This is a genomic window from Nocardia sp. NPDC057668 (assembly GCF_042799795.1).
In the GTDB taxonomy this organism is placed as follows: domain Bacteria; phylum Actinomycetota; class Actinomycetes; order Mycobacteriales; family Mycobacteriaceae; genus Nocardia.
The window spans coordinates 1088263-1144942 of the sequence record NZ_JBHVIC010000002.1; the positions used below are offsets into that span (position 1 = coordinate 1088263).

Annotated in this window: 53 protein-coding genes and 4 tRNA genes (2 of these 57 running past the window's edge); 16 read left to right on the top strand and 41 right to left on the bottom strand. The window is 68.4% G+C overall.

The features are described from left to right. The 5 genes from ACFVBH_RS17455 to ACFVBH_RS17475 form a co-directional block, all read right to left on the bottom strand. On the bottom strand, positions 1 to 508 hold the 5' portion of the coding sequence (locus tag ACFVBH_RS17455) for an ABC transporter ATP-binding protein (RefSeq protein ID WP_379002469.1). Its footprint begins 290 nt before the window's first position; only the first 508 of its 798 coding nucleotides appear in the window; its start codon is at positions 506 to 508; its stop codon lies off the left edge, out of view. Between the two features lie 102 nt (positions 509 to 610). Next, positions 611 to 1993, bottom strand: a complete 1383-nt coding sequence (locus ACFVBH_RS17460; protein WP_379002471.1) for an amidohydrolase family protein — start codon at positions 1991 to 1993, stop codon at positions 611 to 613. A gap of 462 nt (positions 1994 to 2455) precedes the next feature. After that, a complete protein-coding gene (locus ACFVBH_RS17465) occupies positions 2456 to 3568 on the bottom strand; it encodes a winged helix DNA-binding domain-containing protein (RefSeq protein WP_379002473.1) in 1113 nt (370 codons plus the stop codon). A gap of 51 nt (positions 3569 to 3619) precedes the next feature. Next, positions 3620 to 4594 (bottom strand): NADPH:quinone oxidoreductase family protein, encoded by a 975-nt coding sequence (locus tag ACFVBH_RS17470; protein WP_354987526.1) that lies wholly within the window; start codon positions 4592 to 4594, stop codon positions 3620 to 3622. Positions 4595 to 5185: 591 nt separating this feature from the next. Then, complete coding sequence (locus ACFVBH_RS17475; protein ID WP_379002476.1) at positions 5186 to 7405, bottom strand: protein kinase; 2220 nt, start codon at positions 7403 to 7405, stop codon at positions 5186 to 5188. A gap of 183 nt (positions 7406 to 7588) precedes the next feature. Here ACFVBH_RS17475 and ACFVBH_RS17480 point away from each other — a divergent pair, with 183 nt between their 5' ends. Both ACFVBH_RS17480 and ACFVBH_RS17485 read left to right on the top strand, forming a co-directional pair. Further along, positions 7589 to 8362 carry an acyl-ACP thioesterase domain-containing protein gene (locus ACFVBH_RS17480; protein ID WP_354987528.1) on the top strand — a complete coding sequence of 258 codons (774 nt, stop codon included), beginning with the start codon at positions 7589 to 7591 and terminating at the stop codon, positions 8360 to 8362. Between the two features lie 113 nt (positions 8363 to 8475). After that, a complete protein-coding gene (locus tag ACFVBH_RS17485) occupies positions 8476 to 9021 on the top strand; it encodes a hypothetical protein (protein WP_354987529.1) in 546 nt (181 codons plus the stop codon). A 514-nt stretch (positions 9022 to 9535) separates the two neighbouring features. Here ACFVBH_RS17485 and ACFVBH_RS17490 read toward each other — a convergent pair. After that, complete coding sequence (locus ACFVBH_RS17490) at positions 9536 to 11206, bottom strand: FAD-dependent oxidoreductase (protein ID WP_354987530.1); 1671 nt, start codon at positions 11204 to 11206, stop codon at positions 9536 to 9538. A 229-nt stretch (positions 11207 to 11435) separates the two neighbouring features. Between ACFVBH_RS17490 and ACFVBH_RS17495 the strand changes: the two genes are divergently transcribed. Then, complete coding sequence (locus ACFVBH_RS17495; protein WP_354987531.1) at positions 11436 to 11927, top strand: histidine phosphatase family protein; 492 nt, start codon at positions 11436 to 11438, stop codon at positions 11925 to 11927. 22 nt (positions 11928 to 11949) lie between these two features. Here ACFVBH_RS17495 and ACFVBH_RS17500 read toward each other — a convergent pair whose 3' ends face one another. After that, the gene (locus tag ACFVBH_RS17500; protein ID WP_354987532.1) at positions 11950 to 12150 is read right to left on the bottom strand and encodes a hypothetical protein; all 201 of its coding nucleotides are present in this window, start codon (positions 12148 to 12150) and stop codon (positions 11950 to 11952) included. Positions 12151 to 12319: 169 nt separating this feature from the next. Between ACFVBH_RS17500 and ACFVBH_RS17505 the strand changes: the two genes are divergently transcribed. Further along, the gene (locus ACFVBH_RS17505; protein ID WP_354987533.1) at positions 12320 to 12769 is read left to right on the top strand and encodes a MerR family transcriptional regulator; all 450 of its coding nucleotides are present in this window, start codon (positions 12320 to 12322) and stop codon (positions 12767 to 12769) included. Further along, on the top strand, positions 12766 to 13776 hold the full coding sequence (locus tag ACFVBH_RS17510) for an aldo/keto reductase (RefSeq protein ID WP_379002480.1): 1011 nt from the start codon (positions 12766 to 12768) through the stop codon (positions 13774 to 13776). The genes ACFVBH_RS17505 and ACFVBH_RS17510 overlap by 4 nt, the downstream gene beginning before the upstream one ends. A gap of 308 nt (positions 13777 to 14084) precedes the next feature. On the opposite strand, the gene ribA is transcribed toward ACFVBH_RS17510, so the two are convergent. After that, positions 14085 to 14705, bottom strand: a complete 621-nt coding sequence (gene ribA, locus ACFVBH_RS17515) for a GTP cyclohydrolase II (protein WP_379002482.1) — start codon at positions 14703 to 14705, stop codon at positions 14085 to 14087. Between the two features lie 131 nt (positions 14706 to 14836). Here ribA and ACFVBH_RS17520 point away from each other — a divergent pair, with 131 nt between their 5' ends. Genes ACFVBH_RS17520 through ACFVBH_RS17530 form a run of 3 tightly spaced genes read left to right on the top strand, consistent with a single transcriptional unit; the run spans position 14837 to position 16617 of the window. Continuing rightward, complete coding sequence (locus ACFVBH_RS17520) at positions 14837 to 15319, top strand: carboxymuconolactone decarboxylase family protein (RefSeq protein WP_354987536.1); 483 nt, start codon at positions 14837 to 14839, stop codon at positions 15317 to 15319. 3 nt (positions 15320 to 15322) lie between these two features. Beyond that, entirely contained in the window at positions 15323 to 15634 is a 312-nt protein-coding gene (locus ACFVBH_RS17525) for a GNAT family N-acetyltransferase (protein ID WP_354987537.1), read from the top strand. Then, positions 15631 to 16617 carry a pirin family protein gene (locus tag ACFVBH_RS17530; RefSeq protein ID WP_354987538.1) on the top strand — a complete coding sequence of 329 codons (987 nt, stop codon included), beginning with the start codon at positions 15631 to 15633 and terminating at the stop codon, positions 16615 to 16617. The genes ACFVBH_RS17525 and ACFVBH_RS17530 overlap by 4 nt, the downstream gene beginning before the upstream one ends. Positions 16618 to 16970: 353 nt before the next feature. Here ACFVBH_RS17530 and ACFVBH_RS17535 read toward each other — a convergent pair whose 3' ends face one another. Next, positions 16971 to 17813, bottom strand: coding sequence for a helix-turn-helix transcriptional regulator (locus tag ACFVBH_RS17535; protein ID WP_379002485.1), 843 nt, complete (start codon positions 17811 to 17813; stop codon positions 16971 to 16973). Between the two features lie 101 nt (positions 17814 to 17914). Between ACFVBH_RS17535 and ACFVBH_RS17540 the strand changes: the two genes are divergently transcribed. Continuing rightward, positions 17915 to 18922 (top strand): aldo/keto reductase, encoded by a 1008-nt coding sequence (locus ACFVBH_RS17540; protein ID WP_379002487.1) that lies wholly within the window; start codon positions 17915 to 17917, stop codon positions 18920 to 18922. A 100-nt stretch (positions 18923 to 19022) separates the two neighbouring features. On the opposite strand, the gene ACFVBH_RS17545 is transcribed toward ACFVBH_RS17540, so the two are convergent. The 3 genes from ACFVBH_RS17545 to ACFVBH_RS17555 all read right to left on the bottom strand — a co-directional run bounded on the left by ACFVBH_RS17545 (position 19023) and on the right by ACFVBH_RS17555 (position 21781). Further along, positions 19023 to 19493 (bottom strand): PaaI family thioesterase, encoded by a 471-nt coding sequence (locus ACFVBH_RS17545; RefSeq protein WP_379002489.1) that lies wholly within the window; start codon positions 19491 to 19493, stop codon positions 19023 to 19025. A 124-nt stretch (positions 19494 to 19617) separates the two neighbouring features. Then, on the bottom strand, positions 19618 to 21126 hold the full coding sequence (gene mqo / locus ACFVBH_RS17550) for a malate dehydrogenase (quinone) (protein WP_379002491.1): 1509 nt from the start codon (positions 21124 to 21126) through the stop codon (positions 19618 to 19620). Positions 21127 to 21262: 136 nt separating this feature from the next. Continuing rightward, the gene (locus ACFVBH_RS17555; protein WP_379002494.1) at positions 21263 to 21781 is read right to left on the bottom strand and encodes a hypothetical protein; all 519 of its coding nucleotides are present in this window, start codon (positions 21779 to 21781) and stop codon (positions 21263 to 21265) included. Between the two features lie 145 nt (positions 21782 to 21926). On the opposite strand from ACFVBH_RS17555, the gene ACFVBH_RS17560 reads away from it, so the two are divergent. Continuing rightward, positions 21927 to 22613 carry a TetR/AcrR family transcriptional regulator gene (locus ACFVBH_RS17560; protein ID WP_379002496.1) on the top strand — a complete coding sequence of 229 codons (687 nt, stop codon included), beginning with the start codon at positions 21927 to 21929 and terminating at the stop codon, positions 22611 to 22613. 15 nt (positions 22614 to 22628) lie between these two features. On the opposite strand, the gene ACFVBH_RS17565 is transcribed toward ACFVBH_RS17560, so the two are convergent. Beyond that, positions 22629 to 23159: a CGNR zinc finger domain-containing protein gene (locus tag ACFVBH_RS17565; RefSeq protein ID WP_354987545.1), complete on the bottom strand. Its 531-nt coding sequence runs from the start codon at positions 23157 to 23159 to the stop codon at positions 22629 to 22631. Between the two features lie 38 nt (positions 23160 to 23197). On the opposite strand from ACFVBH_RS17565, the gene ACFVBH_RS17570 reads away from it, so the two are divergent. Beyond that, entirely contained in the window at positions 23198 to 24178 is a 981-nt protein-coding gene (locus ACFVBH_RS17570; RefSeq protein ID WP_379002499.1) for a DMT family transporter, read from the top strand. 450 nt (positions 24179 to 24628) lie between these two features. On the opposite strand, the gene ACFVBH_RS17575 is transcribed toward ACFVBH_RS17570, so the two are convergent. Beyond that, the gene (locus ACFVBH_RS17575) at positions 24629 to 25789 is read right to left on the bottom strand and encodes an epoxide hydrolase family protein (RefSeq protein ID WP_379002501.1); all 1161 of its coding nucleotides are present in this window, start codon (positions 25787 to 25789) and stop codon (positions 24629 to 24631) included. A gap of 91 nt (positions 25790 to 25880) precedes the next feature. Here ACFVBH_RS17575 and ACFVBH_RS17580 point away from each other — a divergent pair, with 91 nt between their 5' ends. Both ACFVBH_RS17580 and ACFVBH_RS17585 read left to right on the top strand, forming a co-directional pair. Continuing rightward, entirely contained in the window at positions 25881 to 26861 is a 981-nt protein-coding gene (locus tag ACFVBH_RS17580) for a helix-turn-helix transcriptional regulator (RefSeq protein WP_379002503.1), read from the top strand. Between the two features lie 285 nt (positions 26862 to 27146). Continuing rightward, entirely contained in the window at positions 27147 to 27821 is a 675-nt protein-coding gene (locus ACFVBH_RS17585) for a hypothetical protein (protein WP_379002505.1), read from the top strand. A gap of 57 nt (positions 27822 to 27878) precedes the next feature. Here the strand turns inward: ACFVBH_RS17585 and ACFVBH_RS17590 are convergent, their stop codons facing one another. From ACFVBH_RS17590 to rplJ, 16 genes are all read right to left on the bottom strand, one after another. Next, positions 27879 to 28316 (bottom strand): hypothetical protein, encoded by a 438-nt coding sequence (locus ACFVBH_RS17590; protein WP_379002507.1) that lies wholly within the window; start codon positions 28314 to 28316, stop codon positions 27879 to 27881. A 301-nt stretch (positions 28317 to 28617) separates the two neighbouring features. Next, positions 28618 to 32571: a DNA-directed RNA polymerase subunit beta' gene (locus ACFVBH_RS17595; RefSeq protein ID WP_379002509.1), complete on the bottom strand. Its 3954-nt coding sequence runs from the start codon at positions 32569 to 32571 to the stop codon at positions 28618 to 28620. Positions 32572 to 32708: 137 nt separating this feature from the next. Further along, positions 32709 to 36194: a DNA-directed RNA polymerase subunit beta gene (locus ACFVBH_RS17600; RefSeq protein ID WP_354987554.1), complete on the bottom strand. Its 3486-nt coding sequence runs from the start codon at positions 36192 to 36194 to the stop codon at positions 32709 to 32711. Between the two features lie 735 nt (positions 36195 to 36929). Continuing rightward, positions 36930 to 37643, bottom strand: coding sequence for a hypothetical protein (locus tag ACFVBH_RS17605; protein WP_354987555.1), 714 nt, complete (start codon positions 37641 to 37643; stop codon positions 36930 to 36932). Positions 37644 to 37654: 11 nt separating this feature from the next. Further along, positions 37655 to 38416 (bottom strand): hypothetical protein, encoded by a 762-nt coding sequence (locus tag ACFVBH_RS17610; protein WP_379002512.1) that lies wholly within the window; start codon positions 38414 to 38416, stop codon positions 37655 to 37657. A 70-nt stretch (positions 38417 to 38486) separates the two neighbouring features. After that, positions 38487 to 39728, bottom strand: a complete 1242-nt coding sequence (locus tag ACFVBH_RS17615; protein ID WP_379002514.1) for an MCE family protein — start codon at positions 39726 to 39728, stop codon at positions 38487 to 38489. Beyond that, a complete protein-coding gene (locus tag ACFVBH_RS17620; RefSeq protein WP_379002516.1) occupies positions 39725 to 40951 on the bottom strand; it encodes an MCE family protein in 1227 nt (408 codons plus the stop codon). Before ACFVBH_RS17620 ends, ACFVBH_RS17615 begins: the two co-directional genes overlap by 4 nt. After that, positions 40948 to 42204 (bottom strand): MCE family protein, encoded by a 1257-nt coding sequence (locus tag ACFVBH_RS17625; RefSeq protein ID WP_354987559.1) that lies wholly within the window; start codon positions 42202 to 42204, stop codon positions 40948 to 40950. The genes ACFVBH_RS17620 and ACFVBH_RS17625 overlap by 4 nt, the downstream gene beginning before the upstream one ends. A 1-nt stretch (position 42205) precedes the next feature. Then, the gene (locus ACFVBH_RS17630; RefSeq protein WP_354987560.1) at positions 42206 to 43213 is read right to left on the bottom strand and encodes an MCE family protein; all 1008 of its coding nucleotides are present in this window, start codon (positions 43211 to 43213) and stop codon (positions 42206 to 42208) included. Further along, positions 43213 to 44301, bottom strand: coding sequence for an MlaD family protein (locus ACFVBH_RS17635; protein WP_354987561.1), 1089 nt, complete (start codon positions 44299 to 44301; stop codon positions 43213 to 43215). Before ACFVBH_RS17635 ends, ACFVBH_RS17630 begins: the two co-directional genes overlap by 1 nt. After that, entirely contained in the window at positions 44298 to 45650 is a 1353-nt protein-coding gene (locus ACFVBH_RS17640) for an MCE family protein (RefSeq protein WP_354987562.1), read from the bottom strand. Before ACFVBH_RS17640 ends, ACFVBH_RS17635 begins: the two co-directional genes overlap by 4 nt. A 70-nt stretch (positions 45651 to 45720) precedes the next feature. After that, positions 45721 to 46587, bottom strand: a complete 867-nt coding sequence (locus ACFVBH_RS17645) for an MlaE family ABC transporter permease (RefSeq protein WP_379002519.1) — start codon at positions 46585 to 46587, stop codon at positions 45721 to 45723. A 3-nt stretch (positions 46588 to 46590) separates the two neighbouring features. Next, positions 46591 to 47298, bottom strand: coding sequence for an ABC transporter permease (locus ACFVBH_RS17650; RefSeq protein WP_354987578.1), 708 nt, complete (start codon positions 47296 to 47298; stop codon positions 46591 to 46593). A gap of 97 nt (positions 47299 to 47395) precedes the next feature. After that, positions 47396 to 48454, bottom strand: coding sequence for an ATP-binding cassette domain-containing protein (locus tag ACFVBH_RS17655; protein ID WP_354987563.1), 1059 nt, complete (start codon positions 48452 to 48454; stop codon positions 47396 to 47398). 241 nt (positions 48455 to 48695) lie between these two features. Continuing rightward, a complete protein-coding gene (gene rplL / locus ACFVBH_RS17660; RefSeq protein WP_354987564.1) occupies positions 48696 to 49070 on the bottom strand; it encodes a 50S ribosomal protein L7/L12 in 375 nt (124 codons plus the stop codon). 64 nt (positions 49071 to 49134) lie between these two features. Then, entirely contained in the window at positions 49135 to 49701 is a 567-nt protein-coding gene (rplJ, locus tag ACFVBH_RS17665) for a 50S ribosomal protein L10 (RefSeq protein ID WP_354987565.1), read from the bottom strand. A 444-nt stretch (positions 49702 to 50145) separates the two neighbouring features. Between rplJ and ACFVBH_RS17670 the strand changes: the two genes are divergently transcribed. Together ACFVBH_RS17670 and ACFVBH_RS17675 are read left to right on the top strand one after the other, a co-directional pair. Continuing rightward, entirely contained in the window at positions 50146 to 50439 is a 294-nt protein-coding gene (locus ACFVBH_RS17670) for a hypothetical protein (protein WP_379002522.1), read from the top strand. 33 nt (positions 50440 to 50472) lie between these two features. Next, entirely contained in the window at positions 50473 to 50721 is a 249-nt protein-coding gene (locus tag ACFVBH_RS17675; protein ID WP_379002524.1) for a hypothetical protein, read from the top strand. An 86-nt stretch (positions 50722 to 50807) separates the two neighbouring features. Here ACFVBH_RS17675 and rplA read toward each other — a convergent pair whose 3' ends face one another. The 10 genes from rplA to ACFVBH_RS17725 all read right to left on the bottom strand — a co-directional run bounded on the left by rplA (position 50808) and on the right by ACFVBH_RS17725 (position 55859). Beyond that, positions 50808 to 51518: a 50S ribosomal protein L1 gene (rplA, locus tag ACFVBH_RS17680; RefSeq protein WP_354987568.1), complete on the bottom strand. Its 711-nt coding sequence runs from the start codon at positions 51516 to 51518 to the stop codon at positions 50808 to 50810. Positions 51519 to 51612: 94 nt separating this feature from the next. Continuing rightward, complete coding sequence (gene rplK, locus ACFVBH_RS17685) at positions 51613 to 52047, bottom strand: 50S ribosomal protein L11 (RefSeq protein ID WP_354987569.1); 435 nt, start codon at positions 52045 to 52047, stop codon at positions 51613 to 51615. A 206-nt stretch (positions 52048 to 52253) separates the two neighbouring features. Next, complete coding sequence (gene nusG / locus ACFVBH_RS17690) at positions 52254 to 53042, bottom strand: transcription termination/antitermination protein NusG (protein WP_354987570.1); 789 nt, start codon at positions 53040 to 53042, stop codon at positions 52254 to 52256. A 129-nt stretch (positions 53043 to 53171) separates the two neighbouring features. Then, the gene (gene secE, locus ACFVBH_RS17695; RefSeq protein WP_354987571.1) at positions 53172 to 53546 is read right to left on the bottom strand and encodes a preprotein translocase subunit SecE; all 375 of its coding nucleotides are present in this window, start codon (positions 53544 to 53546) and stop codon (positions 53172 to 53174) included. Positions 53547 to 53578: 32 nt separating this feature from the next. After that, positions 53579 to 53651: transfer RNA gene (locus tag ACFVBH_RS17700), tRNA-Trp, on the bottom strand. 189 nt (positions 53652 to 53840) lie between these two features. Further along, positions 53841 to 54887 (bottom strand): fused (3R)-hydroxyacyl-ACP dehydratase subunits HadA/HadB, encoded by a 1047-nt coding sequence (locus tag ACFVBH_RS17705; protein WP_354987579.1) that lies wholly within the window; start codon positions 54885 to 54887, stop codon positions 53841 to 53843. Between the two features lie 186 nt (positions 54888 to 55073). Further along, on the bottom strand, positions 55074 to 55244 hold the full coding sequence (rpmG, locus tag ACFVBH_RS17710) for a 50S ribosomal protein L33 (protein ID WP_029925945.1): 171 nt from the start codon (positions 55242 to 55244) through the stop codon (positions 55074 to 55076). A gap of 31 nt (positions 55245 to 55275) precedes the next feature. Next, positions 55276 to 55348 (bottom strand) — tRNA-Met (locus tag ACFVBH_RS17715). 78 nt (positions 55349 to 55426) lie between these two features. Further along, a tRNA-Thr gene (locus tag ACFVBH_RS17720) sits at positions 55427 to 55499 on the bottom strand. A gap of 277 nt (positions 55500 to 55776) precedes the next feature. Beyond that, positions 55777 to 55859, bottom strand: a tRNA-Tyr gene (locus ACFVBH_RS17725). A gap of 141 nt (positions 55860 to 56000) precedes the next feature. Here ACFVBH_RS17725 and ACFVBH_RS17730 point away from each other — a divergent pair. Beyond that, positions 56001 to 56492 (top strand): YajQ family cyclic di-GMP-binding protein, encoded by a 492-nt coding sequence (locus ACFVBH_RS17730; RefSeq protein WP_354987572.1) that lies wholly within the window; start codon positions 56001 to 56003, stop codon positions 56490 to 56492. 59 nt (positions 56493 to 56551) lie between these two features. On the opposite strand, the gene htpX is transcribed toward ACFVBH_RS17730, so the two are convergent. Next, positions 56552 to 56680, bottom strand: partial view of a zinc metalloprotease HtpX gene (gene htpX / locus ACFVBH_RS17735; RefSeq protein ID WP_354987573.1) — the 3' end only. It continues 768 nt past the right edge of the window; 129 of the gene's 897 nt are visible here — the last part of the coding sequence; its start codon lies beyond the right edge, outside the window — the gene reads right to left on this strand; it ends in the stop codon at positions 56552 to 56554.

The window sequence follows — 56680 nt, forward strand, 5'->3', positions numbered from 1 at the left end:
GCATCACCCGGGGCTCGAGGGCGAGCGCGCGGGCCAGCGAGACCCGCATCCGCATACCGCCGGAGAGCCGGCCGGGCAGTGTGCCCGCGAAATCGGCCAGGCCGACCGCCTGCAGGGCGCGGGTGGCGCGCTCGCGCCGGGTGGCGCGGTCGATTCCGCTCAGCTCGGCGCTGAGCTCGACGTTGCGCAGCACCTTGCGCCACGGCAGCAGGGTGGCTTCCTGGAAGATGAAGCCGACCGAATCCGAGTGCACGGCAACGGTTCCCGCGCTGGGCTGCTCCAGGCCGGCGGCCAGGCGCAGCAGCGTGGACTTGCCGCAGCCGGAAGGGCCTACGACGGCGACGAATTCGCCGCGCCCGACCTCGAGGTCGATATCGGTGAGTGCGACCACCTCACCGGAACCCGCACCGGGGTAGCGCTTTCCGATTCCGGCGAAGGAAATCTCCGTATCCGGTCGCGGCCGGGCCGGAGCTCCGGCCGGATCGCGCACCATGTCCCGTAGGACCATCGCACCCACCTTCTCTCACTCGTACTGCGTGCATCGTGTGCGTGAGATCAGTGTTGTCGATGTGGATTACATGCAATCGTGTCGCTGTTTCCAGTTGATTAACTAGTACTGCATGTTATTCAGCTGCCTAGTCAGTTCGCGCTCGTCGACGCGGGTGCTGCGGCCGTCGCGGATCACGGCCTCCCCCGCCACCCAGACCGTGTCCACCACGCGCGGGGACGCGGTGGTGAGCAGCGCGGCGCCCGGGTCGCGGACCGGCAGGCAGGCGAAGTCGCGGTCGAAGCGCACGAGGGTGAGATCGGCGGGATCGCCCACCGCCACCCCGGAATGCGTGGCCGGATCGCCGAGCGCGCGGGCCGCACCGCGGGTGGCCATGTGCATCATGTCGTGGAAGCCCAGCAGATCGGCGCGCCGGTGCGTCACCCGCTGCAGGTAGGCGCCCATGCGCAGGGCCAGCAGCATGTCCTGGGTGTCGTTGCTGGCCGCGCCGTCCACGCCCAGCCCGACGCCGATGCCGGCGGCCAGCATGTCCGGAACCGGGGCGACGCCGCTGCCCAGGCGCATATTGCTCAGCGGGTTGTAGGAGACCGCGACGCCGCGTTCGGCGAAGACCGCGCGGCCGTGCGCGTCCAGGCGGCAGCAGTGCACGGCCAGCGTGCGCGGTCCGAGCAGGCCGCCGTCGTCGAGGTAGTCGACGGCCGAGCGGCCCGCGTGCAGGCGGCACATGTCCTCGTCGGTGTCGGTCTCGAGCAGGTGGATGGAGATGGTCTTGCCGGTGCGGTCGGCGTGCTCGCGCACGGCCGCCATGCCGTCCGGGGTGAGGCAGCGCGGGTTCGGCACGGCGTGCGCGATGCCGATGCGGGTGCCCGCCCAGCGCCGATCCAGTTCGTCGATGTGCGCGAGCACCTCCGGAAGCGGTTGCAGCAGGCGCGGATCCATCCCCCACTTGCGGGTGGGGTCGGCACGGTCGGCGACGCCGCGCCCGAACACCACCCGGATGCCGAGCTCGTCCAGCGCGCGCAGGGCAGCGTCGTGCACGGCCTCGGAGCCGCTCGGCCACATGTGCTCGACGACCGTGGTGACTCCGCTGCGCAGCAGCTCCAGCCCGCCCGCGAGCGCCGCGAGATAGGTCTGCTCCGGCGTGGCGGCGACGGTGAACTCACCCACGCAGTGCAGCCATTCGAGCAGCGGCAGACCCTCCCCCGCCCCGCGCAGGATCGACTGCTGCAGGTGCGTGTGCGTGTTGACGAACCCGGGGACGAGATACCCACCGCCCCCGTCGATTCGGGGCAGAGTCGCCGCCGCGCCGGCGAAGCCGTGGTTCGCGGTGGCGACGGAGTTCCGGCCCGTGTTCGGGCCGATGGCCACGATCCGGCCGTCGCGCACGACGACGTCCTGCCCCGGCAACCATTGCGGTCCGGCGGGGGTCGCGGCGTACACGGTGACGTCCCCGATGACGGCGGACATGGAAATACGGCTGCCCATGCGGCATTCCTCCAGGAAATGCGGCTGGTTAGCCCGCCGGGTGCCGACGGTGCGCGACGTCCGTTGCAGCCATGAACGCCGTGCCCGCGAGCGTAGCGAGGCCGTGTTTCCCGGGGGTTACCGCCGGATTCCGGCGGACGGATCGGTGCGCGCCGTTGTGCACAGGCATCCACAGCTGGGGAGAGTTGTGCACAAACCGGGCGGCCCGAGAGTTCGAGACTCGACCGTGCCGGCCGGAGCTCGAGATGGGGCGGCTGTCGGATCTCGCAACCGGCCGCGGCGGCCGAGACTCGAGAACTGTAGCGACGGACGGGCTTCGGAGGGCACGTCCGCCGGACACCGGGCCGGCGTCGCGGCAGCTCGGGCCGCAAAGCCCCGGCCCCGGCCACAGTTCACGGGCGTCGCGGCGGCCGGGGCCCGAGAACTGTGGCGGCGGGCGGGATTCGAGGGACGCGGCGCCGATCAGGGTTTGAGAGACGCACCGGGCGTGAGGATCTCGATGCTGGGGGTTCGGTCGGGGTCGGTGAAGGCGAGCAGGGCAGCGGCCTCGGATTCCACCTCGGTGCGTTGCGCGGGGGTCCATGTCGAGCGGGGGATGATGCGGAGGCGGGCGGTGGTGGAGGTGGTGAAGATCTTGTAGATGCCCTGGAGGAAGCCGTCTATCAGGACCGGGGAGACCTGGTTGGCGGCCTCGCGCAGGGGTGGGGGCGCGCCGTCGGGGATGACGCGGGTGCGGTCCTGGTGGGAGAGCAGGAGGTTGTCGTACCAGCCGAGCAGGCGGACCGGGGCGGGGTGGTCCGGGTCGGTCAGTTCCGCGTCGGCGGCGTCGTAGAGGGTGCGGCCCCGGTCGTCGGTGTAGGTGCGCACGCGGTCGCCCAGGCGGTCCACGGCGGGTTTGATGCCGGTGAGCTTGGACCAGGTCTGCATGTCCATCGTGGTGGCGGGACCGAAGGCGCGCAGGTAGCGCAGCAGGAGTTCCTCGAGCGGGTAGTCCGGGTCCAGCGGTGCGCCGAGCCAGGGTTCGACGCGGGACCAGACGGGGCGGCTGCTGTCCTTCCAGCGCCCGCGCGGCGGCGTCTGCAGGACGGGCAGCTGGTACAGCCAGGTCTGCAGGACCGCGCCCGCGTTCCGGTCGGGGTAGAGGGCGGCGGCGTGCGCGCGCATGTCGGCGGCGGACATGGGTTCGTCGCCGAGCAGCGCCTCGCCGTGCGCGCGCACCTCGGCGGGGTCCAGCCCGACCATCGCGCCGAAGTTGAATCCCTTACGGAACGGGATCTTTTCGAGCTCGGGCTGGATGTGCGGGGCGATGCGCAGCGCGTCCGGCGGGGTGACCAGGTGAATGGTGCCGCGCATCAGGGTGATTCGGACCAGGGAGCGATCCTCGAGCCCGGCGGTGACCGTGGCCGGGTCGAAATCGGCTGTGCGACTCCACAGTGCGAGGAACGGCGGCAGGGTGTCCTGGGCCTGCAGGCCGACGAGGTGATCGCACAGCTGCGGCGCGGTGAGCGGGGCCCGCTCGAGCAGGTGCTGGCGCGCCAGCAGTGTGCGATTCAGAACCCGGGTGGACAGCTTCACAATTGCGGCACGTTACGGGACCGCGGCGCGAGTGTCGTGCCCACCGCACCGTCAGCGCAGGGTGATGACGACCTTGCCGGTGGCGGTGCGCTTGTCCAGGGCCGAGACGGCCTCGGCCGTGTGCGCGAGGGTGTAGAGCGCGGGCTCCGGCGGCGCGACCTTGCCGTTGGCAAGCAGCGGGGCGACCTCGGCCCACTGCTCGCGCAGGTAGCCCGGATGGGTCATCACCCATTCGCCCCAGGCCGCGCCCACGACCTCGACGTTCTTGAGCAGCAGCCGGTTGACCTTGACGGTGGGGATGTCACCGGCGGTGAAGCCGACCACCAGGACGCGGCCGCCCGAGGCCAGCGAGCGGATGCTGTCGGTGAAGCGGTCGCCGCCGACCGGATCGAGCACGATGTCCACGCCGCGGCCGCCGGTGAGTTCCTTGACCGCCGCCAGCCAGCCGTCGGTCAGCACCACGTCGGTCGCGCCGTTGGCGCGGGCGACCTCGGCCTTCTCCTCGGTGCTCACCACCGCGATCACCCGGTCCGCGCCCAGCGCCTGCGCCATGCGCAGCGTCGAGGTGCCGATGCCGCCCGCCGCGCCGTGCACCAGCACGGTCTCGCCCGGGGCCAGCCTGCCCCGCTTGGTCAGGCAGAAGTGCACGGTCAGGTCGTTGAACAGCACGCCCGCGCCGGCCTCCAGGGAGACGTTGTCCGGCAGCTCGAACACCATGTCGACCGGTGCGACGGCGACCTCGGCGGCCGCGTTGCCGAGCAGGGTCAGCGCCACCACGCGGTCGCCCGCCTTGACGTGCGCGCCCTCGGGGGCCTCGCGCACGATGCCCGCGACCTCGCAGCCCACGACGTAGGGCAGCGCCGGCTTCATCTGGTACAGGCCGCGGGTCATGAGCACATCCGGGAACGCGATCCCCGCCGCGTGGACGTCGATGACGACCCCTCCGGGATAGGCCGCGGGCTCCGGCACATCGAGAACCTCGATGGACTCCGGGCCTTCGAGCTTGCTCACCACGGCTGCGCGCATACCGATCAACTCCGATCAATCCCACTTGCGGGTACTCACCCGAACCTAACCGATACCGGGGTTCACACAACAGCGGCCGGGCACGGTTCGCGCGTTCGGCCGCGCGGAAGGGGGTCCGGCGGAGGCGGCCGCGCGGGCCTGTGGATGCGCGGTCGCTACGAGCCGATGGCAGGTGCGGACGGGCAGTCACACGGCCGCCGGAGCCGACGAAGGCGGGCGAGCGAATTGGCAAGCGGGCGAACGAGCGAACAGCCAAGCGAGCAAGCGGCCGAGCGGCCGAGCGGGCAAGCGGGCAAGCGGAGGCGGCCGCGCCCGCGCGGGCCGGTGGATGCGTGGTCGCTACGAGCCGATGGCAGGTGCGGACGGGCAGTCACACGGCCGCCGGGAGCCGACGAAGGCGGGCGGGCGAACGGGCAAGCGGCCGAGCGCGCAAGCGGGCGAGCGGGCAAACGGCCGAGCGCGCAAACGGGCGAGCGGGCAAACGGCCGAGCGCGCAAACGGGCAAGCGGAATCGGCCGACCCGGGTCATTGCACCGGCGTCCGCTACCGGGGCGGGGCGGGCAGCGGACCTATTTCACGAGGCGCGGGGGTTCAGCCGCGATAGGAGTATTCGATCATCGCCTCGTCGGCCAGGGTGGCGCCGTCGCGGGAGATCGTCAGGGCCGAGGGGGTGATCCGGTAGCGGGTGTCGTCGACCGGGTTGACGACGGTGTAGCCGCCGGAGCCGTCCGGGACCGGGTCGTCCAGGGCGATGCCCGCACCGTCGCTGATCCGCACGCCCTTGTAGTAGAACCGACCGGCGCCGGTGCGGCACACCACGATTCGGGAGGACGCGGTGCGTCCGACCGCCATGGCGGGGTTGTCGGCGTTGCAGCGCGCGCCCGCGGTGCCGACGAAACCCTGTGCGTCCGAGCCGGACACGGACCCGGTGAACGGGGCCAGGGTGGTGGGGACCACCGCCGTGGGCCGCCCCGGGCCGGTGCTCTGCCCGGGCTGCGCGATCTCCGAGGTGCCGCCGGACCCGCCGGGCCCGTCCCCGCCGCCGGACAGCAGCAACCAGCCCACCGCCGCCAGCAGCAGCACCACGACCGCGGCCAGCATGCCGACGATCAGCGGCATCGACCCGCGCTCCCGCGGCGGCAACGGCAATGGCGCGGAGGGGTGTTCGGGCCGCGCGAGCGGAATCGGCGCGGAGTACCCCGACGCTCGGTGCAGGGTGACGTCGTACTCCCCCGGCGCCCGGGCGGGAGCGCCGCCCGGCGCGGGCGCGGATCGCGTGTCCGAGCGCGCGTAATCTCCCGGCGGCGTGCGGTATTCGCCGGACCGCGCGGGCTGACCGCCGAACTCCGGACCGGCCGTGCCGCCCTGGTGCGTGATTCGGCCGACGCCGCCCGGTGGTGGCCCGTACCCGGCCGGTCCCGGAACCTGTTCCGCCGCAGCGGGTTGCCTGCCGAGGGCATCCGACCCCCGAACGGGGCCGGCGCCGGGCCGCTCGGGAGAGTCCCTTGCGCCCGGAGCTCGACCGGCGCCGGGTCGCGGCGTGTGGTCCACCCCGCCCGCGCGGAAGCCCTCGGGACCACCGGCGACCGGACCGGAACCTGCCGGACCCCCACCTGCCGGACCGGAACCCGCCGGACCCACACCTGTCGGACCGGAACCTGCCGGACCCACACCTGTCGGACCGGAACCTGCCGGGCCCCCACCGGCGACCGGACCGGAACCTGCCGGACCGGAACCCGCCGGGCCCCCACCGGCTGGCCTGGAACCTGCCGGACCCACACCTGCGGGGGCGGCGCCTGCCGCACCCGCACCGGCGCGACCGGCACCGGCCGTACCGGCGCTTGCCGTACCGGCGCCTGCCGGACGAACGCCCGTTGGAGTTGCGAACGGCCCGGACGGGTCCTGCACGCGCGTGGGGTGCGCGCGCGGCGGGGCCGGGGGCGGGCCGGGCGGGGTCGCGCGGGTGGCGTCGCCCGGGTCGGCGCCGAGCAGGGCCGCGCGGGCGGCGCGGGCCAGTTGACCGGCCGAGATGTAGCGGTCGGGCACGTCCTTGGCCATACCGGTCGCGATGACACGATCGAAGGAGGCCGGGACGCCTGGGCGGTGGCTGGGGCGCGGGGGCGGGGTCAGCATGTGGGCACGGATGGTGGCCAGGTTGCTGTCGGTGGTGAACGGGATTCGGCCGGTGAGGCTTTCGTACAAGACGCAGGCCAGCGCGTAGATGTCGGCGGAGGTGGTGACCGCGGCGTCGTGCTCGAAGCGTTCGGGGGCCATGTAGGCGAAGGACCCGATGGCGCTGCCGGTGACGGTGAGCTGTGCGTCCGAGTCGGTGTGCGCGATGCCGAAATCGACGAGGTAGGCGAAGAAATCGCCGGTCAGCAGGATGTTGGCGGGCTTGATGTCGCGATGCACCAGTCCGCTCTCGTGCGCGGCGTCCAGGGCGGCGGCGATCTGCTCCACCACGGCCACGGCCTGCGCCGGGGTGAGCGGTCCCCGCTCGTGCAGGTGGGCCTTGAGATCGCGCCCGCGCACCAGGCGCATGTCGATGTAGAGCACGCCGTCGACCTCGCCCCAGTCGTGCACGGGGATGACGTGCGGCTCCTGCAGGCGTGCGGCGGTGCGGGATTCGCGGCGGAAGCGCTCCACATAGGTGGGTGAGCCGGCGAGTTCGACGGCGAGCAGTTTCAGGGCCACCACGCGGTCGCGGACGGTGTCGTAGGCCTCGTAGACCTCGCCCATTCCGCCCACACCGAGCAGCCGTCGCAACTCGTACTGTCCGAACCGCGAACCAGCCCTAGCGCCTGCGGGCACCGGCGTCGCCTCCCCTGCCGTGGATCTACAACAGCAAAGGCTACGGGGCCGCAACGGCAAAGGCTACGGGGCCGCGCGCGCACCGGCCGTGCCCTGCGTAAAGTCATGTCTCAGCAAGCACCGCACGAAACGCGGCACGCCCGGGTTCACAGGATCCGCGGCGATGCAGCGCGAGGAGCACCAGTGTCACACGATCAGCCGCTCGCCCCGCTTCCCCAGGAGGGCATGGGCTTCGCCTCGGCGTGGCCCGTCCGGGCCGGCGACGTGGATCCCTATCAGCGCTTGCGGTTCGACGCCGTGGCCCGCTATCTGCAGGACATCGCCTGGGAGGAAATGCATTCCGGGTTCTTCCATCGCACCGATCCGGCCTGGATCGTGCGCCGGACGGTGGTGGACGTGGTGCGTCCGATCCACTGGCCGGACCGGATCGAGCTGCGCCGCTGGTGCTCGGCGATGTCGACGCGCTGGACCAACATGCGGGTGCGGATCACCAGTGAGAACGGCGGTCTCATCGAGACCGAGGGCTTCTGGATCAATATCAACGAATTCACCAACATGCCCACCCGCATCAGCGACGAGGGCCTGGCCGAGCTGGCTCGCACCACCCAGGAACACCGGCTGCGCTGGCGGCCGTGGCTGGTCGACCACACCCCGCCCGAGTCCGACACCGATATGCCGTTCCCGGTGCGCGCCACCGATATCGACCAGTACAACCACGTGAACAACGCCGCGTACTGGCAGGCCATCGAGCAGTATCTGGTGGATTACCCGAAGCTGGTGGCCGGGCCGCACCGCGCGGTGATCGAGTACATCGCGCCGGTGCTCGCGCGCCAGCACATCAGCGTGCGGTCGCGCTACGAAGCGGGTGACCGCACCGGGCATCCGGTGCTGCGACTGTGGTTCGTGGTCGGCGGGGTCACCACCACGACGGTGCGGATCGGGCCGCTGCCGAGCTGAGCGGCGCCACATCTCCGGGACATGCCCGCCGAAAGGCTCGGTAGCCGAGAGTTTGCCTGCCACACTCTGCGGCGAGCCGATCGCATCCGGTGATCGGGAACAGGAGATCGCCCATGCGCCTCGCTCACCTCGCTCTGCTCGCGGCCGCCCCCGCGCTCGTCGTCACGCTCACGGCCTGCGGCTCGGACAGCGATTCCGCGGACAGCCGGACCACCGGCGCGAGCACCACGATCACCACCACCACGACGACCGCCCCCGCGAGCGCGACGAAACTGGTCGGCCCGTCCGCGGCCCCGCTGCCGCCGCCGAGCCCGACCCATCCGCCCGTTACGACCAGCCCACCGGCGACCACGACCGAACCCGTGCCCACCACGGCGCCGGTGACGACTTCCCCCGTGCCCAGCCCGATCATCGACGACGTGAACTGCGGCCCGGTCACCGACGCGGGCGGCGGCACCCGGCACGTCATCGCGGTGGGCACCGAGGCGGGCCGGGTCGGCTGCACCGAGGCCATCGACGTGGCGAGCGAGTACGCCCAGAACATCAGCGACACCGACGTGGCGACGATCGACGGCTGGAACTGCAACGCCCAGCCCGATCCGGCCGTGCCGTCGATGTGTGCGAAGGACGGCCTGGTGATCGCCCTGCGCGCGAACTGACGCCCGAACTCCCCTGCGACGCGCCAGGTTCGGTGGCCCGCGTCGCGCCGTCAACCGGGTTCGCGGTCAGGTCGGATCCCTCGCGTCGCCCGCGCCTCGGGCTCGTCCGAAACCGCGGGTTGATCGGTCACCCGAGTCGGCCGAGGCCTGCTTCGTCCGGAACTGCCGATTTAGCCGGTCGCCCGCACCCCGGGGGTTCGTCCGAAACCGCAGGTTGATCGGTCACCCCGCGGCTGCCGAGACCCAGTTCGACCGGAACTGCCGGCTCGATCGATCGGTCGCTTGCGGCGGCCGAGGCCCGAGATCGGCCGGATCCCCGCGTCGGCCGGTTGCCGACCGCGTCTCGGATCCAACCGAAACCCGCGGTTCGGCAGGGCATCTCGAGTCCGCGGCCGATGGGGGCGGCCGTTCAGTGTGGGCGGCCGCCGGGCGAGCGAACTTTCCGGGCGAGCGTGGACAGCACTGTGGCCCACCGGGAAACCGGTGGGCCACAGTCGTGTTCGTGCCGGGGGCGTCAGCCCTTGGCGGCCTTGAGGAGATCCTCGAGGCTGGTGAACTTCACGCGGGGGCGGCCGGCGGCCTTGCCCGCGGTGCGCTCGGCCGCGTCGATCGCCTTCCAGCCGTCGCGGCCGATGGCCTCGGGCTGGCGCTGGGCCAGCAGCGCGTCCAGGGCGGCGCGATCCGCCTGGGGCGCGGCCAGCGTGCCCGCCGAGAAGTCGGCGATGAGCTGATCCACGGTCTCCTGGGAATCGACCCGGTTGGAGCCGATGACGCCGCGCGGGCCGCGCTTGATCCAGCCGGAGACATAGATGCCCTGCAGCGGCTGCCCGTCGGCGTCGACGACCCTGCCGTGCTCGTTGGGCACCACGCCGTTGCTCTCGTCGAACGGGATGTCGGCGATGGCCTTGCCCTTGTAGCCGATCGAGCGCAGCACCAGCGAGGCGTCCAGGCTGCCGGTGCGCTCGGAGGCGTAGGCCACCGGGCGGCCGTTCTCCTCGACCAGCTCGTTGTGCACGTACTCCAGGCCCTCGACCTTGCCGTCGCCGGTGACGGCGGTCGGCGAGACCAGGTACCGGAACACGATCCGCTTGCGGCCCGGGGTGGGCGCGAGGGCGGCGTACTCCTGCGCCAGGGTGTACTTGAGCTGGAGCGAGGGCTCGACCTCGGGATCATCCAGCTCGGCCTGGCTGGACGGATCCAGCGCCAGCTCGTCCGGATCGACGATGATGTCGACGTTCTTCAGGTGCGCGAGCGCCAGGAATTCCGGCGAGGTGTACGCCGCCTGCAGCGGGCCGCGGCGGCCGAGCACCACCACCTCCTGGATGTTGCTGCGGCGCAGCGCGTCCAGGGCGTGATCGGCGATGTCGGTCTTGGCCAGCACATCCGGATCGACGGTGAGCACGCGTGCCACGTCCAGCGCCACGTTGCCGTTGCCGACGATGATCGCGCGCTCGCCCGAGAGGTCGAATTCGCGATCCGCGAAATCCGGATGCCCGTTGTACCAGGCCACGAACTCGGTGGCCGAGTGCGAACCGGGCAGATCCTCGCCGGGCACGTTCAGGCGGCGATCGGTGGACGCGCCGTGCGCGTAGATCACCGCGTGGTGGTGGGCCACCAGCTCGTCGTGGCTGATGTGTTTGCCGACCTCGACGTTCAGCCGGTACTGCAGCGCGTCGCGCCGGAACGCCGACTCGAACAGGCCCGCTACCGCTTTGGTGCCCGGGTGGTCCGGCGCGACGCCCGCGCGCACCAGGCCGTACGGGGTGGGAAGCCGGTCGAACAGCTCCACCTCCACGTCGGCGCGGCGCAGCAGTTCCTCGGCCGCGTAGCAGGCGGCCGGGCCCGCGCCGACGATGGCGACGCGCAGGGTGCCGCGATCCTTGGGCGCGCGGGTGGGCGGCACCAGGGGCTCGAAGTTCGACTCCAGCGGATGCCGGACGAAGTAGGAAGCGTTGATGTCGCGGAACCGGGCCAGAGACGAGAGCAGATCATCTTCCGAGAAGATCGCGTCGACCGGGCAGGCGTCCACACACGCGCCACAGTCGATACAGGTATCGGGGTCGATATAGAGCTGCTCGGTCGACGCGAACTCCCGTTGCTCGGGAGTGGGACGAATGCAATCGACCGGACACTCGGGAACGCAGCTGGCGTCGTTGCAACAACGCTGCGTGATCACATAGGCCATATCTCGCAGATCCTCGAAACAGTCGCGTGGTGCTACTCCGCTCGGGGTTCGAGCAGGGCGGGTAGAACACGTTCTAATATATGCGGGGGTTGAGCGCCAGTACGCACTAGGTGTGACGCCTCCCCTAGTGTGCCTCGAGTGTGAGTCCCGTCTCTCGCCGGGAGCGGAATCCGGTGTTCCTGGCCCCGTCTCGGCCGGACTCCGCGCGGGTGGGCTTACCGTTGTGACCATGGCACGGACCCTCATCCTGATGCGTCACGGCAAATCCGGCTACCCGGAGGGCGTGGCGGACCATGAGCGGCCGCTCGCTCCGCGCGGGCTGCGCGAGGCGGCGATCGCGGGCGACTGGCTGCGCGAGACCCAGCCGCGTATCGACGCGGTGTGCTGTTCGACCGCGCAGCGCACGCGCGAAACCCTGACGGCCACCGGCATCGACGCCCCGGTGACGTTCGAGGAGTCCATCTACGAGGCGTCCCCGCACACGCTCATCGAACTGGCGCAGCTCACCGATCCGGCGGTGCAGACGCTGCTGATCGTCGGCCACTCCCCCGGAATGCCGTGGACGGCATGGGAATTGGCGAGCAATCGCGACTCCGCGGCCGCCGAGGAGCTGAGCCGGAAATTCCCCACCTCCGCGCTGGCGGTTCTGGAATTCGACCGTGATTGGGCAGCGATCGACCCGGGCACGGGCGAGCTGGTGCGCTTCCACATCGCGCGCTAGCGCACGCCGAACGCGGGCCGGGCTACTTCAGCAGCTTGCCGCGCACCACGACCACGCCGCCGAACACGAGCAGGAGCAGCAGCGCCGGGAAAAACCCCAGCAGCGCCCACACCACACCCAGCACAACCACGACCGGTAGCGCCGCGATGGCGGCGATGACCGGCTGTTCCTTGACGGTCGCCAGCGCCGATCGCGCCCGGACCCGATCAATCTCTTTGGACATGTTCACCAGAGTAGGCGCGGAATCCATCCACAGCCGTGCACAGGAGAACCTCGCACCCCCGCGGCCCCGGCGGGTCGCCACGGCGCGGAAATCTCGGCAGAATCGGGCTTGCTTGGAGTGCACTCCAGGTGGCTAGCGTCGTTGTTGTTCCGAGAGAAAGGCGAGACCGGTGAACGCACCAGCGTGGGAAGCCCCCGACTACGAGCGACCGCGGTATTCCATCGGAGAGGTCTCCGAGCGGTGCGGGCTCACCCGGGACACCCTGCGCTGGTACGAGCGCATCGGCCTGATGGATTACGTGGGCCGCGATCATTCCGGGCAGCGCCGCTTCAGCGCGCGCGATCTGGACTGGCTGGCTCTCATCGGGAAGCTGCGGCGCACCGGAATGCCGGTGGCGGACATGGTGTCCTACGCCGAGCTGGTGCGCGCCGGGGATCACACCTTCCCGCAACGCCTGGACATGTTCCGGCGCACCCGGGCCGAGGTGCTCGACCGGATCGAGGAACTCCGACAGACCGTGGCCGTCCTCGACTGCAAGATCGCCCTCTACGAGGGCAATCCCGGAGCCGACTGGCGGACCGTGACGGCAACGCGCGCTAGCGAAGGGAAACCGGCATGACCGACACCCAGATTCTGCCCACCACCGCCCTCGGCGAGATCCAGGTCGGCGCGCAGGGCTACGGCGCCATGGGGATCAGCGAGTTCTACGGACCCACCGACGCCGCCGAGGCCCGGGCCACCCTGGAGCGGGCCCTGGAGCTCGGGGTGACGCTGTTCGACACCGCCGACATCTACGGCAGCGGGCACAACGAGGAATTCCTCGCCGATTTCGTCGCGGCGAATCGCGAGAAGATCACGCTGGCAACGAAGTTCGGCATCGTCCGCAAGGCCGACGACCCCGCCTACCGGGGTGTCGACAACTCCCCCGACTACATCCGCCGGGCCGTCGACGCGAGCCTGCGCCGGCTCGGCATCGACGTGATCGACCTGTACTACATGCACCGCAAGCAGGACGGCGTGCCGGTGGCCGACACCGTCGGCGTCCTGGCGGAATTGGTCGCGGCGGGCAAGGTGCGTCAGCTCGGCCTGTCCGAGGTGACCGGCGCGGAACTGCGCGAGGGATACGCCGTGCACCCGATCGCCGCCGTGCAGTCGGAGTGGTCGCTGTTCTCCCGCGACGTGGAGAACACCGTGGTGCCCGCGGCCGCCGAGCTCGGGGTCACCTTCGTGCCGTACTCGCCGCTCGGGCGCGGCTTCCTCACCGGCGGGGTGTCCACCAACGGTGAACTGGCACAGGGTGATATCCGCCGGATCTTCCCGCGCTTGGCAGGGGAGAACGCGGAGCGCAACTTCGAGCTGCTGGCCCCGCTGCGGGCGATCGCCGAGGCGAAGGGGATCACCCCGGCACAGGTCGCGCTGGCCTGGGTGCACTCGCGCGCGCAGGTGCACGGGCTCCCCGTGGTGCCGATCCCGGGCACCCGCAGCCGCACCCGCGTCGCGGAGAACGTGGGCGCGGCGACGGTCGTCCTCACGGCCGACGAGCTCGCGGCCCTGGAGCCGATCGCCGGGCAGGTCGCGGGAGATCGCTACGCGGACATGAGCTTCACCTCCGCCGGACGCGAATAGCGTTGTGCGCCGGGCGCTGACCGGCTGAGCGGGGCACGGTCCCGCGCGGCCGATTCAGGTGATGCGTGGCCGCCGTCCCGGCGTGGCCGTCCGGTCACGCATCGCCGCCCGGTCACGTATCACCGCGTCGAGCAGGCGGCAGCCGGGCCGCCTTGTGGCTGCGGCGGCATGGGCCGTCCATCGCGACAACACGCCGAACTGCGGTTCACCTCACCGATCCTCCGCACCGCACCGCACCGACGAATCGACGAATCGAGCCCGCCCCCAGCCGTTTCCGGCGGGGGCGGGCTCGCGGCGCGATCCGGTGTTCAGCCCGCCAGGCTGATCGTGTGCCCGGTGTGCTCGATCTTCGCGCGCAGGTAGCGCAGGTTGTCCGGCGTCTCGTGCACGCCGGTGGGGACCGTCTCGCGGACCGCCACCCCGAGGGCGCGCAGCTGGCGCGCCTTCTCCGGGTTGTTGGTGAGCAGATCCAGTTCGCCGGCACCGAGCGCGGCGAGCATCTGCGCCGCGGCGGTGTAGTCGCGGGCGTCCTCGGGCAGGCCCAGCGCGGCGTTGGCCTCGTAGGTGTTCAGGCCCTGATCCTGCAGCGCGTACGCGTCGAGCTTGTTGTACAGCCCGATGTCGCGGCCTTCCTGGCGCAGGTACAGCAGGATGCCGCCGCGCGTGCTGATCAACTCCACGGCCTCGCGCAACTGCGGTCCGCAGTCACAGCGCGCCGAGCCGAACACGTCGCCGGTGAGGCATTCCGAATGCAGGCGCACCAGCGGCGTCTCGGCGGGCTCGCCCAGCACGAGCGCGAGGTGTTCGCGATCGTCGGCCAGCCCCCGGAAAGTCACCGCCTCGGCGGTGGTGGCGTAGCCGTCCGCGAAGGTCAGCGGTATGCGTACCCGCGTGCGGACCTGCGCGTCACCGGTCGAGAAGGGGCCCATGTCCGCTCCGAACTGAGAGTGAGTCATTCCGTTCGGTTCGCAACCGCGCGGCGACCGCCGATATTCCACGCCACGCGCAATTTCCAGACCGGAGGGCACGGTTCAGCTTCTCGGCTTACGATTCCCCCACTATGCAGTCCCCTGTACTTCACGACCGCGTCTGGCTGGACAAGCAGACGCCCGAGGTCTTTCACGCGTTGAACAGCGTCGCGGTGGCGGTCCGCAATGCCGCCGCGGCGGTCGAATTGGGGCGGGCGGTGATGGAGCTGGTGAATATGCGGGTATCCCAGCTCAATGGCTGCGCCTACTGCCTCGACGTCCATTCCCGGGCCGCGCTCGAGGCGGGCGTCACCCCGCAGCAATTGTCGGTGCTGGCCGCGTGGCGGCGCAGTCCGCACCTGTATACCGAGCAGGAGCGCGCGGCGCTCGCCATTTCCGAAACCGTGACTTCGTTACCGGCCGAGGAAGTCCTCGACGATGAGTATGCTGCTGCGCGGCAACATTTGTCGGATGACCAGATGTCTGTCCTCATCTGGGCCGCGACGACCATCGGCGCGTTCAATCGCGTATCGATTCTGAGCAAACATCCGGTGCGGGTGCGGAAGGAGAACTGAACAATGAGCGAACAGGCCGTGGCGGCCGCCGTCGTCCGTAATGAATCACAACACCGATACGAGGTGTGGTACGGGAGCTCGCTCGCCGGGTTCACCGAATACCGTGAGCGCGATGACGACACCGTCTTCATCCACACCGAGATCGACCCCGCGTTCGGCGGGAAGGGGCTGGGCAGCGTCCTGGCCCACGACGCCATCGAGGACGTGATCGCGCGCGGGCGGGTCATCGTGCCGCGCTGCCCGTTCATCAAGGCGTGGCTGGACAAGCATCCGGAGTACGACGCGCACGTCGTCGGCAAGGGCATCAAACGATGAGTGACCTGGAGCCGAATCCGGAGGCCGCGCTGTGCGAGGCGTCCGGGCGGCCGGGTCCGCGCGCGGAATTCTTTCCCGCGCGCGAGGTTCCGCTCGGCGGGGTGCGCGGGGTCACCGTGTTCCGGACGCTGCCGCAGCGGGATCTGCCCACCGTCGGCGCGTGGTGCTTCCTGGACAATTTCGGCTCCGGTTCCGCCGCCAATCCGGCGGGACACGACATCGAACCGCATCCGCACATCGGATTGCAAACGGTCACTTGGCCTTTGGACGGCCGCATCCGCCACCGCGATTCGGTGGGATCGGATGTGGAGATCGCGCCCGGGCAGCTGAACATCATGACCTCGGGCCGCGGCATCGCGCACTCGGAGTACCGGGTGGCCGGGCACGAGTCCGGGGCGGGTCTGCAGCTGTGGATCGCGCTGCCCGACGAGAGTCGCTGGGTGGCACCGCATTTCGAACAGCACCGGGAGCTGCCGGAGTTCGAGCTGCCGGGCGTGCGGGGCACGGTGCTGATCGGCACCCTCGGCGCGGTCACCTCCCCCGCCATCGCCTACACCCCGATCGTCGGCGCGGACCTGCGCGTGGCCCCGGACACGGACGTGCGGCTGCCGCTGAACCCGGAGTTCGAGTACGCGGTCCTGGTGGTCGAGGGCGGGCTGCTGGTGCAGGACAGCCGGGCCGAGCCGGGCGCCCTGCTGTACCTGGGCAGCGACCGCACAGAGGTGCGCCTGCACGAGACCGAGGGCGCGCGCCTGCTGCTGATCGGCGGCGAGCCCCTGGCCGAGGATCTGGTCATGTGGTGGAACTTCGTGGGGCGCAGTCACGATGAGATCGAGGCGGCCCGGAACGACTGGGAGAACCACGATCTCGGGCGCTTCCCCGATATCGCGGGGCACACCCCGGACGAACGGATCCCCGCCCCGCCCCTGCCCGGCGGGCGGCTGAAGCCGCGTAAGCGGCACACGGGCGTGCGGCACGACTGAGCGTGTAGTCGCGCAATGAATTTCGGCCTCGGAGCAGCTCTCCGGGGCCGAATGCGTTTCTCCACAGGAAGACTCGCCCGGCCTTCGAGAGGCGGCGCGCGAATTCCGGCACCGGTCGCGGCGCTCCGCGGCAGCACGCGTTCTCCCTGCGGACGCGACTCTCACTGGCGTCGGACAGTGCTGGCGCGCGATGTGCGGTCAACCGCGCTCCGTGTCGGTCGATTCGGCGACAACTTGTACTCGGCCGCGTTCACGCAACCGACCTTCCAGCCGGCTGCATCGTGATACCCGGATGCGCGGTGGGTTCGGCTCACACGCCGAAGAGTCTTCGGCAACGGCGTAGTCGGGTCGAATCATGTTCGGGTGGTGAGGGTTTGGGTGCCGATCACGCGGAGGAGGTCGAGTTTCTGCTGGGTGTCGGTGCCGGGTTTCGGGTAGTAGACCAGGAGCTGGCGGGTGGAGCTCGGGGTGAGCAGGGGTTCGCAGACCAGCTCCAGCAGGCCGACTTCCGGGTGGATCATGCGTTTGACGTAGCCGCCCGGATCGCGGATCTCGTGTTCGTTCCACAGCGCTTCGAACTCGGGGCCGGTGGCGCGCAGGCGAGTCACCAGTTCGGTGACGTCGGCGTCGCCCGCGCGGCGGGCGGCGGCCTCGCGCAGGCCGGCCACGTGGTGGCGGCCCATGGCGTCGTGGTCCTCGGCCGGGAATCGGCCCCGCTCGTCCGGCGCGGTGAACCAGAGCCAGGGCAGGCAGCGGTCCAGGCCGCGGCGGTGCGAGAAGTCCCCGGAGAGCAGGGTGTGCATGCGGTTCTGGACCAGGATCTCGCCGAGATCGGAGATGACGCAGGCGGGGGTGTCGTCCAACTTGGTCAGCACGTGCAGGATGCCGGGCCCGACGTGGGTGTCGCCGCCGCGAGCGGGCGGCTGCTGCCCCGCCAGGTGATAGAGGTGGTCGCGCTCGCCGTCGGACAGCCGCAGGGCGCGCGCGAGAGCGGCCAGCACCTGGGTGGACGGACGCGGGCCGCGCGCCTGCTCGAGACGCGTGTAGTAGTCGGTGGACATGCCCGCGAGCAGCGCGACCTCGTCCCGGCGCAGGCCGGGGGTGCGCCGCCGCAGCCCCGGCGGCAGCCCGACGGCGGCCGGTTGCAGGGCCTCGCGCCGGCGGCGCAGGAAGTCGGCGAGTTCGTCGCGGTTCACTCCCCCACTGTCCTCCTCCCGCGCCACCCCAGCCAGGGACCCGCTATCCCCCGATCGCGCGTCTCTGCCGGTCCGGGGCGTGCGGGCGCAGAGTTGTTCCCATGACCAAGCACATCGACACCGTCCGGCTCGGCAGCACCGGGCCCACCGTCTCCCGCCTCGGGCTCGGGGCCATGGGTATGTCCGGCATGTACGGGGCCAGTGACGACGCCGTCTCCATCGCCACCGTGCACGCCGCCTTGGACTCGGGCGCGAACCTGATCGACACCGGCGACTTCTACGGCGCGGGGCACAACGAGCAGCTGTTGCGGACCGCGCTGGCGGATCGCAAGCGCGAGGACTACGCGCTCAGCGTGAAATTCGGCGCGCTGCGCGCACCGGGCGGCGGATTCGGGGGTGTGGACACCCGGCCCGAGGCGATCCGCAACTTCCTCACGTATTCGCTGCAGCGGCTCGGCGTGGAGTACATCGACATCTACCGGCCCGCTCGGCTGGACCCGAACGTGCCCATCGAGGAGACCGTCGGGGCCATCGCGGAGCTGATCGAGGCCGGGTACGTGCGGCACATCGGACTCTCGGAGGTGGGCGCGCAGACCCTGCGCCGCGCCGCGGCCGTGCATCCCATCGCCGACCTGCAGATCGAGTACTCGCTCATCTCGCGCGGGATCGAGTCCGAGATCCTGCCCGCCGCAAGGGAACTCGGCGTCGGGATCACCGCCTACGGCGTCCTCTCACGCGGGCTGCTGAGCGATTCCCTGCGCACCGGCGCACCGCTGGCCGCCGACGACTTCCGGGCGCACAGCCCGCGTTTCCAGGGCGAGAACCTGGACGCGAACCTGCGCCTGGTCGCCGAACTCGCCGCCGTCGCCGAACGGCACGGGGTGAGCGTGGCCCAGCTGGCCATCGCCTGGGTGCTCGTGCAGGGCTCCGACATCGTGCCGGTGATCGGCGCGCGCCGGCCCGAGCGCTGGGCCGAAGCCCTGGGCGGACTGGATATTCGGCTCACCGCCGCCGAGTTGGCCGCCATCGAGGACGCGGCGCCGGCCGATCGGGTCGCCGGAGATCGTTATGCCGCGGCGCAATTGGCGATGCTGGACAGCGAACGCTGACTTCGTCCGCGCGACGCGCGCAGGATCCGGTGCCGGCGCTTCCATCGACCCGGCCGCAGCGCGCTGCCCGGGTCGAGCGCACCGGACAGCGGCGTGCGAACTACTTGCGGCGCGGGCGGATCACGGCGGTGAAAGCCGCCGAGGCGACGGCCTTTCCGGTCGTGTCAGTGATGGTTACCGGGACGACGAGTTCGATCTCCACGCCCGCCGCGATGTCGGCGCGGGTCTGCGCGACGGTCTCCGGGCTCAGTTCCGACGTGGCCAGGAACGGCCCGGCCTCGCCCTTCGCGCGGGCCAGGTACTCGATCTTCCCGTCCCGGGCGACGATGAAGGTGTCGCCCATCAGATCCACGATGCCGGAGATGGACGCGCCCATCGCGGCGGTCTCGGCCATGCCGAACAGCAGGGCCGCGTGGATGTCGCCGTTGTGGTTGAGGTGCTCCGGTTTGGGAGCCATGCTCACCACATTGCGGCCGACGGCGAAGTCGACCGCGTCGATGCCGGTGAACTGGATGAAGCCCAGCTTCTTGAAGCCGGCCATCACCAGATCACCCATGGTGGCGCTGTCCATCGCATCTCCTGTCGACCGCGAAAAATGAAACGTGTTCCATTTTCATACCGCGTGCGGCGGGGCTTGTCCACGGTGCGGCGGCACGATGGCAGGCACCTGCCGTGTTCGGCGGGCCGACCCGGCCTCAGTCGCGCAGCGGCGCGGTCAATCCCAGGATCTCGGCGGTGCGGGAGGTGGTGTGCCGCGCCAGGGCCGCGTCACCGGCCAGACTCGAGCCCAGGGTGGGGATCAGTTCGCGCAGGCTCGGCGCCCAATAGCGCTGATACGACGGGAAGCACCGGGCCAGCACCTCCAGCAGAATCGCCGGTGCGGTCGACGCCCCCGGCGACGCGCCCAGGACGGCCGCGATCGAACCATCGTGCGCGGCAACGACTTCGGTACCGAACTCCAGCACCCCGCGGCGGCCGGGTTCCCCCTTGACGATCTGCGCGCGCTGACCGGCGGTGATCATGGTCCAGTCGTCCATGACCGCTTCGGGCGCGAATTCGCGCAGCGCGGCGAGTTTCTTCTTGCGGGTGGCGGTGAGCTGTTTGGTGAGCAGCCAGACCAGCGGCAGATTGCTCGCCAGCATCGAGGTCAGCGGCCCGATGTTGTGCGGGCGCAGCGAACCCGGCGCGTCCAGGATCGAGCCGTTCTTCAGGAATTTGGGGTTCGTCCCCGCGTAGGGGCCGAACAACAGCGCCCGCTCCCCGTCGATGACGCGAGTATCCAAGTGCGGCATGGACATCGGCGGCGCTCCGACCGGCGCCTTGCCGTACACTTTCGCGTCGTGCCGCGCGATGATCTCCGGATTGTCGCAACGCAGGAACCGCCCGCTCACCGGGAGCAGCCCGTATCCGCGCGCTTCGGGCACACCGGCCTTCTGCAGCAGTTTCAGCGCCCAGCCACCACCGCCGGCGAAAACGAAACGCGCGTCGACCTTGTGCGTGAAGCGGTCGTTGTCGGTGTGCTGATGAATGCGCAGTTGCCAGGAGCCGTCGTTGTTGCGACGCATCCCCCGGACCTCGCAGCGCGGATTGATCGAGACGTCGACGCTCTTGAGGTAGGTGAAGATCTGTTTGGCGAGGGCGCCGAAGTTCACGTCGCTGCCGGTCACGTCCCGGGTGGCGGCGATCGGCTCGCCCGGGTCACGCGATTGCGCGAGCAGCGGGGCCCATTCGCCGATGACGGCGGGATCGTCGCTGAATCTCATGGAGCCGAAAAGCGCGTTCTCGGACAGGGTCTCGAATCTGCGCCGGAGATAATCGACATCGGTCTTGCCGTGCACCAGCGTCATATGCGGCACCGGATTGATGAAAGTCTCCGGCTTGCCGAGGATTCCGGCCTCCACCAGCGCCGCCCACAATTGGCGACTCTGCTGGAACTGCTCGTTGACCGTGAGCGCCCGGCCGATATCGATCGAGCCGTCCGGCAGTTCGGCGGTGTAATTCAGTTCGCACAGCCCGGAATGGCCGGTACCGGCGTTGTTCCAGGGGTCCGAGGCCTCGCCCGCCAATTCGGGTAGTCGCTCGTACACCGCGATCGTCCAGGTCGGTTCCAGATGTTTGAGCAGCAGACCCAGGGTCGCGCTCATGATTCCGCCGCCGACCAGTACCACGTCATAGGGCCGCAGCGACGCTTGCGTTTTCGTCATTACCCGCTCGACCCCCATAGGACTTCTGGAACGTAGGCACGCTAGCACCGGATTCCCCTTCGTGTGCAGGGGCGGGATCCGGATCGGTGCCCTATCCCACAGGTGCGCATCGACTCGCGTGCGCCGGGGTACCCGGTCAGATCAGGGCGGTGAGAACCAGGCCCAGGGCGGCGCCGCCGAAGACCAGCACGTGCCGGATGTTCTGCAGCGTCCAGGTCCAGTCCGGGAAGCCCGCTTCGGCCTCCTTCAGCAGGGCGGGGACGTCGATGCGGGCCAGCATCGGGTCGCCCTTCTTCGCGAAGGCCGCGCGCACCGACTGCACCGCGGTGAGGTTGCTGTACAGGATCACGCCGTTGCCGAGCAGCACCAGGGTCAGCAGCACCCAGTTCAGCGGGCGAGCCAGGTCCGCGCCGGCGAAGTTGAGCCCGGCCAGCGCGATCATGATCGCCGCGATGCTGATCGGCGCGGCACTCTCGTGGCCGCTGGCGTCGAAGCGCATGCCGTTCTCGCGCAGCACGCTGGTGCGCACGCCCTGGCGGGCCAGTTCGGCCTCGGCGCGGGCCATGGCGGGCTTGCCGTAGCGGCTGCGCACGATCGGCATGCTCACGAAGGCGGCGGCGATGGCGAGGGCGCTGGTGGCGATGACGGCGTTCATGTTTCGGTCTCCTGCTTCGCGGCCCGCGGTCTCGGCGGGTCCGACTTGAACTAAGTACAAGGGAACCATAGCCGAGTACTTGAACTAAGTGCAAGTAGTTTCTTGAACTTTGTGAAAGTGCCTGGTGAGCACCTAAAGTCGGGGCATGCCGCGCGAAACGCTCACCCGCGAACAGATCATCGGGACCGCCATCGACCTGCTCGACGAACAGGGCCTGGACGGACTGAACATGCGCGAACTGGGCAAGCGGCTCGACGCCGCCGCCACCGCCATGTACTGGCACGTCCGCAACAAGGACAATCTGGTGCGCCTGGCCACCGACGAGGTGTGGGCCGAGATCGAACTACCCGACCTGGACGCCCTCGACTGGCGCGCGGCGGCCGAGCTCCTGGCCACCGGGATGTACACGATGCTGAACCGGCACCCGTGGATCGTGCAGGCGCAGGCCGGCTATCTGCTCTACGGCCCCAACAAGTCCCGCCACGACGAGCACGTGCTCACGGTGTACGAGCGCGCCGGCTTCGACGACGACGCGGCCGACCGGGCCGCGGCGACCGTGTTCATGTTCGTGCTCGGCAACGCGGTCGGGGCCGCGGCGAACATCTCGATCGAGCGGCGGCTCGGCCGCAACGGCGGCGACCCGGAAGCCAAACTGAGCGAAGCGATGTCCGAGGCCACCGCGGTCGCGATGGAGTTCCCGCGGTTGCGGGCGCGCATCGAGCGCCAGGCCGCCACCGACTACAACGCCGCGCCGGACAGCAGCTTCGAGTTCGGGCTGGCCGCGCTGCTACAGGGGTTGCAGGATCAGCTCGCCGATCGTGAGACGCCGTAGCGCTTCACGATCCGATCACTTCTTTCGAGCGCGATAGGCCGCGACGGCGTTGCGGTTGCCGCACGCCACGCTGCAGTAGCGGCGAGATCTGTTGCGGGACAAGTCCAGAACGATGCCGTCGCAGGTCTCATCGGCACACAGGGCCAGGCGGCTGAGCTCGTCGGCGCGGATCAGGTCGATCATCGCCATGGCCGTCTCCACGGCGATGCGCACATCCAGCGGAGCGTCCGGCGGGACCGCGTGCACGTGGTAGTCCAGGGCGTCGTGACGCACCAGGCGCGGGACCGCGCGGTGGCGGGCCAGGATCTCGTTCACCAGGGTCACCGCGGTGTCGCGATCGGCGGTCAGCAGCTCGCGCATCGGGGCGCGCTGGGCCCGCACCGCGGCCAGTTCCCGCGCGTCGCCCGTGCGGACGCCGGTGTAGCCGTGGCGGTCGAAGAACTCCGCGAGCTGCTCGGCGTCGGTCATCGTGTCCGGCGCCTCGGCCGAATTCACCAGCTCGACCGCGGCGGCCATCGACGCCACTGTGTCATGAGCAAAAGACATGTTGACACATTACCGCACGAGCCTTAGCGTCATTAGTCATGGCGACTTTGACTCATGACACCGCGGTGCCGAGCCGGATCCGGAACGGCCTGTTGCTCGCGGCGTTGTCGGCCGCCTCCTTCGGCCTCTCGGGCAGCCTCGGCCGCGGCATGATGAACGCGGGGTGGAGCCCGGCCTCGACGGTGATCGTGCGCGTGCTGCTCGGCGCGCTGGTGCTGCTGCCGGTGGCGCTGGTGCAATTGCGCGGGCGCTGGGAACTGCTGCGGCAGAACGCCCCGCTGCTCGTCATGTACGGCCTGGCCGCCGTCGCCGGTGCGCAGCTGGCGTACTTCAACGCCGTCGCGCACATGGAAGTCGGCGTCGCCCTGCTCATCGAGTACACCGCGCCCATCGCGGTGGTGCTGTGGCTGTGGCTGCGGCACCGCCAGCAGCCCGGGCGCGCAACGGTTCTCGGGGCCGTCATCGGCATCGCCGGACTGCTGCTGGTCCTGGATCTGCGCTCCGGGGCCGACACCAGCTGGATCGGAATCCTCTGGGCGCTGGGCGCGATGGCCGGCGCCGCCGTGTACTTCGTGCTGTCGGGCCAGAGCGGCGAGGCGCTGCCCGGCGCGGTGCTGGCCACCGGCGGCCTGCTGATCGGCGGTCTCGGCATTCTCGCCGCGGGCCTGCTCGGCATCGTCCCGCTGCGCACCACCGCGAACCCCGTGGCCTTCGACGACTTCACCACCCCCTGGTGGACGCCCCTGCTCGCCCTGGGCGTGATCACCGCGGCCCTGGCCTACCTCTCCGGGATCGCCGCCACCCGCCTGCTCGGCTCCCGCCTGGCCTCCTTCGCCGCCCTCACCGAGGTCGTGGCCGCCATCGGCTTCGCCTGGCTGCTGCTCGGCGAAACCCCCGGCCCGATCCAATTGCTGGGCGGCGCACTGATTCTCGCGGGCGTGGTGGTGGTCCGCCTCGGCGAGCCGGCCACCCGGCCCACGGTCGCCACCTCGGCCACGGCCTCGGCGACCACGGCCTGAGCCGGCCCGCCGACCGCTACAGCCTTTCTCGGCGGCCCAGCGGGGATGGCGCAACCAACGGCATCGGCCCGGCCCGGCCGGTCGGGCTTCGGATCCGATGCTCCCGCGTCGACCGCGGATCCCCGCCGAATTCACGCCGAGCAACGGAGCACCTCCCGCCGCGCTACCCCGACCCGTCCAGCCGCTCGGGCCGCCGCGTCCCACCTCGGCGAATCACAGGATGCGTTCCGTGGCGGCCCTCCGCGTTGTCGCACTCGGCGATGCTCCGAAGCATCAATCCCTTTGCCGGGGCCCGCCGTATCGCGCCGCTGCTCGAAACCGACACGGCCCCAGGCGCACCGGCCGAACCGACTGCGGAGGCAGCCACTCACCGGGTCGAGCGAGGGCACGGTCCGGAGACACCGCAGCGGGCAACGGACCGAGCGGAACTCGCGGCTCGGCGACCCGAGATCAGGCGACCGGCTCGACCGGGCGGTCTGCCAGCAGCGTGAAGAAGGCGCGGATGTCGGCCACGTGGGCGGCGGGCTGTTCCATGGCCACGAAGTGGTTGCCGGGATTGCCCTCGGGCCAGTGGACGATGTCGTTGTGGTCGCCGGCCAGGCGGCGCATCAGGGGCATGCCGCCGCCGTACTGGCCCGTCGGGACCAGGTTCTGGCCCTTGGGCATGGCGAAGCCGCCGTCGACCAGGCCGTCGTACATCGGCCACGAGGAGGTGGCGGCCGTGTTGGTGAACCAGTACAGGGCGGCGTTGGTCAGCAGGTGGTCGCGCTTCATGACGTCCTCGGGGTGATCGGCCATCGGGCTGAACTCGTGGAACTTCTGCATCAACCAGCCGAGCAGGCCGGCCGGGGAATCGGTCCACGCGTGCGCGAGGGACTGGGGCGCGGCGCGCAGCAGGGAGTGATGGTCGGTGCCGCCGGTCATCCAGCCCCGCATCATGTCCCAGTCGGCCAGCTCGCTCGCCGACATGCCCGGCACATCGGCGGCGGTGGGCATGCCGAGGCCGCCGTCGACGTGCACGCCGATCACGTGTTCCGGTGCGACCAGGGCGATTTCGGGGGCGACGTACGCGCCCAGATCACCGCCCTGGGTGCCGTACCGGTCGTAGCCGAGGCGGTCCATCAGGGCCGCGAACATGGTCGCCACCCGGCGCACCGTCATACCGGTCGCGCCGGGCGCCTGCGAGAACGCGAAACCCGGAACCGACGGCACGACCACGTGGAAGGCCGGCTCGGGGTCGAGGCCGTGCGCGCGGGGATCGGTCAGCGGGCCGATGGTGTCGGTGAATTCCACGAACGAGTTCGGCCAGCCGTGGGTCAGCAGCAGCGGCACCGCGTGCGGCTCGGGCGAGCGCACGTGCAGGAAGTGCACATCCAGGCCGTCGATCTCGGTCAGGAACTGCGGAAAGGCGTTGAGCTCGGCTTCGACTGCCCGCCAATCGAATTCGGTGCGCCAGTACTCGACGAGCTCACGCAGGTAGGCGACCGGCACGCCGCGCTCCCAGTCCTGCCCCGGCAGCTGCGCGGACCAGCGGGTCCGGGCCAGCCGATCCCGCAGGTCGCCGAGGTCGGCCCGCGCGATGTCGATGCGGAAGGGGCGGATGGCGGTCATGGGAACTCCTCGTGTCGTCGTTCGAACCGAGGACCACGTTAGGAAGCATCTAGGACAGGTCGCGGCCTAGTTGTGCGAGAGGATGTCGAGCATGAACGACACACCCGGGCGACTACTGCGCATGCTGTCGCTGCTGCAGACCCCGCGCGAATGGCCGGGCAGCGAACTGGCCGAACGGCTCGGTGTCAGCGACCGCACCGTGCGCCGTGACATCGACCGCCTGCGCGACCTCGGCTACCCGGTCGAGGCCACGCTCGGCGTGACCGGCGGCTACCGGCTGGCCGCCGGAGCGGCACTGCCGCCGCTGCTGCTCGACGACGACGAGGCCGTGGCCATCGCCGTCGGGTTGCGAGCGGCCGCCGGGCAGGCCGTGGCGGGCATCGAGGAATCCTCGGTCCGGGCCCTGGCCAAACTCGAACAGGTGCTGCCCGCCAAGCTCCGCCGCCGCGTGCGGGTGCTGGGCGCGGCCACCGCCGTGTTCACCGGCACCGGGCCGACCGCCGACCCCGAGGTGCTGGCCACCCTGGCCGCCACCATCACCAATCACGAACGCGTCCGCTTCACCTATCGCGACGCCGCGGGGGCCGAATCGCGCCGCAACGTCGAACCCAACGGCCTGAGCGCCACCCGTGGACGCTGGTACCTGGTCGCCTACGACGTGGATCGCAACGCCTGGCGCAGTTTTCGCGTCGACCGCGTCACCGCGCCGCAGCCCACCGCGGCCCGATTCACCCCGCGCGAGCTGCCCGCCGAGCATGCGGCCGCCTACGTGGCGGGCGCTCGCACCGACTGGGGCATAACGCCCTTCGCCGTCGATGTGACCATTCACGCTCCCCTGCACCGGATTTCCGGCGGTCTCGGCGAGAGCCCCGGCGAGCTGAACGCCGTCGATGCCGATACCTGTCGCCTGCGGGGCATTCGCGAGGACTCGGTCGAGTGGCTGGCCGGGCGGCTCATAACCCTCGGCGTCGCGTACGAAGTCCGCGAATCTCCCGAACTGGCCGCGCAATTGCGCGCGGCGGCGGACCGCATCGCCCTGGCCCTGTCCGCGCCCGCCGGATCGGAGAACTGAGCGCTCTCCCGACACCGGCACGCCCTCGGCCGGACCGGCGAGCAGGGGCATCGCCGCGACGATGCGGCCGACCCCGGATCGCCATGCGCCGACGGGCATGTCGCACCGCGCTTCCGAAGCGCGGACTTCGAGCGTCGCCACGACGGCGAGCGTGCGCACCCGCGCCGGCATCCGGGCCCGTCGCATATGCGACGCGGGGTTCCTATCCCCCGCGCCGCCCGGTACGGTCGTTGCGCAAGATCACGCCACAACCCGTTTCGCAGCGCTAGGGGCACCACCATGGGCATGACCAGGATCATTGCGCCGACACTGTTCTGCCTCACGGCGACGGTCGTCGCGAGCACACCCGCGGTGGCGGATCCGGCCGGAGCAGCGCCCGCCGTACAGGTGAGCGGCACCGATCACGGCGTGGACTACCGGGTGGAGTTGTCCGCGGACAAGCGCGCCGCGGTCAGCACCGTGGCGGCCGGGCGCTTCCTGGCCACCTGGGACGGGCAGGCGATCGTCGCCACCGACGCCGACGGGCTCGAATTGGCCACCGTCCCACTGACATACGAGATCTCCGGGAAGAACCTGGAATTCGCGCCGGTCATCGACGAGGACGGCCGCCGCCTCACCCTGACGCCCAAGGCCGCGTCCCCGGTAGCGCTGCGCGACGTCAACGCCCAGCAGCATTTCTTCGACGTCGTCCAGGCGCACCTGCCGGCCGTCGCCACCGGCGCGGCCATCGGCGGCGCGATCGGCTTCCTGATCGGTTTCCCCGCCGGGCTCTTCGTCTTCGACATCATCACCGTCCCGATCCTGACGGTGGTCGGCGCCCTGCTCGGCGGCGCGATCGGCCTCCAGCAGGCGGGCGGTCAGCCGGCCGTCGACGCGGCCCTGGCCTACGCGAATTCCCTGGTCCCCGGCGCTTCCCAGGCTCTGGCCCCGGCCTTCGAGGCCCTCCCGCCACCACGCTGACACCTCGAACCGTAGCCAGACGACCAGTTCATCGGGGTCGATGAACTGTGTTCGCGGCTAGCGCATGAAGGTCAGCGACTCGATCTGCGCGCTGCCGGTCAGGTAGTACCAGTCGCCGTCCCTGTTGCCCGCCAACTGGAATCGCAGGATATGCCCCGCCGCCGGACCATCCACAATCGTCCACAGGGTGTTGGGCAATCCGCTCGCGGTACTGACGCTCCCGTCCGACCAGATGAACCGCGCCTGCGACCGCGACCCGAACCCGACCCACGGCAGCTCGGCCTCGAACCGCCCGGACACCACCCCCGGCAACAACGGACTGACGCAATCCCACACCTCCGCCGTCCGCCGCACCCCCTGCCCGGCACTCCCAGACCCGGGCACCAGCGCCCCGGTCAGCACGTTCCCCCGGTAGCACCCGCCCAACCCCGCCTCCGACGGCGCGGCGGCGCCGATCCCGGCCGAGCCCACCGATAACGCGGCGGCACAGAGCATTACGGCAAGTACACGACGCCCAGCCACCATCGGGAACCCCTTCACGCCGCACCCATCCAGAGCTTCACGCTATCACTCGAGATCAACACCGGTCGGCGGATCACCGGATCGTGCGCTCCGGCCGAACCGCGCGGACCACGCCCTCGACGAATCCAGAGGACACCGTGACCGGAGCTCCCCCGCGGCCACGGTGAATCCGGCATCGTCGCGGCCGGACCCGCCGCCGCGCGACACCTCCCCGCACGGCAAACGGCCCCCGCTCCGAAGAGCGGGGGCCGAATGTTGTTCCTGGACCGAAGCTTTAGCGGTAGTCGCTGAAGCCGTAGTCGTCCAGCGGAACCGCGGCACCGGTCGTGGTGCCGAAGCCGTCCGGGGTGTAGTAGGTGTCGTCGTAGGACGGCACCGCGTACGCGGCCTGACGGGCCTCCTCGGTGGGCTGGACCTGGATGTTGCGGTAGCGGTTGATACCGGTACCGGCCGGGATCAGCTTGCCGATGATCACGTTCTCCTTCAAGCCGATCAGCTTGTCGGAGCGGCAGTTGATCGCGGCGTCCGTGAGCACGCGGGTGGTCTCCTGGAAGGAGGCCGCCGACAGCCACGAATCGGTCGCGAGCGACGCCTTGGTGATACCCATCAGCACCGGACGACCCGACGCCGGCTCGGCACCCTCGGCGACCACGCGGCGGTTCGAGTTCTCGAACTCGGCACGCTCGACGAGCGAACCGGGCAGGAACTCGGTCGCACCCGAGTCGATGATGGTGACGCGACGCAGCATCTGGCGAACGATGACCTCGATGTGCTTGTCGTGGATCGACACACCCTGCGAGCGGTAGACCTCCTGGACCTCGTGGACCAGGTGGATCTGCACCTGACGGGGGCCCATCACGCGCAGCACCTCGTGCGGATCAGCCGAACCCTCCAGCAGCTGCTGGCCGACCTCGACATGATCGCCGTCGGCGAGCAGGCGCTCCGAGCCGTCCTCGTGCTTGAACACCCGCAGCCGCTGACGCTTCGACAGCTTGTCGTACAGGACCTCGTCCGACCCGTCGTCCGGGATGATCGTGATCTTGTAGAAGCGGTCGTCGTCCTCGAGCCGCACGCGACCCGAGACCTCCGCGATCGGCGCCTTGCCCTTGGGCACACGAGCCTCGAAGAGCTCCTGCACGCGGGGCAGACCGCCGGTGATGTCATCGCCCGCGACACCACCCTGGTGGAAGGTACGCATGGTCAGCTGGGTACCGGGCTCACCGATGGACTGCGCGGCGACGATACCGACGGCCTCACCGATGTCGACCAGCTTGCCGGTCGCCATCGAGCGGCCGTAGCAGGTCGCACACACGCCGGTGCCGGTGGTGCAGGTCAGCACGGAGCGGACCTTCACCTCGGTGATGCCGGCCTCGAGCAGCGCGTCCAGCGCCGGGTCGCCGAGATCGTGACCCTTCTCGATGACGACGTTGCCGTTGGCGTCCAGCGCGTCGGTGGCGAGGGTACGAGCGTAGGTGCTCGTCTCCACGTGCGCGTCCCGGATCAGCGAGCCGTCGGCCTGCTTCTCCGCGATCGGCACCACGATGCCGCGCTCGGTGCCACAGTCGGTCTCGCGCACGATGACGTCCTGCGACACGTCGACCAGACGACGGGTCAGGTAGCCCGAGTCCGCGGTACGAAGCGCGGTGTCGGCCAGACCCTTTCGAGCGCCGTGCGTGTTGATGAAGTACTCCAGAACCGTCAGGCCCTCACGGAAGGAGGACTTGATCGGCTGCGGGATGAACTCACCCTTCGGGTTCGTCACCAGGCCCTTCATACCCGCGAGGGTACGGGTCTGGGTGAAGTTACCCGTCGCGCCCGAGTCGACGATCGTGATGATCGGGTTGTCGGCCGGGTAGTGGTCGCGCAGCGCGCGGCCGACCTCTTCGGTCGCTTCCTGCCAGATCTTGACCAGGGCGTTGTTGCGCTCCTGGTGATCGAGAGCACCACGCTGGTACTTCTTCTCGATCTGATTGGCCTGCTCGTCGTAGCGCGCCATGATCTCGGACTTGTTCGGCGGAACCAGAACGTCCGACATCGAGACGGTGACGCCGGAACGGGTGGCCCAGTAGAAGCCCGCGTCCTTCAGCTTGTCGACCGTCTGGGCGACCACGATCATCGGGTAGCGCTCGGCGAGATCGTTGATGATCGCCGCCTGCCGCTTCTTCGGCATCGGCTCGTCGATGAACGCGTAGTCCGCCGGGAGCAGATCGTTGAAGATGACGCGGCCCAGCGTGGTCTTGACCGTCCACGCGTCGCCCCGCTGCCAGCCGTTCGGGAACAGCTCGGCCTCGGTGTCCTTCGGCGGGCGCTGCTCGGTCAGGCGGACCTTGATCAGCGAACGCACGGTGAGCTCACCGCGGTCCACCGCCATCTGCGCCTCGGCCGGCGAGGAGTACACGCCGAACTCGGCGGAATCCTTTGTCGCGGCCTGGTATTCGCCCTTGCCACCCTCTTCGAGGCGGGTCAGGTAGAACAGGCCGGTCACCATGTCCAGACGCGGCATGGCGAGCGGACGACCCGACGCGGGCGACAGGATGTTGTTCGAGGACAGCATCAGGATGCGGGCCTCGGCCTGCGCCTCCGCGGACAGCGGCAGGTGCACGGCCATCTGGTCACCGTCGAAGTCGGCGTTGAACGCCTCACACACGAGCGGGTGCAGCTGGATGGCCTTGCCCTCGACCAGCAGCGGCTCGAAGGCCTGGATACCCAGGCGGTGCAGGGTGGGCGCGCGGTTCAGCAGCACCGGGTGCTCGGAGATGACCTCTTCGAGGACGTCCCACACCTGGGCGCGCTGGCGCTCGACCATCCGCTTGGCGGACTTGATGTTCTGCGCGTGGTTGAGATCGACCAGACGCTTCATGACGAACGGCTTGAACAGCTCGAGCGCCATCAGCTTCGGCAGACCGCACTGGTGCAGCTTGAGCTGCGGACCGACCACGATGACCGAACGGCCCGAGTAGTCCACGCGCTTACCGAGCAGGTTCTGACGGAAACGACCCTGCTTGCCCTTGAGCAGATCGCTCAGGGACTTCAGCGGGCGGTTACCCGGACCGGTGACCGGACGGCCACGACGGCCGTTGTCGAACAGCGCGTCGACCGACTCCTGCAGCATGCGCTTCTCGTTGTTCACGATGATCTCGGGCGCACCCAGATCGATCAGTCGCTTCAAACGGTTGTTGCGGTTGATCACGCGGCGGTACAGGTCGTTCAGGTCGGAGGTCGCGAAGCGGCCACCGTCGAGCTGAACCATCGGGCGCAGCTCCGGCGGGATCACCGGGACAGCGTCCAGCACCATGCCCATGGGCGAGTTGCCGTTCATCTGGAACGCGGCGACGACCTTGAGACGCTTCAGCGCGCGAAGCTTCTTCTGGCCCTTGCCCGTCCGGATGATCTCACGCAGGTTCTCGGCCTCGGCCGGGATGTCGAACTGCTCCATGAGCTTCTGGATCGCCTCGGCGCCCATGTGACCCGTGAAGTACTCGCCGTACTCGTCCTGCAGCTCGCGGTACAGCATCTCGTCCACGATGAGCTGCTTGACCGACAGCTTGGTGAACGTGGTCCAGACCTCGTCGAGCCGGTCCAGCTCGCGCTGGGCGCGGTCGCGCAGCTGACGCATCTCGCGCTCGCCGCCGTCCTTGACCTTGCGGCGCACGTCGGACTTGGCGCCCTCGGCCTCGAGCTCGGCCAGGTCGGCCTCGAGCTTCTGGGCGCGGGCCTCCAGGTCGGCGTCGCGCTGATCGGCGACGACCTTCTTGCGCACGTCCATCTCGGCTTCGAGGGTGGACAGCTCGTTGTGGCGAGCCTCCTCGTTCACCTCGGTGATGACGTAGGCGGCGAAGTAGATGATCTTCTCGAGATCCTTCGGCGCCAGGTCGAGCAGGTAACCCAGGCGCGAAGGCACGCCCTTGAAGTACCAGATGTGGGTGACCGGCGCGGCCAGCTCGATGTGGCCCATCCGCTCGCGGCGCACCTTGGCGCGAGTGACCTCGACGCCACAGCGCTCACAGATGATGCCCTTGAAGCGGACGCGCTTGTACTTACCGCAGTAGCACTCCCAGTCCCGGGTGGGACCGAAGATCTTCTCGCAGAAGAGGCCGTCCTTCTCGGGCTTCAGCGTGCGGTAGTTGATGGTCTCCGGCTTCTTCACTTCGCCGAACGACCACTGACGAATGTCTTCGGCGGAAGCCAGGCCGATCCGGAGTTCATCGAAGAAGTTGACGTCTAGCACGTAACTTCCTTTCCCCTGTACGGGTTGAGTATGAGCAAAAGTCGCTATATCCATCTCGTGGCGACCGTGTGCGGGTCGCTCGAAAAGGTCCGCCCGGGTGAGTGATTCAACGAATCGCCCACCCGGACCGATCGCTCTTACTGCGCCAGGTCGTCGACCGTCGCAGCCTCGTTGCGGGACAGGTTGATGCCCAGGTTCGCCGCGGCGCGCTCCAGGTCCTCATCATCGCCGTCGCGCATCTCGATCGCGGCGCCGTCCGAGGACAGCACCTCGACGTTCAGGCACAGCGACTGGAGTTCCTTGAGCAGAACCTTGAACGACTCCGGAATACCCGGCTCCGGGATGTTCTCGCCCTTGACGATCGCCTCGTACACCTTCACGCGGCCGACGACATCGTCCGACTTGATGGTGAGCAGTTCCTGCAGCGTGTAGGCGGCGCCGTACGCCTGCATGGCCCAGCACTCCATCTCACCGAAGCGCTGACCACCGAACTGGGCCTTACCACCGAGGGGCTGCTGCGTGATCATCGAGTACGGACCCGTCGAACGCGCGTGGATCTTGTCGTCCACCAGGTGGTGCAGCTTCAGGATGTACATGTAGCCGACCGAGACCGGGTACGGGAACGGCTCACCGGAGCGGCCGTCCAGCAGCACCGCCTTGCCGTTGTCGTCGATCATCTTCTCGCCGTCGCGGTTCGGCAGCGTCGAGGCCAGCAGACCCGTCAGCTCCTCCTCGCGCGCGCCGTCGAACACGGGCGTGGCGATATTGGTGTCGGCGACCTGACCCAGCATCTCCTCGGGCAGGCGCTTGGCCCACTCCGGCTCACCCTCGACCTGCCAGCCGGTCTTGGCGATGTAACCCAGATGGGTTTCCAGCACCTGACCGATGTTCATACGACGCGGCACACCGTGGGTGTTCAGGATGATGTCGACCGGCGTGCCGTCCGGCAGGAAGGGCATATCCTCCTGCGGCAGGATCTTGCCGATGACGCCCTTGTTGCCGTGGCGGCCGGCGAGCTTGTCGCCGTCCTGGATCTTGCGCTTCTGCGCCACGTACACGCGGACCAGTTCGTTGACGCCCGGGGGCAGATCGTCGTCGTCGTCACGCGAGAACACGCGCACGCCGATGACCTTGCCGGACTCACCGTGGGGCACCTTGAGCGAGGTGTCGCGAACTTCGCGGGCCTTCTCGCCGAAGATGGCGCGCAGCAGGCGCTCCTCGGGGGTCAGCTCGGTCTCGCCCTTCGGGGTGACCTTGCCGACCAGGATGTCGCCGTCGCGGACCTCGGCGCCGATGCGGACGATGCCGCGCTCGTCGAGATCGGCCAGGACCTCGTCGGAGACGTTCGGGATGTCCCGGGTGATCTCCTCGGCGCCCAGCTTGGTGTCGCGCGCGTCGATCTCGTGCTCCTCGATGTGAATCGAGGTGAGCACGTCATCCTCCACGAGGCGCTGCGACAGGATGATCGCGTCCTCGTAGTTGTGGCCCTCCCACGGCATGATCGCCACGAGCAGGTTCTTGCCCAGGGCCATCTCACCGTTCTGGGTGCAGGGGCCGTCGGCGAGCACGTGCCCGGCCTCGACCCGCAGACCCTCGTCCACGATCGGACGCTGGTTGGCACAGGTGCCCTGGTTCGAGCGCTCGAACTTGCGCATGCGGTACGAGCGGCGGGTGCCGTCGTCGTGCATGACGGTGATGAAGTCGGCCGAAACCTCTTCCACCACACCGGCCTTCTGGTTCACGACCACATCGCCGGCGTCGACCGCGGCGCGCAGCTCCATACCGGTGCCGACCAGCGGCGACTCGGAACGGACCAGCGGCACGGCCTGACGCTGCATGTTCGCGCCCATGAGGGCACGGTTGGCGTCGTCGTGCTCGAGGAACGGGATCATGGCCGTCGCGACCGACACCATCTGGCGCGGCGAGACATCCATGAAGTCGACCGCGGACGCGTCGACGTATTCCATCTCCTCGTTGCCGTGGCGAGCGAGCACGCGCTCCTCGAGGAAGCGGCCGTCCAGATCCACCGGCGAGTTCGCCTGGGCGCGGATGTGGCGGTCTTCCTCGTCGGCGGTGAGGTACTTGACCTCATCGGTGACGCGGCCGTCGACGACCCGGCGGTACGGGGTCTCGATGAAGCCGAACGGGTTGACCCGCGCGTACACCGAGAGCGAACCGATCAGGCCGATGTTCGGGCCTTCCGGGGTCTCGATCGGGCACATGCGGCCGTAGTGCGACGGGTGGACGTCACGAACTTCCAGGCCGGCGCGCTCACGGGACAGACCACCCGGGCCCAGCGCCGACAGGCGGCGCTTGTGGGTCAGACCCGAGAGCGGGTTGTTCTGGTCCATGAACTGCGACAGCTGGGAGGTTCCGAAGAACTCCTTGATCGCGGCCACGACGGGACGGATGTTGATCAGGGTCTGCGGCGTGATGGCCTCGACGTCCTGGGTGGTCATGCGCTCACGCACGACACGCTCCATACGCGAGAGGCCGACCCGGATCTGGTTCTGGATCAGCTCGCCCACGGTGCGCAGACGACGGTTGCCGAAGTGATCGATGTCATCGACCTCGACCGGAACCTCGCGGCCCTCCGGCGCGGTCATCATGCGATCGCCCTGGTGCAGACGGACCAGGTACTCGATCGTCGCGACGATGTCTTCCTTGGTCAGCACCGAACCCGTGACCGGCTTGTCCAGGTTCAGGCCCAGCTTCTTGTTGACCTTGTAGCGGCCGACGCGGGCCAGGTCGTAGCGCTTCTCCTTGAAGAACAGGTTCTCCAGCAGGGTCTGCGCGGACTCCTTGGTCGGCGGCTCGCCCGGGCGCAGCTTGCGGTAGATGTCGAGGAGTGCCTCGTCCTGACCCGGAGTGCTGTCCTTCTCCAGGGTGGACATCATGATCTCGGAGAAGCCGAAGCGCTCCACGATCTCCTCGGCGGTCAGACCCAGCGCCTTGAGCAGCACGGTGACCGGCTGCCGGCGCTTGCGGTCGATACGCACACCGACGGTGTCGCGCTTGTCGACGTCGAACTCCAGCCACGCGCCACGCGACGGGATCACCCGGACGCTGTGCAGCGTCTTCTCGGTGCTCTTGTCGATGGTGTCGTCGAAGTACACGCCCGGCGAACGAACCAGCTGCGAAACGACGACGCGCTCGGTGCCGTTGATGATGAACGTGCCCTTGTCGGTCATCATCGGGAAATCGCCCATGAAGACCGTCTGAGACTTGATCTCACCGGTGTTGTTGTTGATGAACTCCGCGGTGACGAACAACGGCGCCGCGTAGGTCATGTCCTTGTCCTTGCACTCTTCGATGGAGGCCTTGACCTCTTCGAAGCGCGGGTCGGAGAACGACAGGGACATGGAACCGGAGAAGTCCTCGATCGGCGAGAGCTCCTCGAGCACCTCCTCGAGCCCACCGAACGGGTTGACATCGCCACGAGCGATCGCCTTTTCCCGCCATACCGGTGAACCGATCAGCCAGGCGAACGAGTCGGTTTGTAGATCGAGAAGACCCGGAACCTCGAGGGGCTCACGAATCTTCGCGAAAGACACCCGCTTCGGGGCTCCGGGAATACCGGCCTTGGTCTGGGTGGAGACTGCCAAGATGCGTCCTTCCAGCACCTCACGCGCGTCGCGTGGTGGTCCGCGACCGTCGCTTGTCTGCTACGAATTCCGCTGGTGACTACCCGAACGAAACCCGAACAGCAAGCAGCGGAAGTAACACCGGAAGGTGGAACTTTCGACGATGCGATCGAGGTATGGACAGGAGGCAGCCAGCGCAACGTCCAAAACTACACCCAAACCTACGGGGGTGTCAAAGTACCACCCGTAATGAAGCCCGGAGGGCTAACGCGCCGAAGCGTGTCGTGGCGGTGACCACTCCGCATCCCTGCGACGGTTACACCGTTTACCCGCGATGGTCGAACCGCATAGCAGCGATCTTCGGCACCGCGTTCGCGCAGCGGGTGAGGCCGCGCTACCAGAACAACAACTCCGTCACACCGTCTGCCGACTGGGCTCCGTTGTCCGCTGGCTGCGATCGCTCGAGCACCTCGTCGGCGTCTGATCCCCTGTGACAGCCGCCGCTGTTGTGAATAGCGTGACGGGTCGGACGAAACTCGTCAAGTGGCGCCAAAAGTTGACAAAACCCGAGTTCCCCTGCCCCAGTAGAAGATCGCCTCGTCAGGCGGCGACAGGGGCCGCCGATATCGCAGGTGGGGCGGGAAATTCCGCGGGCCGCGGCGCGCGGGCGATGCGCACCTCGCGCGGGCGCGGTCACCGCCCGGCGCCCGGAATCCGCCCCCGATCAGGGCAGATCCCGCGCGAAAAGCACGCGGGAACACCCGTTCCGGGGCCTCAGCTGTCGGCGATCTCCGAGGCGAGCCAGTGGCCGTCGATCTTCTGCATGCGCAGCACGATCGGGCCCGCGGCCAGGGGGGCCGGTACGCCGTCCTTGGTGGCCACGATGGCGAGGTTGACCAGCAGTTCGGCACGGTCGCCGGTCAGCAGCGTGACGCCGACGGGGTCGGCCGTGGCCTTGGTGTCGGTCTTGGTCTGCTTGATGGCGTCGATGCCGGTGTCGAGCAGCTTGTCCCTGTCGAATTCCGCCAGCATGGTGCCGGTCATCACGGCCCGGGCGTTCTCGCGGAACTTGTCGATGTCCGCGGCGTTGTAGCCGTAGATCGTGGACAGGGCGTGCTGGGCGGCGGCCTTCACCTCGTCGGTGGCGGTGTTGTCCACGTAGGCCACGTTGGCGTCGTCCACGCCGGGCCGCAGGGCGCCCACGACGGCGAACGCGGCCAGCAGCACGGCAGCGCCGCCGCACAGCAGCGCGGTCCGCCAGGTGCGCCAGAAGCCGCCCGCCGGGCGCGGCGCCCGGGTGCGGACGGGACGGGCGGGAGCCGGTGCGCGACCGGCGGCCCCGGCCGCGCGGGCCGCGGCCTTGCGGGCGGCGATGCCGCCGGTGGTGCCGTGGCGCAGGTCGTCCGCGGTGGTGCGCGCGCCCGCGCTGCGCTGGGCGGCGGGCCTGCGCTTGGGGCTGACGCGATTGACGGGGCGTTTGTTGGCCATGATCGCGTCTCCTAGTTGCCCGGCTGGGCGGGCTGGGTGGTGGGCGCGGTGTCCCCCGGCGCGGCGGGCTGCTGCGCCCCCGCTTCCCCGCCGAGCGCGACGGGATCGGAGACGACCTGGACCTGATCGGCCTTCCACACGCCGTCGTCCAGCACCACGTCCACCGACCAGGTGTAGCGCAGTTTGGCGGCGGGTTTGCCCGGGCCGTTCTCGGTGACCTCGAGCACGACCAGGGCCGCGGCCCGATCGCGTTCGGAATTGAGTTCGGTGAGCGAGCCGCCGACGACCTTGGAGGTCATGTTCACGTTCGAATCCAGGACCTGCTTCTTGATCTGGTCCTGGTTCTTCGTGGAGGCGTCGAGCAGTTCACCGGTCATGGACGACCGGGCCAGCGACAGCGAGCCGTCTACATCGGCCAGGTTCATCGAGGTGATGTTGATGGCCGCCTGCTGTGCGGCGTCGAGTGCGTTGTCGCGGGCCTGAGCGCGCGGGCGATCCTGGATCAGCCCGCCCACGATCCAGGTGCCGCCGAACCAGGCGGCGGCCACCGCCAGCAGCGCGATCGCCGCGAGCGTGACGACCCGGCGGGCGTCGGCCGGCCGGGCCGCGGCGGGTGCGGCCGCGGCGTCCGGTTCGTCCGCGGCGTCGGGTTCGGGGGCGGGCGCCGGCTTCGCGAGGAGGACGGGCGCCGGATCCGGGGTGGACTCGGCGACCGGCTCCGCGGCCGGCTCGCCTAGCTCCGCGTCCTGGTTGCTGTCCTTTTGCTGGCTCACGCCGACACCATACTTTCCACTGTGCGCGACGCGGCCCCGGCTGTGCGCGAACACGCACCTCGGCGGTGCGTCACCGCTTCGGGGTGACGCCCATGAGCGTGGCCAGCTGGGTCGCGACGGGGTTCAGATTGAGCTTCTCGGGGTCGTACTTGGGCTTGTCGTCCCACGGCTGCGGGACACTGGGATCGGCCAGTTCGGCGCGCTCGCCACCGCGCACCGCGGTCTCGCTGCCTTGCGGCACAAGGCATTTCGCGTTCGTGTTGAACGGGAAATCGTCCCGGCTGTCGTCGAAGTCCGGGTTCTGGGCCTTCATCTGGCGGATGATGTCCTGGGTGCCCTCGTAGCCGACCGTGCAGGCGGGCGGATTGTTGGTCTCGAGCACCAGGCCGAAGTGGGTGGTGCCGTCGCCGGGGGCGGTGGCCGAGGCGCCGATCGAGAGCAGCGGCAGCATCTGCAGCACCGGCCCGAGCGCGTAGAACTTGGGCGAGACGGCCAGCAGCATGACCCGCAGATTCGTCAGGTTCGTGGTCAGTGCCGGGCCGCTCTCGGCCACCAGGCGCTGGATCTGATCGCCGGCGTCGGTGCCGGTCCCGATCAGCCTGCGGATGTCGGGATCGCTCGAACGCAGCTGCGCGGCAAGCAGATCCAGGCCGTTGCTGAACTGGCGGATGCTGCCGGACTGTTCGGCCTGGGTACCCAGCGCGATCCGGGCGTCCCGCAGCAGCGCCAGGGTCTGCGGCAGCGCCTCGACCCCGGTCTCGGTGAACTTGCCCAGCGAGTCGACCAGGATCTCCAGGTCGTCGCCCTTGCCGTCGAACGCCTTGCCGAGTTCGGTGACCGCGGTGCTCAGCGCCGCCAGGTCGGTGGTCTGCACGAAATGATCGACGCTGCCGAGCAGTTCCTCGACCCGGATCGGCACCTGCGCGCCGTCGATGACCGAGCCGTCCTCCAGGAACGGCCCGGCGGTGCTGGAGGGCATCAGGTCCACGTACTGCTCGCCGATGGCGGATCGATTGGCCACCACGGCCTTCGCGTTCACCGGGATCCGGGGCTTGCCCGAATCCATGTCCAGCACGACCGCGACGCCGTCCGGGGTGATGTCGAGCGAGCCGACCCGGCCCACGGGCACGCCGCGGTAGGTGACCTCGGCGCCCTTGGACAGGTTGCCGGTCTCGGGCATCTTCACCGTGACGTGGTACAGCCCGAAGCCGAGCATGTTGTCCAGCCGCACGTACTTCGCGCCGACGAAGGCGACGCCGAGCACCGCGATCACGGCGAAGGCGATGAGCTGAAAACGCACCAGACGGGTCATCGCGGACCACCCACTCCCAGCTGATCGAGCAGCGCGCCGAGCGGTTCGGGCAGCGCGGGCAGTCCCGGCGGCACCACGGTCGGCGGCAGCGGCACCAGCGAGACGGTGGGCCAGCCGCCGCGCGGGCCGTTGCCGTTGTAGTACGGGTTGCTCGGGTCCACGTTGACCTGCCGTCCGGCGGGCGGCAGGTACACCGGATCCGGTTTGCCCACACCGAGATTCGACAGCAGTGTGCCGATCTCCAGATCCACCGACAGCCAGGTGTTGACCTGACCGCCGAACGCGGACTTGATGGCCTCGTCCGGGAACGGGTAGGTCGGGATGAGCGGGAACGCGGTCACCAGGTCGCCGGCGGATCTGCCGAGTTCCTGCAGGGTCGGGCGCAGGGAGTTGAGGTCGGCGATCAGATCGTCCTTGGAGTGGTCCAGCACGTCGAATCCGGCCTGCCCCAGGCGATCCAGCTGGGTGAGCAGCTGAATCAGTTGCGGCCGTTGCTCATTGAGGATCTGAATGCCCTCGGGCAGTTCGTCCAGGATCTTGGCGATCTGCGCGGTCTGCTGCCCGACGCGGCTGGAGAGCACGTCGAGCCCGTCCAGGGCGCGGGTGATGTCCTCGACCTGGTCGTTCAGCCCGCCGATGAGCTTGTTGGCCTGTTCCAGCAGCGAGCGCGTCTTGGCGTCGCGGCCGTCCAGGGCCTTGTTGAGCTCGACGACGATGGGCTGCAACTGTGCCACGCCGCCGCCGTTGAGCAGCAGCGACAGCGCGCCGAGGACCTGCTCCACCTCGGTGGCGGTGCGGGTCTGCGCGACGTCGATGACGGCGTTGTCGGACAGCCGCGCGGCCGCGGGATCGTTCGCGGGCGCGGACAGTTCGATGAACTTCTCACCGAGCAGATTGGACTGGCGCACCTCGGCCCGGGCGTTGGCGGGCAGGTCGACGTCGTTGTTCACCACCGCGCGCACGCTGGCGGTCCAGCCGTCGGGGGCGAGTTCGATCTTGTCGACCCGGCCGACCGCGACGCCGTCCACCTTCACGGTGGACTGCGGCACCAGGTCGAGCACGTCGGCGAAGCGAATGTCTATGTGCAGCGGGTTGTCCCCGACGTTCGGGCCGCCGGGCAGCGGAATGCTGTACGCGCCGTTGCCGCAGCCGGCGGCGACCACGGTCACCGCGCCCAGCGCCAGCGCCAGCGCGGCGCCGCGCCCACTTCGGATACGGGTCATCGCTGTCCACCTCCCTGCGAGGGCGGCAGCTGTTCGGACGGCACCCCGGGCACGCTGCCGGGCACCGGATTGCGCTGCACGTTGTCGCCGCTGAGAATGCCGAACGGCAGCACCAGCGACGGCGTCTTCACGCCCGCGGTGAGCTGGTCGGTGATGATGCCGCAGTTGTCGAGAATCGGCTTCAGCTGTCGCGAGATCGCGTCGAACTGCGGATCCCCCGGGCGCAGCTTGCCCAGATCGAGCATCTTGCAGATGACCCCGAACGGGTTCTGCAGATCGTCGAAGTTGGGGCGCATGTCGAGGGTGCCGGTCTCACCGTTGTGCACGTTGATGAGGTTCGACAGCGCGGTCGGGATCAGCGGCAGCGCCGTGGCCAGATCGTCGCGCTGATCGGCCAGGGTCTGGGTGAGCGTGGTCAGCGCCTGTGCGTTGGCCTGCACCAGGTCCCGGTTGTCGTCGATGAAGCGGGCCACGTCGCCCAGGGCCACCGACAGCAGGCTCAGTGCGTCGCCCAGGCTCTGGCGCTCGTCGGCCAGGAAGCCCGCGAGCGAACCGAGCTGGGTGTTGAACTCGCGCACCTGCGCGTCGTTCTCGGCCAGCATGCGCACGAATTCCTGCAGGTTCTTCACCGTGTCGAAGATGTCGGTGCGCGAGTCGGAGAGCGTCTTGGCGGCCTTGGACAGCTGCGTGAAGCTGTTGCCCAGCGCCTCGCCGTTGCCCGAGAGGTTCTGCGCGGCGGTGCGAACGAGTTCGTTCACCGCGCCGTCCTTGTTGGCGCCGTTGGGGCCCAGGGCCTCGGACAGCTCGGTGATGCTCTTGTACAGCCGGTCGACCTCGACCGGGGTGGCGGTGCGGTCCTTGGGGATGGTGGCGTCGCGCCCCATCTTGGGTCCGCCCTTGTAGGCGGGCGCGAGCTGGATGTACCGGTCCGAGACCACCGAGGGGGTGATCTGGGCGGCCTTGGCGTCGGCGGGGACGTCGAACTTGCGGTCCACCGCCATGACGACCTTGACCTGCTCGCCCTCCGGGGTCACCTCGGTCACCCGGCCGACCGGCACACCGAGGATGCGCACGTCCGAGCCGACGTAGATGCCGACGGACTTGTCGAAGTACGCGGTGATGGTGGTGGTGTTCAGCCTGCCCAGCCCCCACCAGGCCACCGCCGCGAGCAGCACGGCCACGGCGACCACGAGGGCGATCAGTTTGCTCCTGGGGCTGCTGTCGCGCACCGCGGTCAGCGGATTGTTCGCCATCTCAGCCTCCCATCTTGCGGATCGGCGCGCGATCGCCCGGAATCTCGGGCAGGGCGGGCGGAATCAGGTTGGTGATGACCGCGTCGAACCAGCGCCCGGTGCCGAGCACGTTGGCGTACAGGCCGTAGAAGGGCGCGGCCAGCTGCAGTGTCTTGGAGATGTTGGCCTGGTTGTCGTTGAGCATCGTGATGGTCTGCTCGAGGTTGGTCAGCGCCGGGCCGATCTGCGCCTCGTTGTCCGCGACCAGCGCACTCAATTCGGCGGCAATGGTTTTCGCGCCGGTGAGCAGTTGTGAGATGGCCTGCTGGCGCACGTTCAGCTCGGCGAGCAACTGCCCGCCGTTGCCGAGCAGCCGCTCGAATTCGGCGTTGCGGTCGGCCAGCAGCCGCGAGGTCTGCTTGGTCGCGCCGAACAGCTTGCGCAACTGGTCGTCCCGCTTGGCCAGCGACTCCGAGAGCCGGGCCACGCCGTCGATGGAGGAGCGGATCTCGGCCGGGGTGCCGGAGAACGCCTCCGAGAGCACCCGCATGCTCTGCGCGAGCTGGGCGGTGTCGGTCTCCTCGAGGTCGACGGCGGCGTCGCTGAAGGCGTCCACCACGTCGTACGGGGATACCGTGCGCGACAGCGGAATCGCGTCGTCGGGATCGGCTGCCTCGCCGCCCTTGGGCTCGACGGAGAGGTACTTCTGCCCGAGCAGGGTCTTGATCTGGATCGAGGCGGTGCTCTCGTTGCCGATCCAGGCGTCCTGGGTGCGGAAGTCGACGAGCACCTTGTCGCCGTCCAGGCGCACGTCCTGCACCTGGCCGACCTTGACGCCGGCGATGCGGACCTCGTTGCCCTTCTTCAGCCCGGCGGCCTCGGAGAACTCGGCAGTGTACTTGGTGCCCGCCCCGATGAGGGGCAGCTTGTCGAGACTGAAGGCGGACACCGTCACCAGCAGCACCATGGCCAGGCCCAGCCCGCCCATGAAAACGGGGCTGCGCTTTCCGAGTACGACGCGGTCGTCCATCAGCGGCCTCCCTTTCCGTGGCAGCGCGGGGCCGGGTTGGTGTAGATGGGCTGATTGATCGTCGGCATGTGCTGGATCGCCTCGGGCAGGTTCAACTGCGGGGCGTCCGCGGTGCCGGGTCCGGCGACGATGTCGATGCCGCACAGGTAGAACTGGAACCACGAGCCGTACGAGGCGGCGCGGCCCAGCTTCTCCATCTTGATGGGCAGGTTGGCCAGGCCCTCGTTGACCTCGTCGGAACGGCTGTTGAGGGTGCCGGTCAGTTCGTTCAGGCCCGCGATGGCGCCCTGCAGGTTCGGGCGCACCGGCACGAGCAGGTCGGCGGTGGCCGAGGTCAGGTTGCCGAGCGAGGTCAGCGCCGAGCCGATGACGCCGCGTTCGGCGTTGAGTCCGGTGATGAGCGCCTCGGTGTTGATGATCAGCTGGTTCAGCTGGTCGTCGCGGTTGTTGACCACCTCGAGCACGGCGTTCAGGTTGCGGACGACCTCGCCGATGACCGCGTCCTTGTCGGCGATCTTGTTGGTCAGCGCCGCGGTGTTGCCGACGAGTTCGGTGATGGTGCCGGACTCGCCCTGGAACACCTGAATGATGTTGTAGGACAGCTTGTTCACGTCATCGGCGGTGAGCGTCTGGAACAGCGGGCGGAACCCGTTGAACAGCTCGGTCAGATTCAGCGCGGGCCGGGTGCGCTCCAGCGGGATGGTGGCGCCCTTGTTGATCTTGCGCCCCTGCTCGCCGGCACCCTGTTCCAGCGCGATGTACCGCTGGCCGACCAGGTTCCGGTACTTGATCGTGGCGATCGTGGAGGCGGGCAGCGACTTGCGGTCCGACACCTCGAATTCCACGTTCGCCAGGCTCTTGTCGACGATGGACACCTTGGTCACCTTGCCGACGCGCACACCGGCGATGCGCACCTCGTCACCCTTGTTCAGCGACGTCACGTCGGTGAAGCGGGCGTTGAACTTGGTGCCGCCACCGCTGTAGTTGGCGATCGTCAGCGCCAGCACGCCGGTGGCCAGCACGGTCACCACGATGAAGGCGATGAGTTTGGCCAGCGTCGGGCCGAGGCCGCGCAGCAGGTCCTTCATCGAATGCTCACCTCACTGCCGCGGAAAGCCGGGGCCGCGATCCGGGTTATCCAGCTCGGCACCTGCTCGGGCGAAACGCCGTGGGCCGCACCGTAGATGGCGCCCAGGGTCTGCTGTTCGCGCGGCGAACCGGCGATGGTCGGCGCCTGCGGGCCGTACACCCGGTACTGCGGCTGCGGCATGATGCCGATGTTCTGATCACCGGGGGTGCGGCTCGGCGGCTGATACGAGCCGTCGTTGGCCGAACCGTCGGTGTACTGACCGGGATCCACGGTGAGCGGATACTCCGGGATGCACAGCGGGCCCCGCGGATCGAACCAGCGCGGCTCGTCCTGGTTGGGGACGTACCGGCCGCGCGGATTGACGATCTCGACCGTCACGCGGGAACCCGGCAGGTCGGTGCCCTTGCCGAACAGATCGTCGATGCGCGGCTTCATCTGCGCGAAGTTCGCCAGCGCGCACTTGTAGCCGGGCGAGTACTTGGCCAGGTCCTCGAGCGCGGGCCGCGCGTCGGCGGCCACGTCGATGATGTTGTCCCGATTGGTGATCAGGAAGTCGGCCAGGTCGGACGAGCTCGGTGTCAGCACCGCGAACAAGGTGTCGATCTGCGAACGCTGCTGCACGATCGTGGCGTTGGTGGTGCGCAGGTTGTCCAGCGCGGACACCAGCTGCGGGGCCGCGTCGGAGTAGGTGGCGGCCACCTCGGCGAAGCTGCGCAGATCCTCCTGCAGCGTGGGCAGTTCGGTGTTCACCTCGGTGAAGATCTTGTCGAGGCGATCGATGGTCCGGCCCAGTTCCTCGCCCCGGCCCTGCAGGCCCTGCGAGATCGCGCCGAGCGTGGAGGCCAGGTACTGCGGCGGAATGGCCTGCAGCAGCGGCAGTACGTGATCGAGCAGCTGGCTCACCTCGACGGCGTGGCCGCTGGTGTCCTGGTGCAGGGTCATGCCCTCGGTCAGGTGCCCGCTGGGGTCCTGCGGCCAGACCAGCTCGACGTAACGCTCACCGAAGAGCGTCTTGGGTAGTAGGCGGGCGGTCACGTTGCCCGGAATCTTCTCGGCCATGGCCGGATCGATGGCCAGATCGAGGGTGACCTGCTTGCCGTCGTAGTCGCTCGAGCGCACCTCGCCGACATTGACCCCGCGCACCTTCACGTCCGCGTTGCGGGTCAGGGCGTTGCCGACGGTGTCGGTGAGCAGATCCACGCGGACCGTGTCCACGAATTTCTTGGAGTAGATGGCGGTGGTCGTCCACAGGAACAGGGCGCAGACCACGAAGAACAGCACACCGAGGGTGCGGGCGCGCAGCTTCGCAGTCGACCGCCAGAACCGCACTCTGTCGGGATTACTCATGCTCTATCCCTTTCGGATGAGCGGGGGGCCTGCGTGGTTACGCAGGCTGCCGCCTCCGGCCCCTGACCCCTCATCCGGCAACCCGCACCGTCGTCGTCGTTCCCCAAATAGCAAGGCTCAAGAAGAAGTCCAGAATATTGATCAGAACGATGGCGGCACGCACGGCGCGCCCAACGGCCACACCGACTCCCGCCGGACCGCCGGTCGCGTTGAAGCCGTAGTAGCAGTGCACCAGGATGATGACGAAGGCGAAGACGAGCACCTTCAGGAACGAATAGACCACGTCTTCGGGTGGCAGGAACAGACTGAAGTAGTGGTCGTAGGACCCGCTCGATTGCCCGTTGAAGTAGATCGATATCAGCCGCGAGGCGACGTAGGTGCCCAGCAGGCCGACGATGTACAGCGGGATGACAGCCAGGAAGCCCGCGATCACGCGCGTGGTCACCAGGAACGGCACGCCCGGCACCGCCATGACCTCGAGGGCGTCGATCTCCTCGGAGATGCGCATGGCCCCGAGTTGCGCGGTGAAACCGCAACCGACCGTTGCCGAGAGCGCGAGCGCCGCGACCAGCGGCGCCAGTTCACGGGTGTTGATGTAGCCGGTCAGGAAGCCGGTGAGCACGCCCGAACCGAGCGAGTCCAGGGCCTTGAAGCCCTGCAGACCCACCACGACGCCGACCGAGGCCGACATGAAGACGATGACGCCGATGGTGCCGCCGATGATCGCCAGCGCGCCCGAGCCGAAGGTCACCTCGGCCAGCAGCCGCATGACCTCCTTGCGGTAGTGCACCGCGGTCCGCGGAATCCAGGCGATGGCGCGGGCGTAGAAGGACATCTGGTCCCCGGCCCGATCGACCACGGCCACCGGAGCTCTGAGCACACCGGTGACCCGGCGCGCCGACCGGGTGAGAACGGTGGAGCGCTGTGAAACAACCATGGATCACGCGCCCTTTGCGGGGACGACCTGAAGATAGATCAGGGTGAGGATGAGGTTCAGGAAGAACAGCACCAGGAACGTGATCACCACGGATTGGTTCACCGCGTCACCTACTCCTTTCGGTCCCCCTTTGGGATGCAGACCCTTGTAGGCGGCGATGACGCCTGCCACGAGTCCGAAGATCAGCGCCTTGATCTCGCCGATCCAGAGATCGGGCAGCTGGGCCAGGGCCGAGAACGAGGCGAGGTAGGCGCCGGGCGTGCCGCCCTGCAGACCCACGTTGAAGAAGTAGCCGCCGCAGATGCCGACGACAGCGACCAGGCCGTTCATCAGCAGCGCCACCAGCATCATGCCGAGCACGCGCGGAACCACCAGGCGCTGAATGGGATCGATGCCCAGCACCTCCATGGCGTCGATCTCCTCGCGAATGGTTCGCGAGCCGAGATCGGCGGCCACGGCCGAACCCGCGGCGCCGGCGATGATCAACGCGGTCACCACCGGGGCCGCCTGCTGGACCGTTGCCAGCACGCTCGTCGCGCCGGTGAAGGCTTCCGCGCCCAGCTGCTTGATGAGCGAGCCGGTTTGCAGCGCCACCACCGCGCCGAACGGAATGGCTACCAGGGCCGCCGGGAGGATCGAGACGCTCGCGATGAACCACGACTGCTCGATGAACTCCCGCCATTGGAAAGGCCGGCGAAACGTCTTGCGCATGACATCCAGAAGGAGTGCGAAGATGTTGCCGGCCTGGGCGAGACCTGACTCAACCGGAGTGCGTAGTCGCGTCAGATTTCGGTTCACGCGCCGTATGTTACCCGTTGGTCAGGTTGTGTCGAACCGTAGAGTCGTACGAGCCCTGGTAGGCGGGAATCACCTGCGTGTCGTGGTCGCCGTTCTCCTCCAGGGAGTTACGGATCGCCTCCTGCGCGGCGGGCGGCAGGGTGTGCAGAATCTGGCGCACGCGCTCGCGGCGACGGCCCACGGCCTGACGCACGGGCATACCCGGCTGCGCCCGCATCTGCGGGATGATGCCCTCGACCTCTTCGGCGCCACCGGCGTGGTGACCGGCGTCGACCATGGCCTGCTCGCGGGCCATCTGCGACTCGTCCTTCTCCTCGGACATGCCGATCGGGCCGATCATGCGGCCGTTGAGGAACTGCTTCACGACCGGCTCTTCGGAGGTCAGCAGGACCTCGCGCGGGCCGAACATGACGAGCTGGCGGCGGAAGAGCATGCCGATGTTGTCCGGCACGATACGAGCCAGGTTGATGTTGTGCGTGACGATCAGAATCGTCGCGTCGATCTGCGCGTTGATGTCGATCAGCAGCTGCGACAGGTAGGTGGTGCGCACCGGGTCGAGGCCGGAGTCCGGCTCGTCGACGAGGATGATCTGCGGGTCGAGCACGAGGGCGCGGGCCAGGCCGGCGCGCTTGCGCATACCACCGGAGATCTCGCCCGGGAGCTTGCCCTCCGCGCCCAGCAGACCGGTGAGCTCGAGCTTCTCCATGACGATCTTCTTGATCTCGGATTCGCTCTTCTTGGTGTGCTCCCGCAGCGGGAAGGCCACATTGTCGAAGAGGTTCATCGAGCCGAAGAGCGCGCCGTCCTGGAAGAGGACGCCGAAGAGCTTGCGGATCTCGTACAGCTCCTTGTTGGAGCAGGTGGTGATATCGACGCCATCGATGTAGATGGAACCGCGCTCCGGGCGCAGCAGGCCGATCAGGGACTTCAGGAAGACCGACTTACCGGTACCCGAGGGGCCGAGCAACGCGCTGACTTCCCCCGAGGGCAGTGTCAGACTGACATCCTGCCAAATTCGTTGCGAACCGAACGACTTGGTGATGCCTTCGGTCCTGACCTCGACGCCCACGCCAACCTCCACAATTTCTCCGACGAGCGCCCCACTGCGGCGCACACGAATTGTCTTTGCGCGGTGTGGCGCATCACAGTAGGTCCGGTCACTGTATCGCATACCGCCCGTCTCGGACACCAGGACCTGACACGCCGGTAAACCCCATCACGACTCAATCACAACCTGTGAGGGAAGCAAAAAGAGCGGCACCCCGGGTGGGGTACCGCTCTTTCCGAAGTGAAATCTCGCGGGGCGAGAATTACTTGACGGAGATCTTCGCGCCGGCCTCTTCGAGCTTGGCCTTGGCGGCCTCGGCGGCCTCCTTGTTGACCTTCTCCAGGATCGCCTTCGGGGCGGCCTCGACGAGGTCCTTGGCTTCCTTCAGGCCCAGGCCGGAGACGATCTCGCGAACGACCTTGATGACCTGGATCTTCTTGTCGCCGGCCGACTCGATGACGACATCGAACTCGTCCTGCTCTTCGGCGGCCTCGGCAACCGGGCCCGCGGCAGCGGCGACGGCGACGGGGGCAGCGGCGGTGACCTCGAACTTGGTCTCGAACGCCTTGACGAACTCGGAGAGCTCGAGCAGGGTCATGGAACCGAAGGTTTCGAGCAGCTCGTCAACGTTAGCCATTGATGTTTCCTTTCGATGGTTTCAGCACCGCGTTAGCGACGCCGAAAAGGTTTGTGGGTGAGACTTATTCGGCAGCGGCCGGAGCTTCTTCGGCGGCGGGAGCGGCAGCGCCACCCTCGTTCGCCTTCTTCTCCTCGAGGGCCGCGAGCAGACGAGCGACCTGGTTGCCCGGGGCAGCGAACAGCGCCGCAGCCTTGGACAGGTTGCCCTTCATGGCGCCGGCCAGCTTGGCCAGCAGGACCTCGCGGGACTCCAGGTCGGCGATCCGCTCAACTTCGGCCACGGACAGCGCGACGCCGTCCATGTAGCCGCCCTTGATGATCAGCGCCTTGTTGTCCTTGGCGAAAGCCTTGAGCGCCTTCGCGGCTTCGACCGGCTCACCCTTGATGAAGGTGATGGCGGTCGGACCGACGAACAAGTCATCCAGGCCTTCGACGCCCGCCTCGGCGGCCGCACGCTTGACCAGGGTGTTCTTGGCGACGGAGTAGGTGGCGTCCGCGCCCAGTGCACGACGCAGCTGCGTGATCTTGCTGACCGACAGTCCACGGTATTCCGTGACAACGGTGGCAGTGGAGCTCTTGAACTGCTCCGTGATCTCCGCGACCGCGGTGACCTTCTCGGTGTTTGCCATACTTCGCCTCCTCTCTGGATGGTCGGTTCGTATATGAACTACCAACAACCGCCAGGGGCCAGCGATAAAGCAAACGCCCCGCGGACGCAGAGGTCCCGGGGCGTGAAAGAAACTCGTTGCGGGCGAACCCGTACGGCTTCCCAACCTCGGCTCTCCCTGCGTGGGCCGCCAGCAGTAACGCTGGACCTTCGACTGCCCGGGGGCAGCAACCAACGGTCTTCGGTAGAACGATTGGGTGATCACCGAACTGGCCGGTGACCGTGAACCAGAATAGCGGATGTCTATCCATCCACCAAAACGGGGGTCGGACGGGCCGGATCACCGGCGACGCGACACCCCGTGGGTCACCATCGATCTCGCGTTCGCAAGCCAGTGAAAGTGACGTGCTTCACTTCTGGTCGGCAGGCCATATCATCGGCGAATCATCTTCACGGAGGTTTCCCGATGACGCGCATTTTCGCCAAAACCCTTGCCGCAGCTTCTATTTCCGCCGCACTATGCGGCGTCGCCGCCGTTCCCGCCCTGGCCGCTCCCGCCGTCTCCCCCGCCCCGATCGCCGACTCCGGATCCCTGGACTCCGGGTCGAGCACCGAATCCGCCCGTGGCATCGCGGCCTGGCCGGTCGGCCTGCTCTTCACCGTCCTGTGCGGCGCCGACGAGACCAAGGGCCCGCTGTGCGCGGTCCTGTACGCCATCGGCACCGGCATCACCGGTAGCGGCGGCGGCAGCGGCGACTGACCGAACCCACCCATCGCCCCGGAGGTCCACACCATGAGCCGCACGCTCACGAAAACCATTGCCGCGGTGGCGCTTTCCGCCGGTATCGCAGCCGTCGCGGCAGCCCCCGCCACCGCCGATCCCGAACTGCCGCCCACGAGCACCGGATCCGCCGGACTGGACGCGGGATCCGCGCTCCTGCAGACAGGCTCGACCATCTTCGTCAACCCGCTCCCCTCGCTGGCGGTGCGACTGGTGTGCGCGGTGTACTCGGGCAGCGCGGCCTGCATCCTGCCGCACTGAGCCCAACGCCGAAGGGCCGGTACAGGTTTCCCTGTACCGGCCCTTCGTGCTTCACGCGGTGCTACGCGATTTCAGCGAAGAGAAACTCAATCCTCTTCGGCGAAGTTGCGGGTGCGGTTCGGATCCACCGGGATGCCCGGTCCGGTGTTCGTCGAGAACGTCACCTTCTTGACGTAGCGGCCCTTCGCGGTGGAGGGCTTGACGCGCAGGATCTCATCGAAAGCGGCGCCGTAGTTCTCGGCCAGCTTCTTCTCGTCGAAGGACGCCTTGCCGATGACGAAGTGCAGGTTGGCCTGCTTGTCGACGCGGAAGTTGATCTTGCCGCCCTTGATGTCCTGAACGGCCTTGGTCACATCGGGGGTGACGGTGCCGGTCTTCGGGTTCGGCATCAGGCCACGCGGGCCCAGCACGCGAGCGATACGACCGACCTTGGCCATCTGGTCCGGGGTGGCGATCGCGGCGTCGAAGTCCAGCCAGCCGCCCTGGATGCGCTCGATCAGGTCCTCGGCGCCCACGGCGTCGGCACCGGCGGCCTCGGCCTCGGCGGCCTTGTCGCCGACGGCGAACACGATGACGCGGGCGGTCTTACCGGTGCCGTGCGGCAGGTTGACGGTGCCGCGGACCATCTGGTCGGCCTTGCGGGGATCGACACCCAGACGGACGGCGACCTCGACGGTGGCGTCGGTCTTGGTGGTGGCGGTCTCCTTCGCGAGCCGCACCGCGGCCAGCGGGGCGTACAGCGACGACTTGTCGACCTTGGCGGCCGCCTCGAGATAAGCCTTGCTTCGTTTTGCCATGTTGTTCTGTCCTGTTCGTAAAGTTCAGACGTGGTTGTCGGGCCTGGCCGGCCCTCCCACGGGAAAGTGCTGCCTCGCGCGTGAGCGCAAGCGCCTACTCCGCGACGGTGATACCCATCGAGCGAGCGGTGCCGGCGATGATCTTGGCGGCCTGATCGATGTCGTTGGCGTTCAGATCCTCGGCCTTGGTCTTGGCGATCTCACGGATCTGGTCCATGGTGACCTGCGCGACCTTGTTGCGGTGCGGCTCAGCCGAACCCTTCTGCACGCCGGCGGCCTTGAGCAGCAGCTGCGAAGCAGGCGGGGTCTTCAGCTTGAAGTCGAACGTGCGGTCTTCGTAGACCGTGATCTCGACCGGGATGATGTTGCCGCGCTGCGACTCGGTCGCCGCGTTGTAGGCCTTGCAGAACTCCATGATGTTGACGCCGTGCTGACCCAGCGCGGGGCCGACGGGCGGAGCCGGGTTGGCAGCACCGGCCTTGATCTGGAGCTTGATGAGCCCAGATACCTTCTTCTTCTTCGGGGGCATCTCGTATTCCTTGGTTTAGGGGCAGGTGGACACCCGGGGGTATTCCTCTGCCCTTGCACATGGTCATGCCTTACGGGAAAACCCGTAAGCCTGCTCCGGGATCGCGCCCGGGCACGCCTGACCGTGGAAAGACAGCCAGACCCCAGACGCAACCCGGAAAGTCTAGTCGCAGGTGTTATCGGGGGCCGAACCGGCCCCCGAGCCAACTAGATCTTGGCGACCTGGGTGAACGCCAGTTCGACCGGAGTCTCGCGACCGAAGATCGACACCAGCACCTTGAGCTTCTGCTGCTCGGCGTTGATCTCGGAGATGCTGGCGGGCAGCGTGGCGAACGGGCCGTCCATGACGGTGACGGACTCGCCGACCTCGAAGTCGACGTCGATCGTCGGCTTGATGACCGGGGTCTCGCCGGACTCGCCCGCGGTGGCGGCGGCGGTGGTGGCCGCGGCCTTCTTCTGCTGCGCGGCCGGGACCAGGAACTTCACCACGTCGTCGATGGACAGCGGCGACGGGCGCGAGGTCGCGCCGACGAAGCCGGTCACACCGGGGGTATTGCGGACCGCGCCCCAGGACTCGTCGTTCAGCTCCATGCGGACCAGGATGTAGCCCGGCAGCACCTTGCGATTGACGTTCTTGCGCTGGCCGTTCTTGATCTCGGTGACCTCTTCGGTCGGCACCTCGACCTGGAAGATGTAGTCCTCGAGACCGAGGTTCTGCACGCGGGTCTCGAGATTGGTCTTCACCTTGTTCTCGTAACCGGCGTAGGAGTGGATGACGTACCAGTCACCGGGGGCGCGGCGCAGCGCGGCCTTCATCTCGGCGACGGGATCGGCCGGCTCGGCATCGACGGGGGCGGACAGCTCTTCGGCGGTCAGCTCAGTGACTTCCTCCGCGTCGGCGGCGGGGTCGTCGGATTCCACGACGTCGGTGATGGTCTCCTCCACCACATCGTCGACCTGGAATTCGTCGGTTGTGCCGTTCTCCGGGGTGCTCACTGGGGCACTCGCTTCCTTGTCGTCACGTAATCCTGTGCGCGCCGGGGTCAGGTGAAAATGCACAGGCCCCGGCGGATGGCCTGTCCTCGCCTCTGCTCGAGGGCCAGGTTTCCAGCGCCGACGGTCGAGCTAGCCGAACAGCCAGTTGACACCCTTGATGAACGCCAGATCCAACCCGCTGATGAACGCGACCATGAAGACCACGAACACCAGAACAACGCTCGTATAGGTGACCATCTGCTTGCGGTTCGGCCAAATGACCTTGCGCAGTTCGGAGATGACTTCCCGCAGGAACTTCACCAGACGCTTGAACGGATTGCCCGCACCGCCACCGGCTTTGCCGGAATCCTTGGTGGTCTTGGCCGAAGGCCGATCGATAGTCGCGACCGATGCCGTTGACGACGTCGCGGTCCGAGTCCGCCGGGCGGAACGCTTTCCGCTCGGACGAGCCACCGCGGCGGTGTCATCGCCATCTTCGTGGCGAGTATCCCGCTCGTCGCTCACGTCGATCCTCTCTCGTCAGCTTGGCACTAGGGCAGGGGCGACAGGACTTGAACCTGCAACCTGCGGTTTTGGAGACCGCTGCTCTGCCAATTGAGCTACGCCCCTTCGGCGGAACCGAAGTCCATCGCTGAACTTCACCTGTCCCACCACAGTACTTATTGATTTGTACTTTCCGGGCTTTCACACAACATACGCGCCGCTCCTCGGAGCAGCGCGCATCGGCTGGTGACCCCAGATTCCCGAGTCTACGTTACCCAACGCAGCAATCGCCAATCGGGGGTCAGCGGCGGAGTATCAGCCGAGCTGCACCGTTGCGGTGGCGCGGCCGAAGATCTTGCGGCCCTCGGACTTGGCGACGATGGCCACCACGGCGGTGCGGGTTTCCGGATCCACCGACTTGACCTTGCCGGTGTATTCGATCTCCGCGGCGCGGTCGGCGGGCACGTACACCGGGCTGGTGAAGCGCACGTTGTATTCCTTGACCGCACCCGGGTCGCGCAGCCACGAGGTGACGAAGCCGCCACCCAGGCCCATGGTCAGCATGCCGTGCGCGACAACGTTTTCCAGGCCGACCATCTTCACGACGTCGTCGCTCCAGTGGATCGGATTGGCGTCGCCGGAGACGCCGGCGTAGTTCACCAGATCGCCGCGGGTCAGGCGCACGACGCGGGTGGGGAGCACGTCGCCGACGGCGATGTCCTCGAAGCGCAGCGCGTGCTTGCCCGGCACCACCTTGCCGGTGGCGACGAAGGCCTCGGGCCGCGCGGTGATCTCGGCGGGCGCCTGCGCGGCGACGGAATCCTCGTCGGGGCCGACGCCGTGCATGAGCACGTTGCGCACGGCGTCACCGATATTGGGATCGATGTCACCGCCGCTGCGGCCGATGAGGGTGGTGTAGGTGGTGAGCACCAGTTCGTCGTTCTGCGCCACGACGTCGTTCTTGGTGACGATGATGTCGCCGCCGAACGCCTGCCGGAACGAGTGCAGGTAGACGATGCAGGTCAGCTGGTCGCCGGCCTTGATGGGCCGGTGGAACTCCAGGATCTGATCGGTCTGCATGATCTGGCTCAGGTCGTAGCCCGTGACGATCTGCTCGAAGAGCTTGCGCTGGGCCAGGATTCCCACCAGGGAGATGAAGCTGAGCGGGGCCACCAGGCCGTCGTACCCGTGCTCACGGGCGGCGTCCTCGTCCCAGTGCACGGGGTGGTAGTCCTGCACGGCGCGGGCGTACTCACGCACCTTCTCGCGGCCGACCTCGTAGTAGTCCTCCACGCGATAGTGGTGGCCGACCATGGAGGCGGCGTGCGTCGCGGGGTCGAAGGCCTCGCTGATTTCGGTCATGTCGACCTCGGTGTCAATCGTCACGGCAGGAAGTCCCTATCTGATCCCGCGAGGGATCGGGCGGAGCGCTGAACCACCGGTATATACACCAAGTGCCGGACCGAGTGCCACTGTCCCTTTGTATGGGGGACGAAGTGGCCAGCCGATCCGGCACTTCTTCCACGCGGTAGAACGCGCGGGGTTAAGTTAGCGAGACTCGCGGTGGGCCCGGTGGGTACCGCAGTTCGGGCAGAACTTCTTGAGTTCCAGACGATCCGGGTCGTTACGCCGGTTCTTCTTGGTGATGTAGTTGCGGTGCTTGCACTGCTCACAGGCCAAGGTGATCTTCGGCCGGATATCAGTGGACTTCGCGGCCACGATGCGCCCTCTTTCCGTTTATCAGTATGGGTAGCGATGGCCGGACTTGAACCGGCGACACAACGATTATGAGTCGTTTGCTCTACCAACTGAGCTACACCGCCATGCGAGGATTCGCGGCGGAAGACTCAGCCCGGTCCATCGAACTGGATGCCGAGTCGGTCACCACCGGCAATCCGGCGAGCCCCCTAACGGAATCGAACCGTTGACCTTTTCCTTACCATGGAAACGCTCTGCCGACTGAGCTAAGGGGGCATGTCTGCTCGGCTCCGGCTTTTCGCCGGGGCGCTGAAGACTTGAACGAGATTACACAACACTTCGGGTAGACCACAAACCGTGTGGTCAGAGGTGGTTTTCGAGCTGTTTTCGGGGATGTCCGGGGTGAGGATCCGATGCGGGTGCGGCGCACGGGCTCCGGCGTTCGCCCCGCGCGCCGGCTCCGGACCGCAGCGGGGCGGATCGCACCCGGCGCGGCCGTGCCCGGAAATGCACGAAACCCCTGCGAACCGGTTGGTCCACAGGGGTTTCGGTGTGGCAGATGTAGGATTCGAACCTACGTAGGCGTTAGCCGACGGATTTACAGTCCGCTCCCATTGGCCGCTCGGGCAATCTGCCTTGGGTTACGCCTTGCAGCGCGGTGACGAGAATACATCGAACCCCCGCCCCGAATGCAAACCGGCTGGCTAGCGCGGTGTCGGACGGACTACCTTCGGCGAGCAAGTCCCACAATTTCCGATCTCGGACAGGAGCACAGGCGTGGCCGATTCGTCGTTCGATGTTGTCAGCAAGATCGACCGTCAGGAGGTGGACAACGCGTTGAACATCGCGGCCAAGGAGCTGGCCACGCGGTACGACTTCCGCGGAGTCAACGCGAGCATCGAATGGTCGGGCGAGGAGAAGATCATCCTCACCGCGGACTCCGAGGACCGCGTCAAGGCGGCCCTGGATGTGTTCAAGGAGAAGCTGATTCGCCGCGACATCTCCATGAAGGCGTTCGACGCGGGTGATCCGCAGGCCTCGGGCAAGGTGTACAAAATCACAGGCACCCTGGTGCAGGGCATCAGCACCGAGAACGCCAAGAAGATCGCCAAGAAGATCCGTGACGAAGGCCCCAAGGGCGCCAAGGCACAGATTCAGGGCGAGGAACTGCGCGTCAGCAGCAAGAGCCGCGACGATCTGCAGGCGATCATCTCGCTGCTGAAGAACAGCGATTTCGAGGTCGCCCTGCAATTCGTGAACTACCGGTAGAAAGGCGTCGACCGGGGTTTACCGGGGTCCGCGGGCACCTGCTCGCGGACCCTTTCTCGTCAGTATTCGCGGGGGCCGCGCGCGGCGTCCGGGCCGCCCGCCATCTCCTCGAGGCGTTCGATGCGCTCGGCCATCGGCGGGTGGGTGGAGAACCAGCGCGCCATGCGGTCGCCGGCGCGGAACGGGTT

Bases quoted from the DNA above. Each gene is read 5' to 3' on its own strand.
- ACFVBH_RS17500 (WP_354987532.1), bottom strand. From the start codon at position 12,150: ATGTCCAAAGAGATTGATCGGGTCCGGGCGCGATCGGCGCTGGCGACC.
- rplK (WP_354987569.1), bottom strand. From the start codon at position 52,047: ATGCCCCCGAAGAAGAAGAAGGTATCTGGGCTCATCAAGCTCCAGATC.
- ACFVBH_RS17530 (WP_354987538.1), top strand. From the start codon at position 15,631: ATGAGTGACCTGGAGCCGAATCCGGAGGCCGCGCTGTGCGAGGCGTCC.
- ACFVBH_RS17605 (WP_354987555.1), bottom strand. From the start codon at position 37,643: ATGGCCAACAAACGCCCCGTCAATCGCGTCAGCCCCAAGCGCAGGCCC.
- ACFVBH_RS17590 (WP_379002507.1), bottom strand. From the start codon at position 28,316: ATGCTCTGTGCCGCCGCGTTATCGGTGGGCTCGGCCGGGATCGGCGCC.
- ACFVBH_RS17565 (WP_354987545.1), bottom strand. From the start codon at position 23,159: ATGTCTTTTGCTCATGACACAGTGGCGTCGATGGCCGCCGCGGTCGAG.
- rplA (WP_354987568.1), bottom strand. From the start codon at position 51,518: ATGGCAAAACGAAGCAAGGCTTATCTCGAGGCGGCCGCCAAGGTCGAC.
- ACFVBH_RS17510 (WP_379002480.1), top strand. From the start codon at position 12,766: ATGACCGACACCCAGATTCTGCCCACCACCGCCCTCGGCGAGATCCAG.
- ACFVBH_RS17490 (WP_354987530.1), bottom strand. From the start codon at position 11,206: ATGGCCTATGTGATCACGCAGCGTTGTTGCAACGACGCCAGCTGCGTT.
- ACFVBH_RS17470 (WP_354987526.1), bottom strand. From the start codon at position 4,594: ATGCGCGCAGCCGTGGTGAGCAAGCTCGAAGGCCCGGAGTCCATCGAG.
- ACFVBH_RS17545 (WP_379002489.1), bottom strand. From the start codon at position 19,493: ATGGACAGCGCCACCATGGGTGATCTGGTGATGGCCGGCTTCAAGAAG.
- ACFVBH_RS17460 (WP_379002471.1), bottom strand. From the start codon at position 1,993: ATGGGCAGCCGTATTTCCATGTCCGCCGTCATCGGGGACGTCACCGTG.
- ACFVBH_RS17630 (WP_354987560.1), bottom strand. From the start codon at position 43,213: ATGGACGACCGCGTCGTACTCGGAAAGCGCAGCCCCGTTTTCATGGGC.
- ACFVBH_RS17620 (WP_379002516.1), bottom strand. From the start codon at position 40,951: ATGACCCGTATCCGAAGTGGGCGCGGCGCCGCGCTGGCGCTGGCGCTG.
- mqo (WP_379002491.1), bottom strand. From the start codon at position 21,126: ATGACGAAAACGCAAGCGTCGCTGCGGCCCTATGACGTGGTACTGGTC.
- ACFVBH_RS17625 (WP_354987559.1), bottom strand. From the start codon at position 42,204: ATGGCGAACAATCCGCTGACCGCGGTGCGCGACAGCAGCCCCAGGAGC.
- ribA (WP_379002482.1), bottom strand. From the start codon at position 14,705: ATGGGCCCCTTCTCGACCGGTGACGCGCAGGTCCGCACGCGGGTACGC.
- ACFVBH_RS17520 (WP_354987536.1), top strand. From the start codon at position 14,837: ATGCAGTCCCCTGTACTTCACGACCGCGTCTGGCTGGACAAGCAGACG.
- ACFVBH_RS17645 (WP_379002519.1), bottom strand. From the start codon at position 46,587: ATGGTTGTTTCACAGCGCTCCACCGTTCTCACCCGGTCGGCGCGCCGG.
- ACFVBH_RS17615 (WP_379002514.1), bottom strand. From the start codon at position 39,728: ATGACCCGTCTGGTGCGTTTTCAGCTCATCGCCTTCGCCGTGATCGCG.
- ACFVBH_RS17560 (WP_379002496.1), top strand. From the start codon at position 21,927: ATGCCGCGCGAAACGCTCACCCGCGAACAGATCATCGGGACCGCCATC.
- ACFVBH_RS17705 (WP_354987579.1), bottom strand. From the start codon at position 54,887: ATGACCGAAATCAGCGAGGCCTTCGACCCCGCGACGCACGCCGCCTCC.
- ACFVBH_RS17555 (WP_379002494.1), bottom strand. From the start codon at position 21,781: ATGAACGCCGTCATCGCCACCAGCGCCCTCGCCATCGCCGCCGCCTTC.
- rplJ (WP_354987565.1), bottom strand. From the start codon at position 49,701: ATGGCAAACACCGAGAAGGTCACCGCGGTCGCGGAGATCACGGAGCAG.
- ACFVBH_RS17635 (WP_354987561.1), bottom strand. From the start codon at position 44,301: ATGAAGGACCTGCTGCGCGGCCTCGGCCCGACGCTGGCCAAACTCATC.
- ACFVBH_RS17670 (WP_379002522.1), top strand. From the start codon at position 50,146: ATGACGCGCATTTTCGCCAAAACCCTTGCCGCAGCTTCTATTTCCGCC.
- ACFVBH_RS17640 (WP_354987562.1), bottom strand. From the start codon at position 45,650: ATGAGTAATCCCGACAGAGTGCGGTTCTGGCGGTCGACTGCGAAGCTG.
- ACFVBH_RS17495 (WP_354987531.1), top strand. From the start codon at position 11,436: ATGGCACGGACCCTCATCCTGATGCGTCACGGCAAATCCGGCTACCCG.
- ACFVBH_RS17570 (WP_379002499.1), top strand. From the start codon at position 23,198: ATGGCGACTTTGACTCATGACACCGCGGTGCCGAGCCGGATCCGGAAC.
- ACFVBH_RS17575 (WP_379002501.1), bottom strand. From the start codon at position 25,789: ATGACCGCCATCCGCCCCTTCCGCATCGACATCGCGCGGGCCGACCTC.
- ACFVBH_RS17585 (WP_379002505.1), top strand. From the start codon at position 27,147: ATGACCAGGATCATTGCGCCGACACTGTTCTGCCTCACGGCGACGGTC.
- ACFVBH_RS17485 (WP_354987529.1), top strand. From the start codon at position 8,476: ATGCGCCTCGCTCACCTCGCTCTGCTCGCGGCCGCCCCCGCGCTCGTC.
- ACFVBH_RS17675 (WP_379002524.1), top strand. From the start codon at position 50,473: ATGAGCCGCACGCTCACGAAAACCATTGCCGCGGTGGCGCTTTCCGCC.
- ACFVBH_RS17525 (WP_354987537.1), top strand. From the start codon at position 15,323: ATGAGCGAACAGGCCGTGGCGGCCGCCGTCGTCCGTAATGAATCACAA.
- ACFVBH_RS17650 (WP_354987578.1), bottom strand. From the start codon at position 47,298: ATGCGCAAGACGTTTCGCCGGCCTTTCCAATGGCGGGAGTTCATCGAG.
- rplL (WP_354987564.1), bottom strand. From the start codon at position 49,070: ATGGCTAACGTTGACGAGCTGCTCGAAACCTTCGGTTCCATGACCCTG.
- ACFVBH_RS17540 (WP_379002487.1), top strand. From the start codon at position 17,915: ATGACCAAGCACATCGACACCGTCCGGCTCGGCAGCACCGGGCCCACC.
- ACFVBH_RS17580 (WP_379002503.1), top strand. From the start codon at position 25,881: ATGAACGACACACCCGGGCGACTACTGCGCATGCTGTCGCTGCTGCAG.